49 protein-coding genes, 1 pseudogene and 1 riboswitch (1 of these 51 running past the window's edge) are annotated in these 57671 nt (G+C 73.0%); of the genes and pseudogenes, 37 read left to right on the forward strand and 13 right to left on the reverse strand.

Translation table 11 applies throughout. The annotated features are described in order from the left end of the window. From ACZ4K2_RS25045 to ACZ4K2_RS25070, 6 genes are all read left to right on the forward strand, one after another. On the forward strand, positions 1–834 hold an 834-nt coding region (locus ACZ4K2_RS25045), incomplete at its 5' end, for a DUF4192 domain-containing protein (protein WP_467769972.1). Positions 835–1086: 252 nt separating this feature from the next. Beyond that, entirely contained in the window at positions 1087–1845 is a 759-nt protein-coding gene (locus ACZ4K2_RS25050) for an NUDIX hydrolase (protein ID WP_467476024.1), read from the forward strand. Between the two features lie 175 nt (positions 1846–2020). Continuing rightward, on the forward strand, positions 2021–4756 hold the full coding sequence (locus tag ACZ4K2_RS25055; RefSeq protein ID WP_467476023.1) for an ATP-binding cassette domain-containing protein: 2736 nt from the start codon (positions 2021–2023) through the stop codon (positions 4754–4756). Between the two features lie 162 nt (positions 4757–4918). Next, positions 4919–5806, forward strand: coding sequence for a FadR/GntR family transcriptional regulator (locus tag ACZ4K2_RS25060; RefSeq protein WP_467476022.1), 888 nt, complete (start codon positions 4919–4921; stop codon positions 5804–5806). Positions 5807–6254: 448 nt separating this feature from the next. Beyond that, positions 6255–7802, forward strand: a complete 1548-nt coding sequence (locus ACZ4K2_RS25065; RefSeq protein WP_467476021.1) for an RNA polymerase sigma factor — start codon at positions 6255–6257, stop codon at positions 7800–7802. 122 nt (positions 7803–7924) lie between these two features. Continuing rightward, positions 7925–8764: a serine protease gene (locus tag ACZ4K2_RS25070; protein WP_467476020.1), complete on the forward strand. Its 840-nt coding sequence runs from the start codon at positions 7925–7927 to the stop codon at positions 8762–8764. 129 nt (positions 8765–8893) lie between these two features. Here the strand turns inward: ACZ4K2_RS25070 and ACZ4K2_RS25075 are convergent, their stop codons facing one another. Further along, entirely contained in the window at positions 8894–9115 is a 222-nt protein-coding gene (locus ACZ4K2_RS25075; RefSeq protein WP_467476019.1) for a DUF7455 domain-containing protein, read from the reverse strand. 439 nt (positions 9116–9554) lie between these two features. Here ACZ4K2_RS25075 and ACZ4K2_RS25080 point away from each other — a divergent pair, with 439 nt between their 5' ends. The 6 genes from ACZ4K2_RS25080 to ACZ4K2_RS25105 all read left to right on the forward strand — a co-directional run bounded on the left by ACZ4K2_RS25080 (position 9555) and on the right by ACZ4K2_RS25105 (position 16951). Further along, the gene (locus ACZ4K2_RS25080; protein WP_467476018.1) at positions 9555–11678 is read left to right on the forward strand and encodes a DNA gyrase/topoisomerase IV subunit B; all 2124 of its coding nucleotides are present in this window, start codon (positions 9555–9557) and stop codon (positions 11676–11678) included. Between the two features lie 707 nt (positions 11679–12385). Beyond that, the gene (locus ACZ4K2_RS25085) at positions 12386–12907 is read left to right on the forward strand and encodes a DUF1453 domain-containing protein (RefSeq protein WP_467476017.1); all 522 of its coding nucleotides are present in this window, start codon (positions 12386–12388) and stop codon (positions 12905–12907) included. Further along, complete coding sequence (locus ACZ4K2_RS25090; RefSeq protein ID WP_467476016.1) at positions 12904–14055, forward strand: sensor histidine kinase; 1152 nt, start codon at positions 12904–12906, stop codon at positions 14053–14055. The genes ACZ4K2_RS25085 and ACZ4K2_RS25090 overlap by 4 nt, the downstream gene beginning before the upstream one ends. Beyond that, a complete protein-coding gene (locus tag ACZ4K2_RS25095) occupies positions 14052–14750 on the forward strand; it encodes a response regulator transcription factor (RefSeq protein ID WP_467476015.1) in 699 nt (232 codons plus the stop codon). The genes ACZ4K2_RS25090 and ACZ4K2_RS25095 overlap by 4 nt, the downstream gene beginning before the upstream one ends. A 60-nt stretch (positions 14751–14810) precedes the next feature. Further along, a complete protein-coding gene (locus ACZ4K2_RS25100; protein ID WP_467476014.1) occupies positions 14811–15359 on the forward strand; it encodes a DUF485 domain-containing protein in 549 nt (182 codons plus the stop codon). Continuing rightward, positions 15356–16951 carry a solute symporter family protein gene (locus tag ACZ4K2_RS25105; RefSeq protein ID WP_467476013.1) on the forward strand — a complete coding sequence of 532 codons (1596 nt, stop codon included), beginning with the start codon at positions 15356–15358 and terminating at the stop codon, positions 16949–16951. The genes ACZ4K2_RS25100 and ACZ4K2_RS25105 overlap by 4 nt, the downstream gene beginning before the upstream one ends. Before the next feature lie 15 nt (positions 16952–16966). On the opposite strand, the gene ACZ4K2_RS25110 is transcribed toward ACZ4K2_RS25105, so the two are convergent. Beyond that, a complete protein-coding gene (locus ACZ4K2_RS25110) occupies positions 16967–17659 on the reverse strand; it encodes a response regulator (protein ID WP_467476012.1) in 693 nt (230 codons plus the stop codon). Between the two features lie 159 nt (positions 17660–17818). Between ACZ4K2_RS25110 and ACZ4K2_RS25115 the strand changes: the two genes are divergently transcribed. Genes ACZ4K2_RS25115 through ACZ4K2_RS25125 form a run of 3 tightly spaced genes read left to right on the forward strand, consistent with a single transcriptional unit; the run spans position 17819 to position 20598 of the window. Continuing rightward, positions 17819–18634: an ABC transporter ATP-binding protein gene (locus ACZ4K2_RS25115; RefSeq protein ID WP_467476011.1), complete on the forward strand. Its 816-nt coding sequence runs from the start codon at positions 17819–17821 to the stop codon at positions 18632–18634. Beyond that, a complete protein-coding gene (locus ACZ4K2_RS25120) occupies positions 18624–19487 on the forward strand; it encodes an ABC transporter permease (RefSeq protein WP_467476010.1) in 864 nt (287 codons plus the stop codon). Before ACZ4K2_RS25115 ends, ACZ4K2_RS25120 begins: the two co-directional genes overlap by 11 nt. A gap of 52 nt (positions 19488–19539) precedes the next feature. Further along, the gene (locus tag ACZ4K2_RS25125; protein ID WP_467476009.1) at positions 19540–20598 is read left to right on the forward strand and encodes an ABC transporter substrate-binding protein; all 1059 of its coding nucleotides are present in this window, start codon (positions 19540–19542) and stop codon (positions 20596–20598) included. A gap of 100 nt (positions 20599–20698) precedes the next feature. Here ACZ4K2_RS25125 and ACZ4K2_RS25130 read toward each other — a convergent pair whose 3' ends face one another. From ACZ4K2_RS25130 to ACZ4K2_RS25140, 3 genes are all read right to left on the reverse strand, one after another. Continuing rightward, positions 20699–22357, reverse strand: a complete 1659-nt coding sequence (locus tag ACZ4K2_RS25130) for an ATP-binding protein (RefSeq protein ID WP_467476008.1) — start codon at positions 22355–22357, stop codon at positions 20699–20701. Between the two features lie 244 nt (positions 22358–22601). Then, entirely contained in the window at positions 22602–23543 is a 942-nt protein-coding gene (locus tag ACZ4K2_RS25135; RefSeq protein ID WP_467476007.1) for a sucrase ferredoxin, read from the reverse strand. Between the two features lie 53 nt (positions 23544–23596). After that, on the reverse strand, positions 23597–24853 hold the full coding sequence (locus ACZ4K2_RS25140; protein WP_467476091.1) for a citrate synthase: 1257 nt from the start codon (positions 24851–24853) through the stop codon (positions 23597–23599). 113 nt (positions 24854–24966) lie between these two features. Here ACZ4K2_RS25140 and ACZ4K2_RS25145 point away from each other — a divergent pair, with 113 nt between their 5' ends. Both ACZ4K2_RS25145 and ACZ4K2_RS25150 read left to right on the forward strand, forming a co-directional pair. Beyond that, positions 24967–26130, forward strand: coding sequence for a citrate synthase/methylcitrate synthase (locus ACZ4K2_RS25145; protein ID WP_467476006.1), 1164 nt, complete (start codon positions 24967–24969; stop codon positions 26128–26130). A 188-nt stretch (positions 26131–26318) separates the two neighbouring features. Further along, complete coding sequence (locus ACZ4K2_RS25150; protein ID WP_467476090.1) at positions 26319–27392, forward strand: CobW family GTP-binding protein; 1074 nt, start codon at positions 26319–26321, stop codon at positions 27390–27392. A 125-nt stretch (positions 27393–27517) separates the two neighbouring features. Here ACZ4K2_RS25150 and ACZ4K2_RS25155 read toward each other — a convergent pair whose 3' ends face one another. Further along, entirely contained in the window at positions 27518–29974 is a 2457-nt protein-coding gene (locus ACZ4K2_RS25155; protein WP_467476005.1) for a DNA gyrase/topoisomerase IV subunit A, read from the reverse strand. 317 nt (positions 29975–30291) lie between these two features. Here ACZ4K2_RS25155 and ACZ4K2_RS25160 point away from each other — a divergent pair, with 317 nt between their 5' ends. The 3 genes from ACZ4K2_RS25160 to ACZ4K2_RS25170 all read left to right on the forward strand — a co-directional run bounded on the left by ACZ4K2_RS25160 (position 30292) and on the right by ACZ4K2_RS25170 (position 34218). Continuing rightward, positions 30292–31695, forward strand: a complete 1404-nt coding sequence (locus ACZ4K2_RS25160) for a M16 family metallopeptidase (RefSeq protein ID WP_467476004.1) — start codon at positions 30292–30294, stop codon at positions 31693–31695. Continuing rightward, positions 31692–33080, forward strand: coding sequence for a M16 family metallopeptidase (locus ACZ4K2_RS25165; RefSeq protein WP_467476003.1), 1389 nt, complete (start codon positions 31692–31694; stop codon positions 33078–33080). The genes ACZ4K2_RS25160 and ACZ4K2_RS25165 overlap by 4 nt, the downstream gene beginning before the upstream one ends. A gap of 210 nt (positions 33081–33290) precedes the next feature. Next, positions 33291–33450: riboswitch (cyclic di-AMP (ydaO/yuaA leader) on the forward strand. A gap of 12 nt (positions 33451–33462) precedes the next feature. Next, entirely contained in the window at positions 33463–34218 is a 756-nt protein-coding gene (locus tag ACZ4K2_RS25170; protein ID WP_467476002.1) for a M23 family metallopeptidase, read from the forward strand. Between the two features lie 160 nt (positions 34219–34378). Here ACZ4K2_RS25170 and ACZ4K2_RS25175 read toward each other — a convergent pair whose 3' ends face one another. Continuing rightward, positions 34379–34660 (reverse strand): HPr family phosphocarrier protein, encoded by a 282-nt coding sequence (locus ACZ4K2_RS25175; protein ID WP_467476001.1) that lies wholly within the window; start codon positions 34658–34660, stop codon positions 34379–34381. Positions 34661–34834: 174 nt separating this feature from the next. On the opposite strand from ACZ4K2_RS25175, the gene ACZ4K2_RS25180 reads away from it, so the two are divergent. From ACZ4K2_RS25180 to ACZ4K2_RS25195, 4 genes are all read left to right on the forward strand, one after another. Then, positions 34835–37651, forward strand: coding sequence for a bifunctional acetate--CoA ligase family protein/GNAT family N-acetyltransferase (locus ACZ4K2_RS25180; protein WP_467476000.1), 2817 nt, complete (start codon positions 34835–34837; stop codon positions 37649–37651). A 274-nt stretch (positions 37652–37925) separates the two neighbouring features. After that, positions 37926–38513, forward strand: a complete 588-nt coding sequence (locus ACZ4K2_RS25185; protein ID WP_467475999.1) for a DUF5998 family protein — start codon at positions 37926–37928, stop codon at positions 38511–38513. After that, the gene (locus ACZ4K2_RS25190; protein WP_467475998.1) at positions 38513–39703 is read left to right on the forward strand and encodes an alkaline phosphatase family protein; all 1191 of its coding nucleotides are present in this window, start codon (positions 38513–38515) and stop codon (positions 39701–39703) included. Before ACZ4K2_RS25185 ends, ACZ4K2_RS25190 begins: the two co-directional genes overlap by 1 nt. 43 nt (positions 39704–39746) lie before the next feature. After that, positions 39747–40397, forward strand: a complete 651-nt coding sequence (locus ACZ4K2_RS25195) for a thymidine kinase (protein ID WP_467475997.1) — start codon at positions 39747–39749, stop codon at positions 40395–40397. Between the two features lie 4 nt (positions 40398–40401). On the opposite strand, the gene ACZ4K2_RS25200 is transcribed toward ACZ4K2_RS25195, so the two are convergent. Then, positions 40402–41193, reverse strand: a complete 792-nt coding sequence (locus ACZ4K2_RS25200) for a VOC family protein (protein ID WP_467475996.1) — start codon at positions 41191–41193, stop codon at positions 40402–40404. A gap of 327 nt (positions 41194–41520) precedes the next feature. Between ACZ4K2_RS25200 and ACZ4K2_RS25205 the strand changes: the two genes are divergently transcribed. After that, on the forward strand, positions 41521–42372 hold the full coding sequence (locus ACZ4K2_RS25205; protein ID WP_467475995.1) for a sulfurtransferase: 852 nt from the start codon (positions 41521–41523) through the stop codon (positions 42370–42372). Positions 42373–42423: 51 nt separating this feature from the next. Here the strand turns inward: ACZ4K2_RS25205 and sepH are convergent, their stop codons facing one another. Next, a complete protein-coding gene (sepH, locus tag ACZ4K2_RS25210; protein WP_467475994.1) occupies positions 42424–43464 on the reverse strand; it encodes a septation protein SepH in 1041 nt (346 codons plus the stop codon). A 480-nt stretch (positions 43465–43944) separates the two neighbouring features. Here sepH and ACZ4K2_RS25215 point away from each other — a divergent pair, with 480 nt between their 5' ends. Then, positions 43945–44733, forward strand: coding sequence for a hypothetical protein (locus tag ACZ4K2_RS25215; RefSeq protein ID WP_467475993.1), 789 nt, complete (start codon positions 43945–43947; stop codon positions 44731–44733). Here ACZ4K2_RS25215 and ACZ4K2_RS25220 read toward each other — a convergent pair. Both ACZ4K2_RS25220 and ACZ4K2_RS25225 read right to left on the reverse strand, forming a co-directional pair. After that, a complete protein-coding gene (locus ACZ4K2_RS25220) occupies positions 44657–45976 on the reverse strand; it encodes a D-arabinono-1,4-lactone oxidase (RefSeq protein WP_467475992.1) in 1320 nt (439 codons plus the stop codon). The two genes, ACZ4K2_RS25215 and ACZ4K2_RS25220, sit on opposite strands and share 77 nt — an antisense overlap. Continuing rightward, positions 45936–47174 carry an MFS transporter gene (locus ACZ4K2_RS25225; protein WP_467475991.1) on the reverse strand — a complete coding sequence of 413 codons (1239 nt, stop codon included), beginning with the start codon at positions 47172–47174 and terminating at the stop codon, positions 45936–45938. The genes ACZ4K2_RS25220 and ACZ4K2_RS25225 overlap by 41 nt, the downstream gene beginning before the upstream one ends. A 203-nt stretch (positions 47175–47377) precedes the next feature. Between ACZ4K2_RS25225 and ACZ4K2_RS25230 the strand changes: the two genes are divergently transcribed. Further along, positions 47378–48505, forward strand: a complete 1128-nt coding sequence (locus ACZ4K2_RS25230) for a ferrochelatase (RefSeq protein ID WP_467475990.1) — start codon at positions 47378–47380, stop codon at positions 48503–48505. 8 nt (positions 48506–48513) lie between these two features. Next, positions 48514–49329, forward strand: coding sequence for an inositol monophosphatase family protein (locus ACZ4K2_RS25235; protein WP_467475989.1), 816 nt, complete (start codon positions 48514–48516; stop codon positions 49327–49329). A 167-nt stretch (positions 49330–49496) separates the two neighbouring features. Here ACZ4K2_RS25235 and ACZ4K2_RS25240 read toward each other — a convergent pair whose 3' ends face one another. Continuing rightward, positions 49497–49670, reverse strand: a complete 174-nt coding sequence (locus ACZ4K2_RS25240) for a hypothetical protein (RefSeq protein ID WP_467475988.1) — start codon at positions 49668–49670, stop codon at positions 49497–49499. A gap of 412 nt (positions 49671–50082) precedes the next feature. Between ACZ4K2_RS25240 and ACZ4K2_RS25245 the strand changes: the two genes are divergently transcribed. The 4 genes from ACZ4K2_RS25245 (at position 50083) to ACZ4K2_RS25260 (ending at position 53617) form a co-directional block, all read left to right on the forward strand. Next, on the forward strand, positions 50083–50736 hold the full coding sequence (locus ACZ4K2_RS25245) for a response regulator transcription factor (protein WP_007387794.1): 654 nt from the start codon (positions 50083–50085) through the stop codon (positions 50734–50736). Between the two features lie 5 nt (positions 50737–50741). Continuing rightward, positions 50742–51989 carry a sensor histidine kinase gene (locus tag ACZ4K2_RS25250; protein ID WP_467475987.1) on the forward strand — a complete coding sequence of 416 codons (1248 nt, stop codon included), beginning with the start codon at positions 50742–50744 and terminating at the stop codon, positions 51987–51989. 415 nt (positions 51990–52404) lie between these two features. Next, positions 52405–52701 carry a DUF4193 domain-containing protein gene (locus tag ACZ4K2_RS25255; protein WP_005481602.1) on the forward strand — a complete coding sequence of 99 codons (297 nt, stop codon included), beginning with the start codon at positions 52405–52407 and terminating at the stop codon, positions 52699–52701. A 13-nt stretch (positions 52702–52714) separates the two neighbouring features. Then, positions 52715–53617: a hypothetical protein gene (locus ACZ4K2_RS25260; RefSeq protein WP_467475986.1), complete on the forward strand. Its 903-nt coding sequence runs from the start codon at positions 52715–52717 to the stop codon at positions 53615–53617. Between the two features lie 19 nt (positions 53618–53636). Here the strand turns inward: ACZ4K2_RS25260 and ACZ4K2_RS25265 are convergent, their stop codons facing one another. Further along, entirely contained in the window at positions 53637–54101 is a 465-nt protein-coding gene (locus ACZ4K2_RS25265) for a DUF3093 domain-containing protein (RefSeq protein ID WP_467475985.1), read from the reverse strand. 113 nt (positions 54102–54214) lie between these two features. Here ACZ4K2_RS25265 and ACZ4K2_RS25270 point away from each other — a divergent pair, with 113 nt between their 5' ends. From ACZ4K2_RS25270 to ACZ4K2_RS25290, 5 genes and pseudogenes are all read left to right on the forward strand, one after another. Then, positions 54215–54799, forward strand: a complete 585-nt coding sequence (locus ACZ4K2_RS25270) for a PaaI family thioesterase (RefSeq protein WP_467475984.1) — start codon at positions 54215–54217, stop codon at positions 54797–54799. Positions 54800–54801: 2 nt separating this feature from the next. Beyond that, the gene (dut, locus tag ACZ4K2_RS25275) at positions 54802–55338 is read left to right on the forward strand and encodes a dUTP diphosphatase (RefSeq protein WP_467476089.1); all 537 of its coding nucleotides are present in this window, start codon (positions 54802–54804) and stop codon (positions 55336–55338) included. Position 55339: 1 nt separating this feature from the next. After that, the gene (locus ACZ4K2_RS25280) at positions 55340–56104 is read left to right on the forward strand and encodes a DUF3710 domain-containing protein (protein ID WP_467475983.1); all 765 of its coding nucleotides are present in this window, start codon (positions 55340–55342) and stop codon (positions 56102–56104) included. Positions 56105–56275: 171 nt separating this feature from the next. Continuing rightward, positions 56276–56969: pseudogene (locus ACZ4K2_RS25285) on the forward strand (ABC transporter ATP-binding protein). Between the two features lie 133 nt (positions 56970–57102). Continuing rightward, positions 57103–57671, forward strand: partial view of an ATP-binding protein gene (locus tag ACZ4K2_RS25290; RefSeq protein WP_467475982.1) — the beginning only. 2050 nt of this gene lie beyond the right edge of the window; only the first 569 of its 2619 coding nucleotides appear in the window; it begins with the start codon at positions 57103–57105; the stop codon falls past the right edge of the window.

The following is a 57671-nucleotide window of genomic DNA, read 5'->3' on the forward strand; positions in this document are numbered from 1 at the left end:
CGCCCTGGCTCGGGGGGGCGGGGCCCGCCCCGCGCGCGCGGGGGGGCGGGGGGGCCCGCCCCCCCCGGCCCCCCCCCGCCCCCCCCCCCCCCGGCGGGGGCGGCGGGCCCCGCCGGGCGCGCCCCCCACGACGAGGCGGCGATCCTGATCCTCGGGCTCCAGGACCGTACGACCCGGGACAGGGCCGCCGCCTGGATGGAGGGGGACGAGGCGGGCCCGGCCCTCCGGCTCTGGCGCGCACTGGCCCGCCGCTGCGTCGGGCCCTACGGCGAGCACGCCGCCGCCCCGCTGACGCTCGCGGGCTGGGTCGCCTGGTCCACGGGCGACGAACTGGAGGCGCGGGAGGCGCTGGCCATGGCGCTGGGCGCGGACCCCGACTACCTCTTCGCCCGGCTGCTGCACCAGGCGTGCAACGAGGGCCTCGACCCGGAGGCCGTCCGCCGCTGCCTGCGCGCCGACGGCACACGACGCCTGCCCGCGCGGCCGGCGGAGCACCCGGACCGCGCACCGCGGTCCGCCCCCGCCGAGCCCCCGCCCACCCCCGCACCAGTGGACGGAACCCCGGCGGACGACGAGGGAGCCGGTCCCCGGCCGGGCGGCCGGCGACGGCGCCGGGCGCGTCGCACCGACGGCGACGACGGCCGTCACCCGGCCCGGGCGAAGACCGGCCGCCGCGGGCCGGCGGACTCCCGTCCCCGCGCGTCCGCGACCGACGCCACCCGGCCCGGCACCCGCGGGGCGAGCTGCGCGCGTACAGCGGGCCGGAGTGAGGTCACGACCAGCGGCGCCCCGGCGGACGCCGGGCACCCGCGGCAGCCCGAGGGGAACGGATGAACACCGACCGGACCGAGGAACGGCACCGCGCGGAGCGGATGCCCGGGCCGACACCGGGAACAAGCGGCGGGAGGCGCACCGGCGGCCACCCGCGCCGGCCGGTCACGCGGCCCACTCCCTCCCGAGCCATTACCCGAACGAGTCCTCCCACGGTCACCCGAATGGCAGAACGCCCGGACGGGCCGCGGAACCACCACCGATGCGGCCGGCCAGGGGAGTGTTTATCGTCAGGCAGACGACTATGATCGCGGCATGCCCTACGACCCGTCAGCCTTCCCGCCCTTCGCCGTCACCGTGGACCTGGTCGTGCTGACCGTGCGCCGCCATGCCCTGTGCGCGCTCGCGGTACGCAGGGGCGAGCCTCCCTTCCAGGGGCGCTGGGCGCTGCCCGGCGGATTCGTACGGGCCGACGAGGACCTGTCCCAGGCGGCGGCGCGTGAACTGGTCGAGGAGACCGGGCTGTGCGCCCACGACCCCTCGGCCCCGGCCCAGGACAACGGGGCCCACCTGGAACAGCTCGCCACCTACGGCGACCCCGACCGGGACCCGCGCATGCGGGTGGTCAGCGTCGCGCATCTCGCCCTCGCGCCCGACCTGCCCGCACCGCGCGCCGGCGGCGACGCGAGCAACGCGCGCTGGGCCCCGGTCGAGGAACTCCTCCAGCAGGGCGGGCACGGCCGCGACGGCGAACCCGTGGCACCCCTCGCCTTCGATCACGCCCGGATCCTCGCCGACGGGGTGGAACGGGCCCGCTCCAAGATCGAGTACTCGTCACTGGCCACCGCCTTCTGCCCGCCCGAGTTCACCGTCGGGGAACTGCGCCGTGTGTACGAGGCGGTCTGGGGCGTGGCACTCGACCCGCGCAACTTCCACCGCAAGGTCACCGGCACGCCGGGGTTCCTCGTACCGACGGGCGGGACGACCACGCGCCAGGGCGGCCGGCCCGCCCAGCTCTTCCGGGCGGGAGGCGCCACTCTGCTCAACCCGCCGATGCTGCGCCCCGAGGTGTGACCCGTGGGGGACGTACGGCGGAGTGGCGGCCCGGCCCGGCAGTGAGCACCCCGGGGCCCGGGTACGGCGCGGGTTCCATCGAACGGCGGACAACAGCGCGGCCCGACCGCATCGCATCGACGCCCAAGCCGCCTTATACCGGGAAAAACGGTTTTGTCGCGCTATCTTGCTGCAGGTGATCCAGGCCTTCGGACTGACCAGCAACCCCCGCAAGGCGTATCCGCCCGCCGTCGACGACGTCTCCTTCGAGGCGCGCGCCGGGCAAGTGACCGCGCTCCTCGGGGGCGGCGGCGCGGGCAAGACGACAACGCTCAGACTGATGCTGGAACTTCAACCGGGTCGTGGCATCACCTACTTCAAGGGACGCCCCCTGCACCGGATCCCGCACCCGGCGCGGGAAGTCGGCGTGCTCCTCGGTGACGTGCCGGGTCACCCGGCCCGCTCGGTCCGCGGTCATCTGCGCATGCTGTGCGCGGCCTCGGGGGCCCCCGCGCGACGAGCCGACGAAGTCCTCGAAGTGGTCGGTCTCGTCAGCCTCCGCGAGGAGCGCCTCAGCACGTTGTCGCGCGGCATGGACCGCAGACTCGGGCTCGCCTGCGCCCTGCTGCCGGACCCGCACACGCTGGTCCTGGACGAACCCACCGACGGACTCTCCGCCCGCGAGGCCCAGTGGCTGCACGGCATGCTGCGGGCGCACGCCACGCAGGGCGGCACGGTCCTGTTCAGCACGGCGGACCCCAAGGAGGCCGCACGCACCGCGGACAGGGTCGTCACGCTCCAGGACGGCAGGGTCGTCGCCGACCAGGAGGGAAAGGCTTTCGCCCGCACCCGGTTGCGCCCGCGCGTGGCCGTCCGCAGCCCCCACGCCGTACGCCTGGCAGCCCTGCTCACCAAGGACGCGCGCATCTTCCGCCGCTCCGTCGAAGTGGTACGCGAGGGCGGCAACCGCCTTTCGGTGTACGGCAGCACGACCGCCGCCGTCGGCGAGATCGCCTTCCGGAACGGCATCCTCGTCCACCAACTGGCGGACGAGATCGGCGACATGGGAGCGGGTGCCGGAACCGGCCGCGAGGACGGGGAGCGCACCCCCGAGTCCTGGCAGGCCGTACCCGACTCGGCACGAGGGGACCGGCGGGACGGACAGGAGAGCGTGGCGGTGGAGCGGCGTCCCGTGGTTTCCGGCATCCCGAAGGGGGCGCGCGAACAGACCCCGGCCGCCCCTGCGCGGGCCGGCCAGGGCCTTGCGGCACCTGGGCAGGCGGGGGAGGAAGCGGCTCCGGTCTCGGTGCGGGATTCCGTGCGGTCGGATCCCGGCGGTTCGCCAGAGGCTTCACGCCGGGTCGTGCACGAGCCGACGGCGGCGCCCGCGCGGAAACGGCCCGCACCGTCGCAGGAGAGCGCCGCGTCCGGAGCCCCGGCCGAGCGACCGGCCCCCACGGAGCCGATGCGTGCGGCGGACGGCGCGGCGTCCGAGACGGGGGTGCCGCCCGCGCAGGACCCGGCCGCGCCGGAAACGGACGGTGGCGTGTCGGGGGCCTCGCCGGAGTCGGTCCCGGCAGCCGGGCGTTCGCCGCGACGGCAGGTGGCAGGCCAGGCCGATCCGTCGGCGCCGGAAGCGCAGTGTGCGGCGACGGATCGGGCGGGCGAAGCGCGAACGGTGCCCGGCCCACCTGCGCCGACCGAGGTGCACCCCGCCGACGCCGAGCGGCCCGCCTCCGGCCGAGCCCCTGGAGAGGAGACCGGCCTGGACCGCCTGGTCACCGTCTCCGAAATCGCGGCCCGCGACGCGTCGGAGACCGCCGTAGCCACCGGCACCACTTCGACCGACGCCGCGGCGCACGATGCCACCGCGACCGGGGAGGAGACCGCGGCCGACACGGTACCGGGACGCGCCGTGAGGCGGTCCGCCGACGCCGTGCCCGTCTCCGAGACCGCTCCCGGTGGAGACGCGGCGGCCACCGGCCCCCGAACCGGTGGCACCGGCAGCCCAGCGGTGATCGCCACCGGTACCCGTACCCTCCTGCCCGGCGCCAGGAACCCCGGCGCCCGGCAGCCGCACGCCGCCCCTGCCGGCCGCCCCGACGACAGCCGCGCGGCGACCGCGTCCTCCCCCCTCCCGCCCCCCATCTCCGTCCGCCCCGCCCCCGACCCCCTGCGGCCCCTCCGCTACGAACTCCGACGGGCGGCCGGCATCAGCACCGGCTTCCTCACCTGCGGCGCCGTGCTGGTCGTGTCCGCGCTCACCGCCGTACTCCTGGCACGGATCGGGCACACCCCGCAGGCCCGGCTGTTCACGGCCTGGCCGGTACAGCTGCCGCTGCCGCCCGCCGCACTCGCGGCGGGCCTGCTCGGCGCGCTGGCCTTCGGGGACGAGTTCCGCCACCCCGCCCTGGCGGCCGACCGCGGCACCGTCCCCCGCCGCCTGGGGCTGCTCACCGCCAAACTGCTCGTCTCCGGAGCCACCGCGGGGCTGCTCGCGTTCCTCACCCTGGGCTGCGACGCCGAGGCGCTCTACATCGTCTACGGACGGGAGCTCACCGAAGTGCCCGCCGACTGGCTTTCGCTGACCGCCAGTTGGTTCGGGCTGGTCGTCGGCTGCGCCTGGGCGGGTGTGCTGGCGGCGGGGGTGTTCCGGTCCACGACGGCCGGACTGGCCGCGGTCCTCGCCGTACCCGTGGTCGTCGTTCCCGTCGTGCACGGAGCGCTGAAGGGGCCGGCGGCACGGCTGGCGGCCGACTTCCCGCTGCGGCTGCGGGAGGTCCTCCTGCTCCCACGGCCCTTCGGAGGGGAGCGGTACCTGCTCGCGGCAGTGCGGCTGCTCGCCCAACCGGTGGCCTGCGCACTGGCGTTGTCCCTCACCGGACTTCTCTGCGCCTACCTCGCCACGGCACTGCGCAGAAGGCTGCCGTGACGGCCGTGCGCACGTTTCCGTTCCTGCCCTGCACACAACTCCCCGAAGAAAGGCCATTTCTTTCCGATAAGGCGTCAATTGCGACGGTGTGAGCGATCACCCTTTCGTGTGCTTTTCACCAAAGACCTCAAGGGAGTTGGAAACGACGCCGACAAAGGTTTCGTGAGTACCCTTGCGCACACCATGATGACCGCCGCCCGCTCCACCGACTCAGGTCTGGTCGGCCCGGGCGAACTCGACCGCTACCCCTACGCGGAGGCCCCGGCGGCCGATCGCGTCGGAGCGCCCGCCTGGGAGGGCGGGGAACCCGAACTGGGCCGCGTCGGTCGGCGGCCCGCGGGCAGTCGCGGACGCGGACTGCACGGCCAACTCGTCCAGCAGCTCGGACAGATGATCGTCTCCGGCGATCTGGGCGCCGACCGACCGCTGGTGCCGGAGGAGATCGGCCAGCGCTTCGAGGTCTCGCGCACCGTCGTCCGCGAGTCCCTCCGCGTCCTCGAGGCCAAGGGCCTGGTCAGCGCGCGCCCCAACGTCGGCACGCGCGTGCGGCCCGTCAGCGACTGGAACCTCCTCGACCCGGACATCATCGAGTGGCGGGCCTTCGGGCCGCAGCGAGACGACCAGCGCCGGGAGCTGAACGAGCTGCGCTGGACGATCGAGCCGCTCGCCGCCCGCCTCGCCGCCGGCCACGGGCGCGAGGAGGTGCAGCAGCGCCTCTGCGACATGGTCGAGATCATGAGTCACGCCATGGCTCAGGGCGACGCGCTCACCTACTCGCGCGCCGACACCGAGTTCCACGCGCTGCTCATCCAGGTCGCGGGCAACCGCATGCTGGAGCACCTCTCCGGCATCGTCTCGGCGGCGCTCCAGGTCTCCGGCGGCCCGGTCACCGGCTGTGACCGGCCGAACGAGACGTCTCTCGCGCAGCACGCGCGGATCGTCGACGCACTCGGCACCGGCGACAGCGTGGCGGCGGAGGCGGCCATGCGGCAGCTGCTCACGGCCCAGCCCGAGGTGGAGCGTGTGGTTCCCGCACCGCGCGAGCACTGACCTCGCGAGGGGCGCGGTGCGATCGCCGATGTGCGGCGCCCTCCTGGTGCGCGTGGCGGCGCCGGACCCGGCTGCCGGCCGTCGCCGCACCCCGCCGGACCTTCTGGAGTCCGACGGGGCCCGGCGGGGTGCGGCATGGTGCGGACCGCCCTGGCCTGGGACGCACGGCCAGGACGCGGATCACGAGTGATCCCGTTTGTGCTTGTTTGACGACTTACGACCGCTTGTGGGGTGTGACTCGGGCCACGCAGATTGGGCGTAACGCTTGTGGAGACAGCGCGATGACCTAAGAGGTGACGGTCGCGGAAGGAATACGGACGCCATGCAAGGCGCTGTGCATCTCCCCGGCCCCCGCCCGCGCCGTCGGCCCATCCCCAGGCCGGTGGTCGGCTCCTGTCCCTAGCGGACGGTGCCGGAAGCCGCTTTCCAACGTTCCGAGAGGTTGTTCGTGTCGGCCAGCACATCCCGTACGCTCCCGCCGGAGATCGCCGAGTCCGTCTCTGTCATGGCGCTCATCGAGCGGGGAAAGGCTGAGGGGCAGATCGCCGGCGACGATGTGCGTCGGGCCTTCGAAGCTGACCAGATTCCGGCCACTCAGTGGAAGAACGTACTGCGCAGCCTCAACCAGATCCTTGAGGAAGAGGGTGTGACGCTGATGGTCAGTGCCGCAGAGCCCAAGCGCACCCGAAAGAGCGTCGCAGCGAAGAGCCCGGCCAAGCGCACCGCCACCAAGTCGGTCGCGGCGAAGACGGTGACCACCACCAGGAAGGCCACCCCCGCCACGGCCGCCCCCGTGACGCCCGCCGCTCCGGCCGCCGCCGATTCCCCCGAGGAAGCCTCCCCCGCCAGGAAGGCCGCCGCGAAGAAGACGGCCGCCAAGAAGACGGTCGCCAAGAAGACGGTCGCCGCGAAGAAGACGGCCGCCAAGAAGACCGCGGGCAAGAAGGACGACGCCGAGCTCCTCGAGGACGAGGTGCTCGAGGACACCAAGGTCGCCGACGAGCCCGAGGGCACCGAGAGCGCCGGCTTCGTCCTGTCCGACGAGGACGAGGACGACGCGCCCGCGCAGCAGGTCGCCGCGGCCGGCGCCACCGCCGACCCGGTCAAGGACTACCTCAAGCAGATCGGCAAGGTCCCCCTGCTCAACGCCGAGCAGGAGGTCGAGCTGGCCAAGCGCATCGAGGCGGGCCTGTTCGCCGAGGACAAGCTGGCGAACGCCGACAAGCTCGCCCCCAAGCTCAAGCGCGAGCTGGAGATCATCGCCGAGGACGGCCGCCGCGCCAAGAACCACCTCCTGGAGGCCAACCTCCGTCTGGTGGTCTCCCTGGCCAAGCGCTACACCGGCCGCGGCATGCTCTTCCTGGACCTCATCCAGGAAGGCAACCTCGGTCTGATCCGCGCGGTCGAGAAGTTCGACTACACCAAGGGCTACAAGTTCTCCACGTACGCCACCTGGTGGATCCGGCAGGCGATCACCCGCGCCATGGCCGACCAGGCCCGCACCATCCGTATCCCGGTGCACATGGTCGAGGTCATCAACAAGCTCGCGCGCGTCCAGCGCCAGATGCTCCAGGACCTGGGCCGCGAGCCCACTCCGGAGGAGCTGGCCAAGGAGCTCGACATGACCCCGGAGAAGGTCATCGAGGTCCAGAAGTACGGCCGTGAGCCCATCTCGCTGCACACCCCGCTCGGTGAGGACGGCGACAGCGAGTTCGGTGACCTGATCGAGGACTCCGAGGCGGTCGTGCCCGCCGACGCCGTCAGCTTCACGCTCCTGCAGGAGCAGCTGCACTCCGTCCTCGACACCCTGTCCGAGCGTGAGGCCGGCGTCGTCTCCATGCGCTTCGGCCTCACCGACGGCCAGCCGAAGACCCTCGACGAGATCGGCAAGGTCTACGGCGTGACGCGTGAGCGCATCCGCCAGATCGAGTCCAAGACCATGTCGAAGCTGCGCCACCCGTCGCGTTCCCAGGTGCTGCGCGACTACCTCGACTAGGTCGCGCCGACCGCCACGGCGGAGGCCCGGCCCCCTCCGCGGGGCCGGGCCTTCGTGCTGCGCGCCGGTGCCCTTTGGATCACTCTGGGTCCCCCAGGAGGACCTCTGAGTGAGGAGCACGCATGCGCCGTTCCCTAGCCCGAGCCCTGATCCGGCCGCTGGCCGCGGTGGCCACCCTCGTCTCGATACCCCTGGTGGGCGCGGCTCCCGCGGCTGCCGGCGGCGTGGTGGTCGGGGGATTTCCGATCGATGTCTCCCAGGCTCCGTGGACGGTGGCGCTGGCCAGCCGTGACCGGTTCGGAGGTACGCGGGCGGGGCAGTTCTGCGGTGCCGTGGCCGTCGGCCGCACCACCGTGCTCACCGCGGCCCACTGCCTGGCCGGGGACGTCCTCGGCGGACCGCCGGACCGAGTGGGTGACCTGAAGATCATCGGGGGCCGCACGGATCTGCTGTCCACCGAGGGCGAGGAGATCGCCGTGCGGAAGGCGCGGATCAACCCCGGGTACGACGCGAGGACCAACTCCGGCGACTTCGCGGTGCTCACCCTCGCCGCGCCGCTGCCGCAGAGCGCTGTCGTCGCCATGGCGGGCGCCGGTGACCCGGTCTACGCGCCCGGCACCGAGGCGCTGGTGTCCGGCTGGGGTGATACGAGCGGTGGTGGGGATTACGCGCGACGACTGCACGCCGCACACGTGCGCGTACTCTCCGACGAGGTGTGCGCCCGCGCCTACCCCGGCGGCCCCGACGGCACCTACCGGGCTGACAGCATGCTGTGCGCCGGTGAACCCGCCGGCGGGCCCGACGGCTGCCAGGGGGACAGCGGTGGGCCGCTGGTGGCCGGGGGACGGCTGATCGGCCTGGTGTCATGGGGGAGCGGGTGCGGGCGGCCGGGACTTCCCGGTGTCTACACGCGCGTCTCCGAGGTCGTCCGGGCGCTGGAACCGGCCACGAGGGACAGCTAGAGCCCTGCGGACAAGCCCTACGCGGGGCGGCGGGCATGAGCGCGGGCGGCCACTCCCGGTCGAGGAGGGGCCGCCCGTTCACCGGCCTGTGCCGGAGCTGGCTCGTCGTGTGTGCGAGATTCAGCGCTCTTATTCGGAAGCGGTGGTCGGGGCGGTCGTCAGCCGCTCCGTCTCGTCCTGTATCTCAGCGGCGATCTTCTTGAGTTCCGGCTCGAACTTGCGCCCGTGGTGGGCGCAGAAGAGCAGCTCTCCGCCGCTGAGCAGAACGACGCGCAGGTATGCCTGGGCGCCGCAGCGGTCGCAGCGATCGGCGGCCGTCAGGGGGCTCGCGGGGGTCAGAACAGTAGTCACGTCGCCTCTTCTCTAGCTCGACGAGCTGTCGTACCAGGGTCAACATCCAACCAGCCCGAAAACGTTCCCGCTCGTGGCTTTTCCTCGAAAAAATCTTCCGGGACGGCTGTTTGCTGCCGGTTGGCGGCGAATGTGCCGTATTGCGTGTCTTGGGTGCCTACGGGTTCGCGCGGTGTTGCTGTCTCGTCCTCCCGGCCGGGTTGCCGGTTGTTCATGAGGACGTGCCCGGAGCCTAAATGGTTCATGCCCCGAAGGGAACGTGATATGTACTTCACTCCTTCGAGGGATCGAACACGCATACGACTCTGGTCTAGTGTGAGTTCCCGACGAGGGTGGTGTTACACCGTCTCTACCAGGGCTCGGTACCCTCTGAGCGGCTACCGAAGCCGCCCCCTTACCCAAAAGGGGGTCATCTGAAATTCAGCGAGGAGCGAACCGCGTGACCGCCGATACGTCCGTGCCGTCCACAGCGCTGCTGGCAGGAGCAGACCGGGACGGTTCCAACTACACCGCGCGGCACCTGCTCGTCCTCGAGGGCCTCGAAGCCGTGCGCAAGCGCCCGGGCATGTACATCGGCTCGACCGACAGCCGCGGTCTGATGCACTGCCTCTGGGAGATCATCGACAACTCGGTGGACGAGGCCCTCGGCGGGTACTGCGACCACATCGAGGTGGTCCTCCACACCGACGGCTCGGTCGAGGTGCGCGACAACGGCCGCGGCATCCCCGTGGACGTCGAGCCCAAGACCGGCCTGTCCGGCATCGAGGTCGTCATGACCAAGCTGCACGCGGGCGGCAAGTTCGGCGGCGGTTCGTACGCCGCCTCCGGTGGCCTGCACGGCGTGGGCGCCTCCGTGGTCAACGCCCTCTCCGCCCGGCTCGACGTCGAGGTGGACCGCAACGGCCACACGCACGCCATCAGCTTCCGGCGCGGTGTGCCCGGTGCCTTCGCCGCCGGCGGTGCAGACGCGAAGTTCGAGGCCGGAAGTGGCCTGCGCAAGGGCAAGAAGATCCCCAAGGCCCGGACCGGCACGCGCGTGCGCTACTGGGCCGACCGGCAGATCTTCCTCAAGGACGCCAAGCTCTCCCTGGAGAACCTGCACCAGCGTGCCCGGCAGACCGCGTTCCTGGTGCCCGGCCTGACCATCGTCGTCCGTGACGAGTTCGGTCTGGGCGAGGGCGGCAGCAAGGGCGAGGAGTCCTTCCGCTTCGACGGCGGCATCAGCGAGTTCTGCGAGTACCTGGCGAACGACAAGGCGATCTGCGACGTCCTCCGCTTCTCGGGCAAGGGCACCTTCAAGGAGACGGTCCCGGTCCTGGACGAGCACGGCCAGATGACCCCGGCCGAGGTCACCCGCGAACTGGGCGTGGACGTCGCGCTGCGGTGGGGCACCGGCTACGACACCACGGTGCGGTCGTTCGTCAACATCATCGCCACGCCCAAGGGCGGTACCCACGTCGCCGGCTTCGAGCAGGCCGTCGTCAAGACGTTCAACGAGGTGCTGCGGGCGAAGAAGATGCTGCGCGTCGCCGAGGACGACATCGTCAAGGACGACGCCTTGGAGGGGCTCACGGCGGTCGTCACGGTCCGCCTGGCCGAGCCGCAGTTCGAGGGCCAGACCAAGGAGGTCCTCGGCACCTCGGCGGCCCGCCGCATCGTGAACAACGTGGTCACCAACGAGCTGAAGGCGTTCCTGACGGCCGCCAAGCGTGACGCGGCGGCGCAGGCCCGCGTGGTCATGGAGAAGGTGGTCGCCGCGGCCCGCACCCGGGTCGCCGCCCGCCAGCACAAGGACGCGCAGCGCCGGAAGACGGCGCTGGAGTCCTCGTCCCTGCCGGCGAAGCTCGCCGACTGCCGCAGTGACGACGTCGACCGCAGCGAGTTGTTCATCGTGGAGGGTGACTCCGCGCTCGGCACGGCCAAGCTGGCGCGGAACTCCGAGTTCCAGGCGCTGCTGCCGATCCGCGGCAAGATCCTCAACGTGCAGCGGTCGTCCGTGACCGACATGCTGAAGAACGCCGAGTGCGGTGCGATCATCCAGGTCATAGGAGCCGGTTCGGGCCGTACCTTCGACATCGACACGGCCCGCTACGGCAAGATCATCATGATGACCGACGCCGATGTGGACGGCTCCCACATCCGGTGCCTGCTGCTCACGCTGTTCCAGCGCTACATGCGGCCCATGGTCGAGGCCGGCCGGGTCTTCGCCGCGGTGCCGCCGCTGCACCGCATCGAGCTGATCCAGCCGAAGAAGGGCCAGGAGAAGTACGTCTACACGTACTCCGACCGCGAGCTGCGCGACAAGCTCATGGAGTTCCAGAGCAAGGGCATCCGGTACAAGGACTCCATCCAGCGGTACAAGGGCCTGGGCGAGATGGACGCGGACCAGCTGGCCGAGACCACGATGGACCCGCGCCACCGCACCCTGCGCCGCATCAACCTCTCCGACCTGGAGGCCGCGGAAGGCGTGTTCGATCTGCTGATGGGCAACGACGTGGCACCCCGCAAGGAGTTCATCTCCAGCTCGGCGGCCACGCTGGACCGGTCCCGTATCGACGCGTAGTCGCCGCGTGGGCTCCTTGCACGTGAGGGCGCGGGCCGCCGCGCATGTCCGTGTCGGCGAGCCGGCCCGCGGCGACGGGGCGGCATACGGCTGACAGGCCGCCGGACCAGGGGAAGTATGGACCGGGGAACGTCCGGATCAGGGGATGTCTCGTAACGGAGCGCCCTTGGCCCGGGCGTCTCGTCGTCTGGCCGCCGGTCGTCGGCAGTGGTTCCGGGCAGAGGCCTCGGCCGACGGCGCCTGTCCGCGGACCGTGGTGAGGGGCGGCGCGGTGAGGCTCCCACTGCGACAGGTCTGGCGCGCCGAACCTACGTGTGCGCGGTACCTACGTGTGCGCGTTACCTACGTTTGCGCGTTTCCGCGAGGGCGCCTGCTGCCTGACACCTGACCGTCCGCGACTCGGCCGCTCCCTGATGCAGCCGCGTCTGCCGGGCCGCGCCCCCCTGCCCTGCCGTGCCCGTCAGTGCGGGCGCGCCCCGCTGCTCTGCCGCGCGTCTGCCGCTGCTGCCCGCCGGGACTTGCCCCTGCCGCCGAGCCCTGTCGGGGGCGGCCCGGAGACTTCCTCCACCCGGGGGTGGAGAAGATCCGCTCGAAGAATCCACCCGTGATCCACCCGCGCTCCGATCCCGTGACCTGCGCGTCTCCGTAGCTTTGAAGGCGTCGGCAGTACTCGCTCCGGCACCACCTTCTCGCACCGGGAGGCCCTGATGTCCGGGATCGTCGACGCGCTGGCGATCGTGGCAGTCGTCGTCACAGTGATCGTCCGGCAGTCCCGCGCCCGCCCTGTCGACGCGGAACGGCGCTGGTGGCTGCTGCCGGTGGCCCTCGCCGTCGTCGCGCTGCGCGACCCCGGCGTCCTCGACTCCGACCACCCGGCCGGATCCGCCGTCCTGCTCGCGGCAGAGCTGCTCATCGGCCTGGGCACCGGCGTCGGCTGGGGCTGGACCACCCGCATCCGGACGGCGCCGGACGGCACCGTGTGGACCGAGAGCACCAGGGCGAGCCTCACGGTCTGGGCCGTCGGCATAGCCCTGCGGGCGGGGGCCTACGCCTCCGGTTCCCTCCTGGGCCTGCACCAGGACAGTTCCGCACTGGTGCTCGGCCTCGCCGGAACCCTGCTGGTCCGCGGGGGAATCCTCGCCTGGCGGACCCATGCCCTCGGCCTCGTGTCCCGGCCCGCCCCGGCGTACGGTGCCGCCCAGCCGCCGGCCTGGAAGGAGCCCGTGTGACCGAGAACGCCTGGACACGCTGGCCGTCACGCGAAGCGCTCGGCCGTGCGGGGATCTCCCGGCCCCGGCGCCTGATCACCTGGGCCGTCCGGCTGCTCGCGCTGGCCGTGCTGCTGTGGGCCGCCTTCAGCGAGCGACACGTCGGCCTCGGTGGAGCGCTCGGCGCGACAGCGGGAGCGGGCCTCCTCGCCCTCACCTCCTGGGCATTCCTCCGGACGACCTACGAGCACCGGCTGGTGCCGTCCCTCGCCCTCATGGGCGTGCTGCTGAGCCTGGCGGTCGCCGCCGATCTCACGGGCTTCAGAGGCCCGGCCCTCGTGATCTGGTGCGCCGCCGGGGTCGGCGCACTGGAACGGCTGCCGCTCGGGGCGGCCGTCCCCGTCGCGTCGGTCGCGCTGGCCCTGTACTCCGCGTTCACCAACGATCTCTGGCTGACGACGGCCGTCACCGTGGCCGGTCTGACCCTCGGAGGTTACGTCCTGCGTCTGGACGCGGAGGCCCGCGGCAGTGCGCAGCGGCTGCTCGCCCAGGAGCGCGCCGCCCGCGCCGCCGAGGCCGAGTCCGCGGCGCTGGCCGAGCGGGCCCGCCTCGCACGGGAGATCCACGACGTGCTGGCGCACAGCCTGTCGGCGCAGCTCGTGCACTTGGAGGCGGCACGGCTGCTGATCGAGAACGGTGCCGAACGCGACCGGATCCTGGAACGGGTGGTGGCGGCCCGGGGAATGGCCCGCGACGGCCTCGCCGAGACCCGGCAGGCACTGTCCGCGCTGCGGGGTGAGCTGACCCCGTTGGAGGACTTCCTGGCCGCACTCGTCAGCACGGACGACGGTGCCGGGGTCACCGTCACCGGTGAACGCAGACCGCTGCCGGCCCAGGCCTCGCAGGCCGTGCGGCGGGTCGCGCAGGAGGCCCTGACCAACGTCCGCAAGCACGCCCACGGCGCCAGAGTCGATGTGCGGCTCGACTACAGCGCGCATGAAGTGACGCTGAACGTCCGCGACTCGGGCGGACGTCCGGGCGAACTCGACGGGTCGGGAGGCGGATACGGTCTGCTGGGCATGCGCGAGCGTGCCGAACTGCTGGGTGGTTCGCTGGCCGCGGGACCGGACGAGGAGGGGTTCGTGGTGACGCTGAAGGTGCCCGTATGAGCGGCACGGTGGAGGAGGGGAAGTCCGCGCGGGTGGTCGTGGCCGACGATCAGACCGTGGTCCGCGAGGGCATCGTGATGCTGCTCGGCCTGTTGCCCGGAGTGGAGGTCGTGGGGGCTGCCGGAGACGGTGAGGAGGCGGTCCGCCTCGTCGGGGAACTCGCGCCGGACGTCGTCCTCATGGACCTCAGGATGCCCCGCTGCGACGGTGTGGAGGCGACCCGGCGGATCCGGGCGCAGTATCCCGGGACCCAGGTCGTGGTCCTCACCACCTACGCGGACGACGAGTCCCTGTTCCCCGCGCTGCGGGCCGGCGCCCGGGGGTATCTGACCAAGGACGCGGGCGGGGACGAGATCGTACGGGCCGTGCACAGTGTGCTGTCGGGGCACGCGGGGCTGTCGCCGAGCGTCCAGCGCCGACTGCTGGAGCGGCTGGCGCGGTCCGAGGCGGAGCCCGTGCCGGCCGCAGAGGCGGCACCCGACGGCCTCACCGCCCGGGAGACCGAGGTCCTGGTGCTGATCGCCGAGGGGCTCAGCAATCAGGAGATCGCTCGCAGACTGAGTGTGTCGACGGCGACGGTGAAGACGCACATCAACAATCTCTTCGCCAAGACGGGGCTCAAGGACCGGGCGCAGGCGGTGCGTTACGCCTACGGCAAGGGGCTGGTGCGGCCGCCCACCGGTCAGGTCACCTGATGGGGTGAAGAGCGGCAGGAAGGGGAGTCAGAGATCTTTCCGTTCTGTCCATCCTTGGGCATGCAGTCAAGCAACGGTCGCCCTCGCGGAGACGGGGGCGGTTCCGAGAGTTCGGGCGGGAACCGGCAGGACCACGACACGGCGTCCCGTGACGTGAGGTACGGGGACCCTTGGTACGACGCGTCGGCCCCGGGACGGGGCGAGTCGGACGGGGCGGGCACGCCGGCACCGACCGTGCCCCCCGCACGCGGCGAGCCCCGTGCGGCGGGGACAGGTGCCCGCGAGGTGTACGTCGAGGCGCAGCGCAGCCGGGCGTTCCAGGAGGTGCGCGGCAGCTATCGGCGGTTCGTGGTGCCGGGGGTCGCGGCCTTCCTGGTCTGGTACGTGGGATACGTGGTCGTGGCGACGACCGCACCCGGGCTCATGGCGCGGCCCGTGGCGGGGGCGGTGAACGTGGGCATGGTCGCGGGGCTCGGCCAGTTCCTCACCACCTTCCTGCTCACCTGGGCCTATGCCCGGCACGCACGGCTGCGGCGGGACCGGGCCGCGCTGGAGCTGCGCTGGGACACCCAGGAACTGGCCCGCGCGGCGCAGGGGGGCGCCCTGTGACGGGTGACCATCAGACACTGGCTCTGCTGCTGTTCAGCGGGTTCGTCGCGGTCACCCTGGGGATCACGACCTGGGTGAGCCGGAAGCGGCACGGTTCGGTGGAGGAGTTCTACGTCGGCGGACGGCTGTTCACCCCGATGGAAAATGGATTCGCCATCGCCGGCGACTACATGTCGGCCGCCTCCTTCCTCGGGATCGCCGGACTCATCGCCCTGTACGGGTACGACGGACTGCTGTACGGGGTGGGATTCCTCGTGGCGTGGCTGCTCGTGCTCTTCCTGGTCGCGGAACTGGTGCGCAACTGCGGGCGGTTCACGCTGGCCGACGTGGTGGCCGCGCGCATGAGCGAGCGGCCGGTGCGGATCGCGGCCGGCACCTCGTCGGTCGTGGTGTCGGTGCTGTACCTGGTGGCGCAGATGGTCGGCGCGGGCAGTCTGGTCGCGCTGCTGCTCGGACGGACGAGTGGCGCGGCCCAGGTCTGGGCGGTCATCGGCGTCGGCGCGCTCATGGTCGTCTACGTGTCGCTGGGAGGGATGCGGGCCACCACCTGGATCCAGATCGTGAAGGCGGTGCTGCTGCTCGGCGGGACGGTCGTGCTGACCGTGCTCGTCCTGCTGCGCTTCCACGGTGACGTCGACCGGCTCCTGCTCACCGCCGCGGAGCACAGCGGCCACGGCAGGGCCTTCCTCGCCCCGGGACTGAAGTACGGCGGCGACTGGACCGCCCGGCTCGACTTCATCAGCCTCGGGCTCGCTCTGGTCCTGGGCACGGCCGGACTGCCGCACATCCTGTCCCGCTTCTACACCGTGCCGACCGCGCGAGCCGCCCGGCGCTCCGTGGTGTGGTCCATCGGCCTGATCGGCAGCTTCTACCTGATGACGATCGTCCTCGGCTTCGGAGCGGCGGCGCTCGTGGGACCGCGGGCCGTGCGGGCCTCGAACGCGGCCGGGAACACCGCAGTGCCCCTCCTCGCCCTCGACCTCGGCGGCGGGACGGGCTCCACGGGCGGCACCGTGCTGCTCGCGGTGGTCGCCGCCGTCGCCTTCGCCACGATCCTCGCGGTCGTCGCCGGTATCACCCTCGCCTCCTCGGCCTCGGTGGCCCACGACCTGTACGCGTCGCTGCGCCGCCCCCGGGACAGGGGCGCACACAGCGAGGTGGCGGTGGCACGGTGGGCGGCGGTCGGCGTCGGCGTCGTGGCGATCGCCCTCGGACTGCTGGCCCGGGACCTGAACGTCGCCTTCCTCGTCGGACTGGCCTTCGCGGTGGCCGCGTCGGCGAACCTGCCGGTCCTGCTCTACTCGCTGTTCTGGCGCGGCTTCACCACGCGGGGTGCGGTGTGGGCGGTGTACGGCGGGCTGCTGCCCGCGATCGGACTCGTGGTGCTGTCGCCGGTGGTGTCCGGCAGCCCGGAGTCGCTGTTCCCCGGCGTCGACTTCCAGTACTTCCCGCTGGAGAACCCGGGCGTCGTCTCGATCCCGCTCGGCTTCCTCGCCGGCTGGCTGGGCACAGTCACCTCGGACGAGACCCCGGACGAGGCCAGGTACGCCGAGACGGAGGTGCGGTCGCTGACCGGGGCCGGAGCCGTGTAGTCCGGGTGCGGGCCACTACGGCGCCACCCAGGCGTACCGGTGTTCCGGGCGCCCGGTGTCGCCGTACCTCAGGGACAGGCGCAGCCGCCCCGCCTGTTCCAGGTGGCGGAGGTAGCGCTGCGCGGTGGAGCGGCTCAGGCCCGCCCGGGCGGCCACTTCGTGGGCGGACAGCGGCTGGTCGGCGCGGTGCAGGATGCCGCAGATGAGGTCCGTCGTCGGCTCGGAGTGGCCGGAGGGCAGGCCGGGCGCGGACGGGGCGGGAGCGGTGCGCAGGGCACCGAAGATCCGGTCGATCTGCTCCTGTCCCGTCTGGCCGCGGCCGCCCACCCGGTCGACGGTGCGGCGCAGGGCGGCGTAGGAGTCCAGGCGGGACCGCAGCGCGGCGAAGGTGAACGGCTTGACCAGGTAGTGCAGGGCGCCCAGGCGCATCGCCTGCTGGACCGTCGTCACATCGCCCGCCGCCGTGATCATGATGACGTCGGTGCCCTGGCCCTGCTCCCGCATGTGGTGGACGAGCTCCAGGCCGGTGCGGTCCGGCAGGTAGTGGTCGAGCAGGACCAGGTCGATGGGCCCGCGTTCCACGACGGCCAGGGCCTGGGCGGCACTGTGCGCGCGGGCGGCCACCCGGAACCCGGGAACCTTTCCCACGTACTTGGCGTTGATCTCTGCGACGCGGAAGTCGTCGTCCACCACCAGGACGTCAATCATCAGGCCTCTCCTTCAAGGCCGGCGAGCCTCATGCCCGTGTTCTCGGCTCCGCAGTTGTAGCGCGAGCAAAATGAGCACAACAGATGTCTGCGAGCAAAAGAACGGCTTGCGCGCACAAGGCTCCTGCTGTGGCTGGGGTCACACCTACCGTTCCGGCCCATGAGCGCACACACCAGCCCCGCCATCGAGCTACGGGGCGCGACCAAAACCTTCAGGACCCCCTCCGGCGGATCGCACACCGCGGTGCGCGGGCTCGACCTCACCGTGGCTCGCGGGGAGTTCGTGGCCGTCGTGGGCCCCACCGGGTGTGGCAAGTCCACCACCCTGACGCTGGTCAGCGGCCTGGAGGAGCCTACCGAGGGCGAGGTGCTGGTGGCCGGGGAGCCGGTCGGCGGCGTCGGCGGCAAGGTCGGCTTCGTCTTCCAGCAGGACGCCACCTTCCCCTGGCGGACGGTCCTGTCGAACGTCATGGCCGGCCCGCGCTTCCGGGGCGTGTCCAAGGCGGAGGCCAAGGAGAAGGCCCGTGAGTGGCTGGCCCGGGTGGGGCTCGCCGCCTTCGAGGACCGCTACCCGCACCAGCTCTCCGGAGGCCAGCGCAAGCGCGTGGCCCTGGCGGCGACGTTCGTCAACGACCCCGAGATCCTGCTGATGGACGAGCCGTTCTCGGCGCTCGACGTGCAGACCCGGGCCCTGATGTCCGACGAGTTGCTGGAGCTGTGGGAGGGCACCGGCGCCTCCGTCGTCTTCGTCACCCACGACCTGGAGGAGTCCATCGCGCTGGCCGACAAGGTCGTCGTGATGACCGCCGGTCCCGCGACCGTGAAGCAGGTCTTTCACATCGATCTGCCGCGCCCGCGGAAGGTGGAGTCGGTGCGCCTGGAGCCGCGGTTCATCGAGATCTACCGCGAGATCTGGGAGTCCCTCGGTGAAGAGGTCCGCATCACCCGCGAGAGGGGTGCCGCCCATGTCGCCTGAGGTGCTCAGCACTCCGGTCGTCGACACCGCCAAGGCGCCGGGGCGCGCGGAGACCCGGGCCCGGGCCGCACGCCGGCGCAAGGTCCTCGTCAATGCCGCGCGTACGGTGCTCCTGGTGGCCGTCCTCGGGCTGTGGGAGGCGCTGTCCCGCACCGGGGTCATCGACCCGTTCAACTTCTCGATGCCTTCGAAGATCTGGGATCAGATCCAGACCTGGGTGATGCACGGGACGGCGCTCGGCTCCCTCGGTGAACAGATCTGGTACACGCTGTACGAGGCATTGCTCGGCTGGGGCATCGGCGTGGTCGCCGGTGTACTCCTCGGGATCGCGCTCGGGCGGATCAGATTGCTCGCCGAGGTCCTTGGTCCGTACATCAAGGTGCTCAACTCGATCCCCAGGATCGTCCTGGCGCCCATCTTCCTGATCTGGTTCGGCCTCGGCCCGTCCTCCAAAGTGGCCTCCGCCGTGGTGCTCGTCTTCTTCCCCGTGTTCTTCAACGCCTTCCAGGGCGCCCGCGAGGTGGACCGCAACCTCGTGGCCAACGCCCGCATCCTGGGGGCGAGCGACCGCCGGGTGACCCTCCAGGTGGTCGTCCCGTCGGCCACCTCCTGGATCTTCACCAGCCTCCACGTCAGCTTCGGCTTCGCGCTCATCGGCGCCATCGTCGGCGAGTACATCGGTGCGACCAAGGGCATCGGCCTGCTCGTCTCGCAGTCGCAGAACACGTTCAACGCGGCGGGCGTGTACGCGGCGATGGTCATCCTGGCCGTCGTCGCCCTCGTCGCGGAGGGCCTGCTGACCTTCGCCGAGCGCCGCATCTTCCGCTGGAAGCCGAGCGGCTCCGACAGCTGAACGGCCCCCTCCCGCCCGCCTCGACCCACCCACCCACAAGGACGTGAACCGCATGCGCAAGACCGCCCGACACGCCTCCCTGGCCGTCGCCGGACTGCTCGCCCTCTCCTCGCTCACCGCCTGCGCCAACGACGCGGCGAGTTCCACGGCCGACACCGGCAGCGGCGGAGGCGGCGGCACGGGCGAGAGCGTCAAGATCATGGTCGGTGGCCTGGACAAGGTCATCTACCTGCCCGCGATGCTCACCCAGCGCCTCGGCTACTTCCAGGCCGAGGGACTGGACGTCCAGCTGCTGAGCGAGCCCGCAGGCGTCCAGGCCGAGACCGCGCTCGTCTCCGGCCAGGTGCAGGGCGCGGTCGGGTTCTACGACCACACCCTCGACCTCCAGGTGAAGGGCAAGGAGGTGGAGTCGGTCGTGCAGTTGTCGCACGCGCCCGGCGAGGTCGAGGTGGTCTCGCGGAAGGCGGCCGGCGATCTCACCTCGCCCGCCGGCTTCAAGGGCCGCAAGCTGGGCGTCACGGGGCTCGGCTCCTCGACCGACTTCCTGACCAAGTACCTCGCGGTGACGAACGGTGTGCAGGTCAGCGACTTCACGCCGGTCGCGGTGGGGGCCGGGCCGACGTTCATCGCAGCGCTCAAGCAGGGCGCGATCGACGGCGGCATGACCACCGACCCGACCGTCGCGACGATCCTGGACAAGAAGGCCGGGCAGATCCTCGTCGACATGCGCACCCCCGAGGGGTCGCGGAAGGCGCTCGGCGGGCCGTACCCGTCGTCGAGTCTGTACATGCAGACGGACTGGGTGAACGGGCACAAGGACACCGTGCAGAAGTTGGCCAATGCATTCGTCAAGACGCTCAAGTGGATGTCCACGCACAGCGCCAACGAGATCGCCGCCAAGATGCCCGCCGACTACTCCCAGGGCAACAAGGCCCTGTACACGCAGGCCGTCAAGAGCACCCTTCCGATGTTCACCGACGACGGTGTGATGCCCCAGGGCGGACCCGAGACCGTGGAGAAGGTGCTCAAGGCGTTCAATCCCAACATCAAGAACACGAAGGTCGACTTGAGCCGGACGTACACGACGGAGTTCGTCAAGGCGGCCCGCTGACCCCGGCGTGAACCCCGCACGGACGCGGGCCGCCCCCCAGGTGACGGTGCTCCGGGCGGCCCGCGCCGCCGTGCCCGGGGGCCGTCGGCCGGGTGCGGGATCAGCGCGTCTCCTCCCCGGCGTCCGGGACGTGCGTCGGCCGGGGCGCGGGCTCGGCCAGTGCCTCGGGCAGGACCACGGTGAACTCCGCGCCGCCGCCGTCCGCCGGGCCGACGGAGGCGGTGCCGCCCTGCCGTTCGGCGAGCCGGCGCACGAGGGAGAGGCCGATGCCCCGCTTGCCGTGCGCGGGCGGCTGCTTGGTGGACCAGCCCTCCGTGAAGACCAGTTCCCGGCGCTCCTCGGGGATGCCGGGGCCCGTGTCGCGCACCCTGAGGACGACCGTACGGCCCTCCGCGCGCAACTCGGCCTCCACGCGCGCGTGCGGTGTGCCCGCGACCGCGTCGAGGGCGTTGTCCACGAGGTTGCCCAGGACGGTGACGAGCTGCCGGGGATCGACCAGCCGGTCCGGCAGCCGGGTCCGCTCCGACACCCACAGGGCCACCCCGCGCTCCGCCGCCACCGTCGCCTTGCCGACCAGCAGTGCGGCCAGCAGCGGGTCCCGGACCTTCTCCGTGACCTGCTCGGCAGTGGCCCGGTGGTCCCCGACCACCTCGCCGATGAACTCCACGGCGTCGTCGTACATCTCCAGTTCCAGCAGCCCGAGCAGGGTGTGCATGCGGTTGGCGTGTTCGTGGTCCTGGGCGCGCAGCGCGTCGATCAGGCCGCGCGTGGCGTCGAGTTCGCGTCCCAGCCGCTCCAGTTCGGTGCGGTCGCGCAGGGTGGCGACGGCGCCGCCGTCGCCGGTGGGCATGCGGTTGGCGACCAGGACGCGCTGTCCGCGCACGGTGAGCAGATCGGTGCCGGTCACCCGGCCGGTCAGGACGTCCGTCGTACGGCCCGTGCCGAGCGCCTCGTCCGGGGTCCGTCCCACGGCCTCGTCGCCGATGCCCAGCAGCCGGCGCGCCTCGTCGTTGAGCAGGCGGACCCGGCCGCCGTGGTCCAGCGCGACCACGCCCTCCCGGATGCCGTGCAGCATCGCCTCGCGTTCGGCGAGCAGCGCCGAGATGTCCGAGAAGGCAAGGTCGCGGGTCTGCCGCTGGACCCGGCGCGCGATCAGCCAGGCGGCCAGCGCGCCCACCGCGAGCGCGCCGCCGGCGTGGGCGAACAGCCCCGGGATCGCGCTGATCAGCCGCGCCCGCACACTGTCGTAGGCGATGCCGACCGAGACCGCGCCGACGATGCGGTGACGGGCGTCGTACAGCGGCACCTTGCCGCGGGCCGAGCGCCCGAGGGTGCCCCTGTCGATCTCCATGACCTCGGTGCCGCCGAGGGCGTCGGAGGGGTCGGTGGAGACGATGCGCCCGATCTCGGAGGCCGTGGGATGCGACCAGCGCACCCAGCGCCGGTCCAGGACCACGATGTACTCGGCGTGCGTGGCCTTCCGGATCCGCTCCGCCTCCTTCTGCACCGGGCCGTCGCCGGCCGGCTCGGTGGTCAGCACGCCCTCGGCGATCCGCGGGTCCTGGGCCGTCGTCTCGGCGATGGCCAGCGCGCGGCGCATCGCCTCCTCGTCCAGCTGCCTGCTCAGCGGCGCCAGGAAGAGCCCGGTCGCGAGCACCGCGACACCCGCGGCGACGGCTACCTGCATCAGCAGCACCTGCGAGAACACCCGCCGGGGCAGACCGAGGCGCGGACGGTGTACGGGGGGAGCGGGGCGCATGCGCCGACGGTACGCGGGAGGCCCACGGGCGTCACCGGGGGTGTGCCGCTCGGTCGCTGTGGGCGGCTGGTGCCTCTGCCCGCATGGCTTCACCGGGCCGGGGCACGTGGCTCTTTTCCGCTGATCAGGCGCTCATACGCCACGTAGCGCGGGCTCGGCAACGGTGCTTCCAACGGCCGGGGCGGCCGCACCGCGCATCCAGCCGCCACGATCACCGGTCCGGTGGACCCGCGCGGTCACAGCGCTAGCGGGCCAGGGCCGTGGGGCTCAGTTCGTGTACCTCGATCACGTCCATCCGTGCGGGTGACCCGAGTACGGTCGCGCCGCAGCTCTCCGGGCGGGGCGGGAGGGACGCTCCCTCGGCCACGGTGACCCGCCACCGGCGGCCGTCGACGTGGGTCACGGTGACCTCCCGGCGCCCGGCCGGGCCGTCGGTCCGCACGACGCTCAGCACGCCCGCGCGGTACTCGCCCGCCGCCGAACGCACCGCCAGCTCGGCCGCCTGGCCGGGTCGTTCCCACGCGGAGCAGCCTCGGCACCCCTCGACCAGTACCCGGCCGTCCCGGACGCCGTGCAGGGCCTCCTTGACGGTGTGCGCGCCGGCGCGGCCGTAGGCGTAGCCGTACGGCAGGACGAGCACCGTGGGTGCGAACCGGTGTCCACCCAGATGGGTGACCTCCCAGACGCCACGCACCCCCGACGCGACCAGCTCGGTGGCGAGGGGGCGGCCCAGGAGGGCGCAGCAGCGGTCGCGCTTGCCGTTGGTGCACACCAGCGCCAGCGGGTCGCCCTGGTGGGGCCGTCCGTCCAGCACCGTGCCGAGGGAATGGGGGTCACCCGCGCCGAGAGCGGTGAAGTCGAGGTCGAGCAGTCGCCGCGGATCGCGGGTGGTGGCGCCGTGCAGCCACACGCGCCCGGGGACGGTGTGGGCGGCGTACACCTGCCGCACCGGGGGCGTGCCGGGGTCGGCGTGCCGTCCGGGACGCCGGATGAGCGCGATCCGGACGCCGCTCCCCTCGGCGGCGGCCTCCAGGGCCCGGCCCAGCGCGGGATCCAGGTGACTGGACGTGAGTGCCCTGGCACCCCACGGGCCGGGCTGTTCCAGCAGCAGCCACGTCGTCGCCGTGGCAGCCGTTCCGGACACCGGCTCGTCGAGAGACCGGGAGACGGTCGCACACCTACTCACAGAGGTGAGCCTAACCTGACTTGCGCTGGGGGGACTTCCGGACCCGAGGTGTCCTACTCCGGGAGGGGGCGGGGCGGGCGCGGGCCGACGTAGTGGCCGCTGGGGCGCATGCGCAGCGGCCGCTCGCCGTACTCCTCCAGGGCGTGGGCGATCCAGCCCGCGGTGCGGGCGACGGCGAAGATCGTCTCGCCGGCCGTGGCCGGCATGCCGCTGGAGGCGGTGAACACCGCCAGGGCCAGGTCCACGTTGGCGTGCAGCGGGCGGTGCCGGGCGGTCGTGGCGACGACGTCGCGGGCCGCGAGCAGGGCGGGCTCCGCGCGCGGGATCTGTTCCAGCAGGTCGAAGAGGGCACGCGCGCGGGGGTCCTCGCCCGTGTACAGCCGGTGGCCCAGGCCGGGGACGTGCCGTCCGGCGCGCAGTTCCCCGGCGATCACCGGGACGGCCGTGCCCTGGTCGAGGACGTCCAGGAGCATGCGGTGGGCCAGGCCGCTGGCCGCGCCGTGCAGCGGGCCCTCCAGGACGCCGAGCCCGGCCGAGACGGCCGCGTAGGCGTGTGCCCGGGCCGACGCGGCGACCCGGACGGCGAGCGTGGACGCGGCCAGGTCGTGGTCGGCGAGCAGGGCGAGCGCGGTGTCCAGGACGCGCAGGGACGCCTCGTCGGCCGGACGGCCGGTCAGCTGGCCCCACAGGCGGTGGGCCAGCGGACCGTCGTCCCGCTGCCCGTACACGGTCGGCGGCAGGGCGGCGACGAGGGTGGGGATGAGGATGCGCGCGGTGTTCAGCACGGCCTCCTCGGACAGGTCGAAGCGCAGCGGGTCCTCGGCCGCGGCCGCGACCGCCGCCACCCGCAGCCGGTCGACGGGTGAGGCGTGCTCGGACAGGGCGTTCACCGCGCGGCGGGCGACCTCGACGGTGCCCGCGGGGGGCGTGAACGTCGCTCCGGGGTGCGGTCGGCCGGTCCACAGCCACTCCGCGACCTCCTCGTAGGAGTGCCGGGCGGCCAGCTCGACGGCGTCCACGCCCCGGAAGTAGTACCGGTCCTGCTCGATGAGGGTGATCCGGGTGCGGACGGACAGGTCGGTGCCGGCGCCGGGACTCCCGGCCGCCTCGCGCCGGCTGCGGCGGGCGAGCGCCTCCACCTCCTCGGCCGCGAAGGTGCTGGCCCGGCCGCCGGGATCGCGTCTGCTGCTGAGCAGGCCGCGGCTGACGTACGCGTAGACCGTCTCCGGCTTCACACCGAGCAGCTCGGCGGTCTCCCTGGTGGTCAGCCGGCGCCCGGGTCGGTGGGCAGCGGTGTCGTGATCGCGCATGGGGGTCACCGTAGTCGTCGCCGCCTTCTCTTGATCGATGCATATTGATTTAATCAATATTGACAGCCTCATCGTCAAGCATGGACAATCTGATCAAGTCGAGGAGGAGAATCATGTCGATCAACAGGGCTGTCCCGCTCGTCGATGTCCCGCGCGGGCTCGCGGGTGTCGTCGTCGCCGAGACCGGGGTCGGTGACGTCCGGGGCGGGGAGGGCTTCTACCACTACCGGCAGTACTCGGCCGTCGACCTCGCCCGCACCCGCACCTTCGAGGACGTCTGGCACCTCCTGGTCCACGACACCCTGCCCGACGCCCGGCGCGGTACCGCCTTCGCCGCCGAGACCGCCGCGCTGCGGCGCCTGCCCGACGGCGTCCGCGCCGCCCTGCCCGGCCTCGCGGCCGCGAGCCGGCCGGCCGGGCCGCTGGCCGGCCTGCGGTCCGCGCTCTCCCTGCTGGGCGCCGCCCAGGGCTTCCGGCCGGTCTACGACATAGACGCCGAGCGGCGCCGCGCCGACACCGTGGCCGCGTGCGCGGCCGTCCCCACCCTGCTCGCGGCGCTCCACCGGCTCGGCCGGGGCCTGGAACCGGTGGAGCCGCGCGAGGACCTGCCCCACGCGTCCAACTACCTGTACATGCTGACCGGTGCGGAACCGGAGCCGCGCCGGGCCCGTGCGGTCGAGCAATACCTGATCTCAACCATTGACCACGGATTCAACGCGTCAACCTTCACCGCGCGCGTCATCGCCTCCACCGGCGCCGACGTCGCGGCCTGCCTGACCGGTGCCGTCGGAGCCCTGTCCGGACCGCTGCACGGCGGCGCGCCCAGCCGGGCCCTGGACACGCTGGACGCGATCGGCACGCCCGACCGGATCGACCCATGGATCCGGGAACGTGTCCTCGCCGGCGAACGGATCATGGGCTTCGGGCACGCCGTGTACCGGACGGAGGACCCCCGCTCGCGGATGCTGCGGGAGATCGCGCGCGGCTTCGGCGGCCCGCGCGTGGACTTCGCGGTGGAGGTCGAACACCGGGTGGAGGCGATCCTCGCGGAGCTGAAGCCCGGCCGCGAGCTGCACACGAACGTCGAGTTCTACGCCGGCCTGGTCATGGAGCTGTGCGGCCTGCCCCGGGAGATGTTCACCCCGACCTTCGCGGCGGCACGGGTGGTGGGCTGGAGCGCCAACATCCTGGAGCAGGCGGCGGACCCGAAGATCATCCGCCCGGTGGCGCGCTACGTGGGGCCCCGGCCGCCGGTCACGGTGCCCGCCGCCGGCTGACCCGCCCGCCCCGGGGTCCTTCTATCCTGTGGTCCGCAGCCGGTCCCCAGGAGAAAGGCCACCCCGTGCCGAACAGCTTGGCGAACACCGCGGCGGACCTCGCGGCGGACGGTGCGGCGAACCGTACGGCGGACAGCGCGCCGGACGGCGCACCGGACGGGCGGGACGCCGGCCTCGGCCCGCGGCAGATCCCGGTCGTCGTACTCGCCGGATTCCTCGGCTCGGGGAAGACCACGCTGCTCAACCACCTGCTGCACCGCAGCGGGGGCAGCCGGATCGGGGCGATCGTCAACGACTTCGGCGCCATCGAGATCGACGCGATGGCGGTCGCGGGAGCCCTCGGCGACTCCACCGTCTCGCTCGGCAACGGGTGCCTGTGCTGTGCCGTGGACGCGAGCGAACTCGACCTCTACCTGGACCGGCTGGCGGCGCCCGGCACCGGCATCGACGTCATCGTCATCGAGGCCAGCGGACTGGCCGAGCCGCGGGAACTCGTGCGCATGGTGCTCGCCAGCGAGCACCCGGGCATCGTCTACGGCGGCCTCGTCGAGGTCGTCGACGCCGCGGAGTTCGACGACACGCGCGCGAAGCACCCCGAGATCGACCGGCACCTCGCCCTCGCCGATCTCGTCGTCGTCAACAAGCTCGACCGGGCCGGCGACAGCGGCCGGGTCCTGGGGCTGGTCCGCTCGCTCACCGACCGCGCGGTCGTCGTCCCCGCCGCCTACGGCCGCGTCGACCCGGAGTTCCTCTTCGACTGCCGGCCGGGCGAGGAACGCATCGGACAGCTCTCCTTCGACGACCTCCACGAGCACACCGAGGACACCGAGCAGACCGAGGACCCCGAGGGCGGCGCCGGGCACGCCGGGCACCTGCACACCGGCTACGACAGCGTGGCGTTCAGCTCTGGCACCCCCCTGGACCCGCGCCGGGTCATGCGTTTCCTCGACAGCCGACCCGAGGGGCTGTACCGGATCAAGGGGTACGTCGACTTCGGGCCGTACGACCCCGTCAACCGGTACGCCGTGCACGCCGTCGGCCGGTTCCTGCGCTTCTACCCGGAGCCCTGGAGCCCCGGCGAAGCCCGCCTCACCCAACTGGTGCTGATCGGCTCCGGCATCGACGCGGACGCCCTCGGCAAGGAACTGGAGGCGGCCGCGCAGGACACCCCGCACGCCGACGAGCACGGCATGTGGGGCGTCCTGCGCTACGTACGCACCCCGGACGGGACGGAAGCCGATCTGGAGGACCCGCCCGCCTAGCGCACCGGCCGTCACCGGGGGACCGGGGTCCCGCTCCTACGCAGACCGGCCGCCACAGGGGCCCGGCCCCGGCGCGGACCGGCCCCCGCCCGTCTCCCTGGAGGCCCGGCCCCCGTCCCGTCTGCCTAGAGGACCGGTCCCGCCACCACGGCGACCGTCTTCGGCATCGACGTGCCCGAGCCGTCCCGGCGCGGGTCCGGCTCGGGGAGCTGGACCGCGGCGCCGGTCTTCTGCGCCGCGCGCGCGGGCAGCGGGCCGGCCCAGGCCAGCGACAGGCAGTCCTCGCCCTTCAGGAAGCGCTGGCAGCGCACGCCGCCCGTGGCCCGCCCCTTGCGCGGGTACTGGTCGAACGGCGTCAGCTTCGCCGTCGTCTGCACCGAGTCGTCGAGCGTGCCGCGCGAGCCCGCCACGGTGAACACCGCCGCGTCGGCGGCCGGGTCGATCGCCGTGAAGGAGATGACCTTCGCGCCCTCGGTGAGCTTGATGCCCGCCATGCCGCCCGCCGGGCGGCCCTGCGGCCGCACGACGGAGGCCTGGAACCGCAGCAACTGCGCGTCGTCCGTGATGAACACCAGGTCCTCGTCGCCGGTGCGCAGCTCCACCGCGCCGACGATCCGGTCGCCCTCCCGGAGGGTGATGACCTCCAGCTCCTCCCTGTTGGAGGGATAGTCGGGCACCACGCGCTTGACGACACCCTGCTCGGTGCCGAGCGCCAGCCCCGGCGACGACTCGTCCAGCGTGGTCAGGCAGACGACCGTCTCGTCGCCCTCCAGGGAGACGAACTCCGCCAGCGGGGCCCCTCCGGAGAGGTTCGGCGGGGACATCGCCTCGGGCAGCTGGGGCAGGTCCACCACGTTGATCCGCAGCAGCCGGCCGGCCGAGGTCACCGCGCCGATCACCCCGCGCGCGGTCGTCGGCACCGCCGAGACGACGACGTCGTGCTTGACGCGCTTGGTGCCCGCCTCCGTGAGCGGCTCACCGGTCGCCGTGCGGGCCAGCAGCCCGGTCGAGGACAGCAGCACCCGGCACGGGTCGTCGGCCACCTGGAGCGGCACCGCGGCCACCGGGGCGCCCGCGGACTCCAGCAGCACGGTGCGCCGGTCGGTGCCGAACCTCTTGGCCACCGACGCCAGTTCCGCCGAGACCAGCTTGCGCAGCTCCGCGTCCGAGTCCAGGATCCGGGTCAGCTCCTCGATCTCCGCGGTGAGCTTGTCCTTCTCCGCCTCCAGCTCGATCCGGTCGTACTTGGTGAGCCGGCGCAGCGGTGTGTCGAGGATGTACTGCGTCTGCACGTCGCTCAGCGAGAAGCGCTGGATCAGGCGTTCCTTGGCCTGCGCGGAGTTCTCGCTGGAGCGGATGATCCGGATGACCTCGTCGATGTCGGCCAGCGCGGTCAGCAGGCCCTCGACCAGGTGCAGCCGGTCGCGCTTCTTGGTGCGGCGGAACTCGCTGCGGCGCCGGACCACGTCGAAGCGGTGGTCCAGGTAGACCTCCAGCAGCTCCTTCAGGCCCAGGGTGAGCGGCTGGCCGTCGACCAGCGCGACGTTGTTGATGCCGAAGGACTCCTCCATCGGGGTCAGCTTGTACAGCTGCTCCAGGATGGCCTCCGGCACGAAGCCGTTCTTGATCTCGATGACCAGGCGCAGGCCGTGCTCGCGGTCGGTGAGGTCCTTGACGTCGGCGATGCCCTGGACCTTCTTGGCGTTGACCAGGTCCTTGATCTTCGCGATGACCTTCTCGGGGCCGACCGCGAACGGCAGTTCGGTCACCACCAGGCCCTTGCGGCGGGCGGTGACGGTCTCGATCGTGACCGTCGCGCGCATCTTGAAGGTGCCGCGGCCGGTCGCGTACGCGTCCCGGATGCCGTCCAGACCGACGACCCGGCCGCCGGTGGGCAGGTCCGGGCCCGGGACGTGCTTCATCAGCGCGTCCAGATCGGCGTTGGGGAACCGGATCAGGTGGCGGGCCGCGGCGATGACCTCGCGCAGGTTGTGCGGGGGCATGTTCGTCGCCATGCCCACCGCGATGCCCGAGGATCCGTTGACCAGCAGGTTCGGGAAGGCGGCGGGCAGCGCCACCGGCTCCTGCTCCTGGCCGTCGTAGTTGGGCGCGAAGTCGACCGTGTCCTCGTCGATCGACTCGGTCATCAGGCTCGTCGCCTCGGTCATCCGGCACTCGGTGTACCGCATGGCGGCCGGCGGGTCGTCGTTGCCCAGGGAGCCGAAGTTGCCGTGGCCGTCGACGAGCGGCACGCGCATGGAGAACGGCTGCGCCATGCGCACCAGGGCGTCGTAGATCGACGTGTCGCCGTGCGGGTGCAGCTTGCCCATGACCTCGCCGACGACACGCGCGCACTTCACGTACGCACGCTCGGGACGCAGGCCCATCTCGTTCATCTGGTAGACGATCCGGCGGTGCACCGGCTTGAGGCCGTCACGGGCGTCCGGCAGGGCGCGCGAGTAGATGACCGAGTACGCGTACTCGAGGTAGGAGCCACGCATCTCGTCCACGACGTCGATGTCGAGGATCCTCTCCTCGAACGAATCGTCGGGCGGCGGGGTCTTCGTGCTGCGGCGGGCCATCGCTGCCGGCTCCTCCTGATCTGGTCGCTCGCCGAGGGGGCGCGCACCCCCCGGCTCGCTCTTGCTGAAGCGAATCACGGATCTCTCGCGGTCCATTGTGGACCGCGGCACCGACAACCCGGGCCGCGACCCGGTCGCCGCGGGCCCGCCCCGCGCCTCCGAGGACGTCCGGAGTGGGCCGGACGCAGGCTACGCGATCCGCTCTGGGCGTACGGCCCGCGGGAACTTCGCCGAGGCCCCGCACGCTTTGCATACAGTGGCAGGAACGGCAGGAAGACCGCGGTTTCGAAACCGCCTCCGCTCGCGAAGGGACGTATATGCCCATGGGTCACACGACCACGGCCGAGGCAGGCTCCGGGGGCCTGGCAGCGACCGAGCACCGCCTGGCCAACGGTCTGCGCGTGGTGCTCTCCGAGGACCACCTGACCCCGGTGGCGGCGGTCTGCCTCTGGTACGACGTCGGCTCGCGCCACGAGGTCGAGGGGCGCACCGGCCTGGCCCACCTCTTCGAGCACCTGATGTTCCAGGGCTCCGGGCAGGTCAAGGGCAACGGGCACTTCGAGCTGGTGCAGGGCGCCGGCGGCTCGCTGAACGGCACCACCAGCTTCGAGCGCACCAACTACTTCGAGACCATGCCCGCCCACCAGCTGGAGCTCGCCCTCTGGCTGGAGGCCGACCGCATGGGCTCGCTGCTGGCCGCCCTGGACGACGAGTCCATGGAGAACCAGCGGGACGTCGTCAAGAACGAGCGCCGCCAGCGCTACGACAACGTGCCGTACGGGACCGCCTTCGAGAGGCTGACCGCCCTCTCCTATCCGGAGGACCACCCGTACCACCACACGCCGATCGGCTCGATGGCGGACCTGGACGCGGCCACCCTGGAGGACGCCCGCCGGTTCTTCCGCACCTACTACGCGCCGAACAACGCGGTGCTCTCCGTGGTCGGTGACATCGACCCCGAGCAGACCCTCGCCTGGGTCGAGAAGTACTTCGGCTCCATCGCCTCCCACGACGGCAAGCCCGCGCCCCGCGACGGCTCGCTGCCGGACGTCATCGGCGGGCAGAAGCGCGAGGTCGTCGTCGAGGAGGTCCCGGCGCGTGCCCTGATGGCCGCCTACCGGCTCCCGCACGACGGCACGCGCGCGTGCGACGCGGCCGACCTCGCCCTGACCGTCCTCGGCGGCGGCGAGTCCTCCCGGCTGTACAACCGGCTGGTGCGCCGCGACCGCACGGCCGTCGCCGCCGGCTTCGGCCTGCTGCGCCTGGCCGGCGCGCCCTCCATGGGCTGGCTGGACGTGAAGACCTCCGGTGACGTCGAGGTGCCGGTCATCGAGACCGCCATCGACGAGGAGCTGGCCCGGTTCGCCGAGGAGGGCCCCACGCCCGAGGAGATGGAGCGGGCCCAGGCGCAGCTCGAGCGCGAGTGGCTGGACCGGCTCGGCACGGTGGCCGGCCGCGCCGACGAACTGTGCCGGTACGCCGTCCTGTTCGGCGACCCGCAGCTCGCCCTGACCGCGGTGAAGCGCGTCCTCGAGGTCACCCCGGAGGAGGTCCGGGAGATCGCCGCGGCGCGCCTGCGGCCCGACAACCGCGCGGTCCTCGTCTACGAGCCGAAGTCCCCGGAGTCCGCCGAGGACGCCGGGGTCCCCGACGACCCGGAGCGGGAAGCCACCGTAGAGGCGGGCCGCGACGAGACCGAGAACGAGGAGACGGCCAAGTGACCGAGCTCGCCACCATGGAGTTCCACCCCCAGCCGCAGCCGGGCGAGGCCAGGCCGTGGGCGTTCCCGGCCCCCGAGCGCGGCACGCTGGACAACGGCCTGACGGTGCTGCGCTGCCACCGCCCCGGCCAGCAGGTCGTGGCCGTCGAGGTGCTGCTGGACGCCCCCCTGGACGCCGAACCGGCCGGCCTGGACGGCGTCGCCACGATCATGGCGCGGGCCTTCTCGGAGGGCACCGACCGGCACTCCGCCGAGGAGTTCGCCGCGGAACTGGAGCGCGCGGGGGCCACCCTCGACGCACACGCCGACCACCCCGGCGTCCGGCTCAGCCTGGAGGTCCCGGCCTCCCGGCTGGCCAAGGGCCTCGGCCTGCTGGCCGACGCGCTGCGCGCGCCCGCCTTCGCCGAGAGCGAGGTCGAGCGGCTGGTGCGCAACCGCCTGGACGAGATCCCGCACGAGCTGGCCAACCCCGCCCGCCGGGCCGCCAAGGAGCTGTCCAAGGAGCTGTTCCCGGCCGCCTCGCGCATGTCGCGTCCGCGCCAGGGCACCGAGGAGACGGTCGAGAAGGTCGACGCGGCGGCCGTGCGCGCGTTCTACGACCGCCACGTGCGGCCCGCCACGGCCACCGCGGTGGTCGTCGGCGACCTCACCGGCATCGACCTCGACGCCCTGCTCGGCGAGACGCTGGGCGCCTGGACCGGCACCCCGGGCGAGCCCCGTCCGGTGCCCCCGGTGACCGCCGAGGACACCGGGCGCGTGGTCATCGTGGACCGGCCCGGCGCCGTCCAGACGCAGCTCCTCATCGGCCGGGTCGGCCCCGACCGGCACGACCGCGTGTGGCCCGCCCAGGTGCTCGGCACGTACTGCCTCGGCGGCACGCTCACCTCGCGCCTGGACCGCGTGCTGCGCGAGGAGAAGGGCTACACCTACGGCGTGCGGTCCTTCGGCCAGGTCCTGCGGTCCGCGCCGGACGGCACGGGCGCCTCGATGCTCGCCATCAGCGGCTCCGTGGACACCCCCAACACGGGCCCGGCGCTGGACGACCTGTGGAAGGTGCTGCGCACCGTCGCGGCGGAGGGCCTGACCGACGCCGAGCGGGACGTCGCCGTGCAGAACCTCGTCGGTGTGGCGCCGCTCAAGTACGAGACGGCGCTGGCCGTCGCGAGCACGCTGGCCGACCAGGTCGAGCAGCACCTGCCCGACGACTTCCAGGCGACGCTGTACCGGCAGCTGGCCGCCACGGGCACGGTGGAGGCCACCGCGGCCGTGGTGAACGCCTTCCCGGTGGACCGCCTGGTGACGGTCCTCGTCGGTGACGCCGCGCAGATCAAGGCGCCGGTGGAGGCGCTCGGCATCGGTGAGGTGACCGTGGTCGCGGCCGAGTGACGGACCGTGCGCGAGGGGCCCTGACGACCTACGGTCCGTCAGGGCCCCTGCCGTTCCACTCGCTTCCCCAGATGCCCGTTTTGGGGCGGAGGTTGCCTGTCTGCCCTGTGGGATGCGCTACAAAAGGCCGGATCTGTTTGAGGATCGAAAGCACGCCCGCTTAGCGTCTTCCAGGCTGTCCGTCAGGCAGTGCGCCGCACCCGCGGCACCGGACAGCCATCGCCGAGTCCCCGTAGGCGCGAGCCAGGGGAGCCGGGGACCCACCGTCCCTGGGGTGAATCGGGCGCCCGCGCGGAAGCGAGGGGGCCCGTAGGAGACCTTCCTGCTCCGAACCCGTCAGCTAACCCGGTAGGCGAGAGGGAAGGAAAGGACCAGTCACTTCATGGCGTTCACGCGCGCCACCGGGAAGCACCGCAAGCCCGGCCGGGTCAAGCGGACGACCGCTCAGGCGGCCGGCATCGCGGCCCTCACCACCACCGGTGTGATCGGCACCCTCGCCGCCTCCCCGGCGCATGCCGCGGCGAACCCCGCGGAGCAGACCGGCCTCCTTCCGGTCCTCGCCGCGAGCGACGACGTGGCCGAGCAGATCGACGCGCAGGCCGCCGCCCAGCAGCAGGCCGCCGACGAGCAGGCGGCCGAGGAGGCCGCGGCGAAGGCGGCCGCCGAGCGGGCCGAGGAGATCCGCGCGGCCGAGGCCCGTGCCGCCCGCGCGGCCGAGCGCAAGCGGCTGAACACCTTTGTCGCCCCCGTCGCGCAGTCCTACGTCTCGACGGCCTACCAGGCCGGCAGCTCCCTGTGGTCCTCCGGTTCGCACACCGGCATCGATTTCCACGCGGCCAGCGGCACCACCGTCCACGCGGTGGGTTCCGGCACGGTCGTCTCCACGGGCTGGGGCGGCGCGTACGGCAACCAGGTCGTCATCCGGATGGCCGACGGCCTGTACACCCAGTACGGGCACCTGTCCTCGATCGGTGTCACGGCGGGCCAGCAGGTCGTCCCGGGCCAGCAGATCGGCCTCTCCGGCGCCACCGGCAACGTCACCGGCCCGCACCTGCACTTCGAGGCGCGGACCGGCCCCGACTACGGCTCCGACATCGACCCCGTCGCCTACCTCCGCAACCACGGCGTGCACATCTGACCCGCGCGCGGCACACGGACATGGCGCAGGCCCCGGCTCACCGAGCCGGGGCCTGCGCCATGTCCGCACCGGGCCGGGAGCGCCGGAAAGGGCGGTCCGGCCGGCCGGAGAACGCGGGAGCCGCGCCGCCCGGTACGGACGGCGCGGCTCCCGGTGCTGCTCAGACGGTCTCGGGCAGCTCGTCCAGGCCCTCGGAGACCAGCTTGGCCAGACGGTCCAGGGCGGCGTCCGCGCCCTCGGCCTCGGAGGCGAGGACGATCTCCTCGCCACCCTTCGCGCCCAGGCCCAGGACGGCCAGCATGGAGGCCGCGTTGACGGGGTCGCCCCCGGCCTTGGCGATCGTCACCGGGACGCCGGTGGCCGTGGCGGCTCGGACGAAGAGGGAGGCGGGGCGGGCGTGGAGACCCTCGGCCCAGCCGACGTTGACGCGGCGCTCAGCCATGTGATGCTGCCCTTCAGTGCTCAGGTTGTCTAGACCAGTTTCCCACATCGTGAAGCGTGCCCGGGCCGGATCTCCGGACCGGCCCGGTGTGCCGTACGGCGGCCCCGGCCCGGCCGCCCGCCGGGCCCGGCACGGTTCGCGCCGCACACCGGCGCGCGCCGTACTCTGGGGCCCATGCAGACCTCGGCGGACCGGCAGGACCGGCACCAGTACCCCGCCCACTGGGAGGCGGACGTGGTGCTGCGCGACGGCGGCACCGCACGCATCAGGCCCATCACGGCCGACGACGCCGACCGCCTCGTCAGTTTCTACGAACAGGTCTCGGACGAGTCGAAGTACTACCGCTTCTTCGCACCGTACCCACGGCTCTCCGCCAAGGACGTTCACCGCTTCACACACCACGACTTCGTGGACCGGGTGGGGCTCGCCGCCACCATCGGCGGCGAGTTCATCGCCACCGTACGCTACGACCGCATAGGCGCCGACGGCATGCCCGCCTCCGCACCCGCGGACGAGGCTGAGGTCGCCTTCCTGGTCCAGGACGCCCACCACGGCCGGGGAGTCGCCTCCGCCCTGCTGGAGCACATCGCCGCCGTCGCGCGCGAGCGCGGCATCCGCCGCTTCGCCGCCGAGGTGCTGCCCGCCAACACCAAGATGATCAAGGTGTTCACGGACGCGGGCTACACCCAGAAACGCAGCTTCGAGGACGGCGTCGTCCGGCTGGAGTTCGACCTCGAACCCACCGACCGCTCCCTCGCCGTGCAGCGCGCCCGGGAGCAGCGCGCCGAGGCCCGCTCGGTGCGGCGGCTGCTCGCGCCCGGCTCCGTCGCGGTCGTCGGCGTCGGGCGCGCCCCGGGCGGAGTGGGCCGCGGCGTCCTCGGCAACATCCGCGACGCCGGCTACGCGGGCCGGCTGCACGCCGTGAACCAGGCCTTCCCGGCGGACCTGCGGGAGATCGACGGGGTGCCCGCACACCGCTCGGTGCGGGAGATCGACGGGCCCGTGGACCTCGCCGTCGTCGCCGTACCGGCCGCCCACGTGCCCGCCGTGGTCGCCGAGTGCGGTGAGCACGGCGTCCAGGGCCTGGTCGTACTCTCCGCCGGATACGCCGAGAGCGGGCCCGAGGGCCGTGAACGGCAGCGGGCGCTCGTGCGGGCCACGCGCGCGTACGGCATGCGGCTCATCGGCCCGAACGCCTTCGGCGTGATCAACACCGCTCCCGGCGTCCGGCTGAACGCGTCCCTCGCCCCGCAGCCGCCCCGCCCCGGCCGCATAGGCATGTTCGCCCAGTCCGGCGCGATCGGCATCGCCCTGCTGTCCCGGCTGCACCGGCGCGGCGGCGGGGTGACGGGGGTCACCGGCGTGTCGACCTTCGTGTCCGCCGGCAACCGCGCCGACGTCTCCGGCAACGACGTCCTCCAGTACTGGTACGACGACCCCGAGACCGACGTCGTCCTCATGTACCTGGAGTCCATCGGCAACCCCCGCAAGTTCACCCGCCTCGCCCGGCGGACGGCCGCGGCGAAACCGCTGGTGGTCGTGCAGGGCACCGGCGCGGCACCGCAGGGCCACACCGTACGGGCCACCCGGCTGCCCTACGCGACCGTCTCCGCGCTGCTCGGGCAGGCCGGCGTCATCCGGGTCGACACGATCACCGAACTGGTCGACGCCGGGCTGCTGCTCGCCCGGCAGCCGCTGCCCGCCGGGCCGCGCGTCGCGATCCTCGGCAACTCGGAGTCGCTGGGCGTGCTGACGTACGACCGGTGCGTCGCCGAGGGGCTGCGGCCGGCGCGGCCGGTCGACCTGACGACCGGGGCGACGGCGGAGGACTTCCACCGGGCGCTGGCCGGCGCGCTCGCCGACGACACCAACGACGCGGTCGTCGTCACGGCGATCCCCGCGATCGGCGAGACGTCCCCGGGAGACGCGGAGCTGGCGCAGGCGCTGCGGTCGGCCGCGGCCGCGGCGCCGGGGAAGCCGGTGCTGGTGGTGCACGTGGAGCTCGGCGGGCTGGCGGAGGCGCTGTCGGCCGCGGCCAGCACGGCGCCCCGGGCGGCCGGCGACGCGCGCCCCGCGGAGCTGCCGCTCACCACCGTGCGCCCGCCGGGCGACTCCCCGCCGGAGGGCACCCACCTCATCCCCGCCTACCCCGCCGCCGAACGCGCCGTACGCGCCCTCTCCGAAGCCGTGCGGTACGCGCAGTGGCGGCGGGAGGCGAGCGACCCCGGGAAGGTGCCGGAGTACGACGACATCGACGAGAAGGGGGCCGCCCGGCTGATCCGGGCGCTGCCGGAGCGGGGGGAGGGGTTCACCATCCCCACCGACGAGACCTGCGAACTGCTCGGCTCCTACGGCATCCCCGTCCGCCGGGCGCTCCCCGCGCCCACCCCCGAAGCCGCCGCCGAGGCCGCCCGCGCGCTCGGCTACCCGGTGGCCCTCAAGGCCACCGCCCCGCACCTCAGGCACCGCGCCGACCTGGGCGGCGTGCGGCTGGACCTGGCGGACGAGGAGCAACTGCTGCGGACGTACGCCGAACTGACCGGGCTGTTCGGGCCGCCGGAGGAACTGCGGCCGGTGGTGCAGGCGATGGCGCCCCGGGGCGTCGACACCGTGGTCCGCGCGGTGATCGACCCGGCGGCCGGGGCCGTGCTGTCCTTCGGCCTGGCCGGGGCCGCCTCCCAGATGCTCGGGGACATGGCCCACCGGCTGATCCCGGTCACCGACCGCGAGGCGACCTCGCTCGTGCGGTCCATCCGCACCGCGCCCATGCTGTTCGGCTGGCGCGGCTCCACGCCCGTCGACACCCCCGCGCTGGAGGAGCTGCTGCTGCGGGTGTCCCGGCTGGTCGACGACCACCCGGAGGTGGTCGAGGTCACCCTGGAGCCGGTCGTCGTCGCCCCGCACGGGGTCAGCGTCCTCGGCGCCACCGTCCGGCTCGCGCCCCCGCCCGCCCGCGACGACCTCGGCCCGCGCACGATGCCGGCGTACTGACCGCGGGAGGGGACGCGGGGACCGTCGGCCCCGGGGGCCGTCCCGGGTGCCCCGCGCCGGGCTTCCTCAGCGCCCCGGCTCCCAGGGCCCCGTCCGCCGCTCGCCCCCCTACCGCGGAGGCGGGGCGTCCCGCGGGCGCCGGCGGCCGGGACCGGGACGGAGGCGACGCCGGCGGCCGCGGGCCCGCGGCCCGCCCCGAGCCCGGGCGCCGGGCCCGCTCCCGGTGCCCGCGACTGGCCCGGACCGCCCTTGCCCACGGATTAAGATGGACGCCATGGCCAAGACCAGTACGACGACCCAGGGGCTGCGCGCGGCGATCGAGCGCAGCGGCTACTACCCGGCCCTCGTGGCCGAGGCGGTGGAAGCCGCTGTCGGCGGCGAGCCCGTCCAGTCGTACCTGGTCCACCAGGAGACGACGTTCGACCAGAACGAGGTGCGCCGACACGTGACCGTGCTGGTCCTCACCGGCAACCGCTTCATCGTCAGCCACACCGACGAGCAGGCCGCCGACGACACCTCCCCGACGCCGTACGCCACCACCTCCACCGAGTCCGTGAAGCTCGACCGGATCTCCTCGGTCGTGGTCAGCCGCGTGGTCGCCAACCCGGAGCAGTACACGCCGGGCACCCTGCCCCGCGAGGTCGTGCTGACCATCGGCTGGGGCGCGGTCAGCCGCATCGACCTGGAGCCCGCCGCCTGCGGCGACCCCAACTGCGACGCCGACCACGGCTACACGGGCAGTTCCACGGCGGACGACCTCAGCCTGCGCGTCAGCGAGGCCGGGGACGGCCCGGAGACGGTGCGCCAGGCGCTCGCCTTCGCGCAGGCCATCTCGGAGGCGACCGCGGACCTCGCGCGCTGATGTCCCAGCTCTCCGCCTGGGACCACCCGGAACCCCTCGCCCTGGACACCGCGCCGCTGCCCGAGTACGGCACGGGCTCGCTGGCCGACCTGCTGCCCACGCTGGCCGCCGGCATGGGGGTCCCCGGCCTGACCGCCACCATCGGCGAACTCACCCCCGCCGACCGGGTCTGCGTCTTCCTGGTCGACGGCCTCGGCTGGGAGCAGCTCAGGGCCCACCCGGACGAGGCCCCTTTCCTGGCCTCCCTGCTCGGCACCTCGCGCGGCGGCACGGGCCGGCCCCTCACCGCCGGCTACCCGGCGACCACCGCGACCTCCCTGGCCTCCGTCGGCACCGGCCTGCCGCCCGGCGCCCACGGCCTGCCCGGCTACGCCGTGCGCAACCCGGCCACCGGCGAGCTGATGAACCAGCTCCGCTGGAACCCGTGGACGCCGCCGCGCCCCTGGCAGCCGTACCCCACCGTCTTCCAGCTCGCGCAGGACGCCGGCGTGCACGCCGCGCAGGTGTCCTCGCCCGCCTTCGAGCACACCCCGCTCACCAAGGTCGCGCTGAGCGGCGGCACCTTCGTCGGGCGGCTCACCGGTGAGGAGCGCATGGACCTCGCGGCCGGCCGACTGGCCGCGGGCGACCGCTCGCTGGTCTACACGTACTACTCCGAGCTGGACGGCGCCGGGCACCGCTACGGCGTCGCCTCCGACACCTGGCGCGGCCAGCTCATGCGCGTCGACCGGCTCGCCCAGCGGCTGGCCGAGCAGCTCCCGCCGCGCAGCGCCCTCTACGTCACCGCCGACCACGGCATGGTCGACGTGCCGTTCGACGAGCGGCACCGCATCGACTTCGACGAGGACTGGGAACTGCGCGCGGGTGTCGCCCTGCTCGGCGGCGAGGGCCGGGCCCGGCACGTGTACGCGGTGCCGGGCGCCGAGAACGACGTGCTGACCTGCTGGCGCGAGGTGCTGGGGGAGCAGTTCTGGGTGGCCTCGCGGGACGAGGCGATCGCGGCCGGCTGGTTCGGGCCGGAGGTGGACGAGCGCGTGTACCCGCGCATCGGCGACGTGGTCGCCGCCGCGCACGACGACGTCCTGCTGATCGCCTCCGAGGGCGAGCCGAAGGAGTCCGCGCTGGTCGGCAACCACGGCTCGATGACCCCGGCGGAACAGCTGGTCCCGCTCCTCGAAGTACGCTCCTGACCCGTCCGCCCGCCCCACCCCGCCGAAAGGTACGCGACTCCTCATGCCCGAGCTGGTGTTCTTCTCCGGAACGATGGACTGCGGGAAGTCGACACTGGCTCTCCAGATCGAGCACAACCGGTCCGCGCGGGGCCTGGCCGGCATGATCTTCACCCGCGACGACCGGGCGGGCGAGGGCAAGCTGTCCTCCCGGCTGGGCCTGGTGACCGACGCGGTGGAGGTCGAGGACGGCCAGGACCTGTACGCGTACCTCGTGGACCACCTCTCGCAGGGCGGCCGGGCCGACTACGTGATCGCGGACGAGGCGCAGTTCCTCGCGCCCGTGCAGATCGACCAGCTCGCGCGCGTGGTGGACGACCTCGGCCTGGACGTGTTCGCCTTCGGCATCACCACCGACTTCCGCTCCAAGCTCTTCCCCGGCTCCCAGCGGCTGGTGGAACTGGCCGACCGGATCGAGGTGCTCCAGGTGGAGGCGCTGTGCTGGTGCGGCGCCCGGGCCACGCACAACGCCCGCACGGTGGGCGGCGCGATGGTGGTCGAGGGCGCCCAGGTCGTCGTCGGCGACGTCAACCAGTCCGCCGGCGAGGTCGGCTACGAGGTGCTGTGCCGCCGCCACCACCGGCGCCGGATGACCGCCGCGTCGGCCCGCGCGGCGGCCCTGTCCCCGGACGTGCTGCCGGTGTCGCCCTCCTGAGCGCTCAGCGCGGGTCCTGCACCACCGAGAACTCCGCGCCCTCCGGGTCCGCCACCTCCGCCACCCGCCCGTGCGGACCGTCGTGGGCCGGTCTGAGGACCCGGCCGCCCAGACCGGTGACCTGCCGCAGCGTCTCCCCGATGTCCCTCACCTCGAAGTACGTCTGCCAGTGCGAGCCGCGGTCCCTGGGCAGGCCGTGGCCCAGGCCGTGCAGGCCGGCCACCGGACGGCCGTCGAGGCGGAGGGTCACGTAGTCGAAGCCGGCGTCGACCACCGGCTCCCGCGTGTAACCGAACACGCTCGTGTAGAACTTCGCGACGCTCTCGGTCTCGACGGTGCGCAGTTCGTTCCAGACGGGCGTGCCGGGCACCCCGGTGAGCGCCGCGCCGGGGTACGCGGAGGCCTGCCAGATGCCGAACACCGCACCGGAGGGGTCGGAGGCGATCGCCATCCGCCCGGCGTCCGCGGCGTCCAGCGGGCCGACGGCCACCGTGCCCCCGCACAGCCGCACCGTGTCGGCGGTCCGGTCCACGTCGTCCGAGGCAAGGTACGGCGTCCAGGCGACCGGCAGCCGGCGGTCCGGCGGGAGCTGGCCCATGCCCGCCACCTCCCGCCCGTCCAGCAGCGCCCGGACGTACGGGCCGAGCTGCTGCGGGCCCGGCCGGAACTCCCAGCCGAACAGCTCGCCGTAGAACTCCTCGGTGCCGGCCAGCCCGTGGGCCATCAGGCTCACCCAGCAGGGCGTGCCGGGCACGCGCCGCGCGTGCGGACCGGCCGACTCCCGTGCCTCGGTCATCGATCACTCTCTCCCCGGCCCCTCGCGGTGGCCGTGTCGCTTCCGCCGTCCGGAAGGGCCGTCCACGCCGCCGGCGTGCACGCCCGTGCCGGTGCCCGCATCCTCCGCGGTGCCGGGGACCGTACCGCGCCGCCGGACGGCACCTCCGCAAGGGCGCCGGTGACGACGGCGATGTCGTCCTCCGCCGCTTGCCGGCCGTGGTTGACGGATGTCCGCCCGCTGTACAGTCCGTGCCCGATCCCGTACGCCACGTGATCGAGCCTGTCCGGCCGAGCAGAGTAGCCGGACCTGGACGCCGCGGCCACCCCTGGCGTATGGATGGACGCCATGAAAGCCATCATCACCGCATCCGAACTCGCGCGAGAGCAGGCCGGGGACGTGCCGCCCGTCCTGCTGGACGTGCGCTGGCAGTTGAGCCTGGCGAAGGCGGCGGGCGCGCCGGCCTTCGACGGCCGGGCCGAGTACGCGGCCGGGCACATCCCCGGCGCCGTCTTCGTGGACCTGGACCGCGAACTCGCCTCCGCGCCCGGCGCGCGGGGCCGGCATCCGCTGCCCGACCTCGCGGAGTTCGGCGCCGCGATGCGCCGCGCGGGCGTGTCGGCGGGCCGGCCGGTCGTCGTGTACGACGGCGGGCAGGGCTGGGCGGCCGCACGCGCGTGGTGGCTGCTGCGCTGGACGGGTCACCCGGACGTGCGGGTCCTCGACGGCGGGTTGCCGTCGTGGCGCGGCGAGCTGTCCACGGAGGTCCCGGCCCCGGCCGAGGGCGACTTCGTGCCCGCTCCCGGGGCCCCGGGAGTGCTGGACGCGGACGGGGCGGCGGCGCTGGCCCGTACGGGGGTGCTGCTGGACGCGCGCGCGGGGGAGCGGTACCGCGGAGAGGTGGAGCCGGTCGACCGGGTCGGCGGGCACGTCCCGGGCGCGGTGTCGGCGCCGACGGCGGAGAACGTGGGGCCCGACGGCCGCTTCCTGCCCGCCGCGGAACTCAGGGACCGGTTCAGGGCGCTGGGGGTGTCCGAGGACACCGAGGTGGGCGTGTACTGCGGTTCGGGCGTCTCCGCGGCGCACGAGGTGCTCGCGCTGGCGGTGGCGGGCATCCCGGCGGCCCTGTACGTGGGTTCCTGGTCCGAGTGGTCCTCGGACCCGGCCCGGCCGGTGGCGGTGGGCGCGGATCCGCAGTAGCGGGCGGCCGGGTGAGGGGGGCACGCGCGCGTGCCCCCCTCACCCGGGCGGCTACTCCTGCTTCTTGCGGCGGGTGCCGAACACGATCTCGTCCCAGCTCGGGACGGCGGCCCGGCGGCCGGGGCGGACCCCGTCGGCCTCGGCCTGGCGGTCGGTCGAGCCGATGAGCCGGTCGCGGTGGCTGCCGACGGAGCGCGGCATGAGGACGTCCGCGTAGGCGGAGCCGGCCGACGCGGCGGGCGCGGGCTGCTCCTCCGCGGCGGGCTCGTCGTCGGGCTCCTCCGGCGACTCCGACGGTAGTTCCGGTACGACGAGGTCGCCCCGGAAGCTCGGCACGGCCTCCAGCAGGCTGGTCAGCGAGTCGCGTTCGTCCGTGCTCTCCTCGGCCGGTTCCGACGGCTGCGCGGGCAGGCCGGGCCGGTCGCGGTCGAGCCGTTCCAGGGCGCGGTCCATGGTGCGTTCGCGCGGCAGCCGGGCGATGCGGGGGACGAACGGGAAGCTCGGCTCGGGCACGGCGAGGTCGTCGGACTCGCCGATCAGCGAGCGCGCCTCGTCGTCCACGGCCTGGACGAGCCGCCGGGGCGGGTCGTACGTCCAGCTCGCCGAGTGCGGTTCGCCCGCGACCCGGTAGACGAGGAGCACCTCCCAGGTGCCGTCGTCGCGGCGCCAGGAGTCCCACTGCACGGTGTCCTTGTCGGCGCCGCGCAGCGACAGCCGTTCCTGCACCGCCTCGCCGAGCAGCGGTCCGGAGTTCTCGCCGGGTCGGCGGACCGGGGTCTTGCGGGCCCGTTCGGCCATGAAGGCGCGCTCGGCCAGCACGGGTCCCTCGAAGCGCCGCACCCGGTCGACGGGGATGCCGGCGAGCTGGGCGACCTCCTCCGCGGTGGCGCCCGCTCTTATCCGCGCCTGGATGTCGCGCGGACGCAGATGGCTCTCGACCTCGATCTCGATCTGGCCGAGGCGGGGCCGGTCGCCGCGCACGGCGGCGCGGAGCCGTTCGTCGATCGGAAGTGTGTACTCCGTTGCGTCGGCAGCCTTCAGCACCAGTCGTGTGCCGTCATTCGAGACGGCCACGACACGCAGTTCGGGCATGGGGACCTCCCGGGTGGTGCCTGCCGACGTCACGTGCGTCGCTGCTTCCGCTAGTCGAGTGTGGCCTGCCCGGGTGCAGCCTGCCACAACCTTGCCGAGTTGCCCGGCGTGTCGGGCACGGGCCCGGAGCCGCCGTTATGGCACGGTTACCTGTTCGCAACGCTGAGTGACCAACTCCATCACCCTGTGCAACCAGCCCCCTCCCGGCGGTCCAATAGGGCCGCAGGCACCCTGGTGGGAGGCCGGGCCCAGGGTTCGCAACAGTACTCCATTCGGACCACGTGCGTGGATTGGCGCGCGGCCCAACTTCTGGCAAGGGCAGCGACTTGACCGCCCGCAAGCGGTTCCGAGGATCGCGAACGTGGCGAACTTCACGCAATCGCCAGAAACGGAACTATTGGTTTCGCTCGTACGTCCCCTTCTCGTGCAGTGGGTCGATGAATGTCGATCAAGTACGGGAAAGGCAGGCAAGGTCCGGGTATGCGTGAGACACCCGATACGGGGCGGAAGCGGATCGATCTCAGCGTCGCCCAGGTCGCGGGCAGTGCCCTGGCGGCGGTCGTGGCGGCCAAAATGGCTTCTTACTTCGGGGTGTACGGCACGATCGTCGGTGCCGGCGTGGTCAGTGTCGTCGCCACCTGCGGCGGTACGCTCTTCCAGCACTTCTTCCGGCGGACGGGGGAGCAGTGGCGGGACAAGACCACGGCGGCGGGCCGCCCGAAGGTGCGGGTCCCGGCCGCGCCGGGCGAGTTCACCGCGGGCACCGTCTACCGCGCGCGGGTGAAGAGCTGGCGCCGCCCGCTGGTCGCCGCCGCCCTGGTCTTCGGGGTCACCATGGCCGGCATCACCACCTACGAGCTGGTGTCCGGCAGCAGCTTCAGCGGCGGCGGGGGCACGACGGTCAGCGACGCGGTCACCGGCCGGGGGTCCTCCGGCGGCCGGTCCGACGAGAAGCCCGCCCCGTCGGACACGCCCGCACCGCAGGACACGCCGTCCACCGGCGGGGCCACGCCCCGCGGCACGTCCCCGGCGCCCGGCGGCTCGTCGGACGGCGAAACCGGCGGGGAAACGGGCGGCGGAACAGGCGGGGAGACCGGCACGGACCCGGGCGGGCGGCCGAGCGGCCTGCCGGGCGGCGACACGGCCACCCCGGCGCCCACGCCCAGCGCGCCCGCCCCGTCCGCCACGGCGCCTACGACCCCAGAACCCTCCGCAAGTAGTCGTTCTGGAACAGGCGTTCCGGGTCAAGACGGTCCCGCAACGCCGTGAACTCGGTGAAGCGCGGGTACACCCGGGCGAAGTACTCCGCGTCCCGCGTGTGCACCTTGCCCCAGTGCGGGCGCCCCTCGTGCGCGGTGAAGATGCGCTCGGCGGCGGTGAAGTACGCCTGGTACGGCGTGCCCCGGAACATGTGCACCGCGATGTAGGCGCTGTCCCGGCCGGAGGCGGTGGACAGGGTGATGTCGTCGGCGGGGGCGGTGCGCACCTCCACCGGGAAGCTGACCCGCAGGCCCGAACGGTCCACCATGGCGCGCAGTTCGCGCAGCGTCTCCACCAGGGCCGCCCGGGGGACGGCGTACTCCATCTCCACGAAGCGCACCCGGCGCGGCGAGGTGAAGACCTTGTAGGGGATGTCCGTGTACGTCCGCGCGGACAGGGCCTTGCTGGACAGCCGCGCGATCGCGGGGACCGTGGCCGGGGCGGCGCGGCCGACCCACTGGGCCGCCTGGAACACCCCGTTGGAGAGGAGCTCGTCCTCCACCCAGCCGGCCAGCCGCCCCACCGGCTGCTCCGGACCGGCGCTGCGGTTGTTGCGCTTGGTGGTGGTGCCGGTGGTGTGCGGGAACCAGTAGAACTCGAAGTGCTCGTTCTCGGCCCACAACTGGTCGAACTCGGCGAGGACCCGGTCGAGGGGCATCGGCTCCTCGCGCGCGGTGAGCAGGAAGAGGGGCTCCACGGCGAACGTGAGCGCGGTGACGACGCCCAGGGCGCCGAGGCCGATCCGGGCGGCGGCGAAGACGTCCGGGTTCTCCGTCGCGGAGCAGGTGAGCACCGAGCCGTCGGCGGTGACCAGCTCCAGCCCCTTGATCTGGGCGGCGATGGACGCGGACTCGCGGCCCGTGCCGTGCGTGCCGGTGCTGGTGGCCCCGGAGACGGTCTGCTCCATGATGTCGCCCATGTTGGTGAGCGAGAGGCCCTCGCGCGCGAGCGCCGCGTTGAGCCTCTTGAGCGGGGTGCCCGCCTCCACCGTGACCGTCATGGACTCCCGGTCGACGGCGCGTATGCCGGTCAGCAGGTGAGGGCGTATCAGCACCCCGTCGGTGGCGGCGATCGAGGTGAAGGAGTGCCCGGTGCCCACGGCCTTCACCTTCAGGCCGTCCTCCCGGGCCCGGCGCACGGCCGCGGCCAGCTCCTCCACCGAGGCCGGCGCGACCTGCCGGGCGGGCCGGGCGGAGACGTTGCCGCCCCAGTTACGCCAGGTTCCGTACTTCCCGCTCGCTGTGCTGCTCAACGGTGCCTCCCCGCCCCGCGGCCGGCCTGCGCAGCCGGCGGTACCCGAGGAAACCGACCGCGACCGCGACGGCCCCGGACACGACCGGAACCCCGTACCCCGCGCGCGCCCCGGCCGCGTCGATGACCCAGCCGGCCGCGGAGGAACCGAGCGCGACCCCGACCGCCAGGCCGGTGCTCACCCAGGTCATGCCCTCGGTGAGCTGCGCGCGAGGTACGTGCTCTTCGATGAGGGACATCGTCGTGATCATCGTCGGCGCGATGGACAGCCCCGCCAGGAACAGCGCCACGGCCAGAAGCGGCAGGTTTCCGACCAGTAGGAGGGGGATCATACTCACGCCCATCGCCGACACGCCCAGCAGCCAGCGGCGTTCCGGCGCACCGCCGAACCGCAGCAGCCCGAAGACCACCCCGGCCGCGCAGGAACCGGCCGCGTACAGCGCGAGGACCATGCTCGCGGCGCCCTTGTGGCCCCGCTCGTCGGCGAAGGCGACGGTGACCACGTCCACGGCCCCGAAGATCGCGCCCGTCGCCACGAAGGTCGCCACCAGCACCTGGAGCGCCGTCGAGCGCAGGGCGCTGCCGCCGCCCTGCTGAGCGCGCGGGTGCGGCTCCGGCTCGGTGGCGCGCTGGGCGGTCAGCCAGAAGACGCCGGCCGCCAGGAAGCACGCGGCCAGCAGCGGGCCGGCCTCGGGGAACCAGGCGGTGGACAGGCCGATGGAGATGATCGGCCCGAAGATGAAGCAGACCTCGTCCACGACCGACTCGAACGAGTAGGCGGTGTGCAGCCGGGGCGTGCCCCGGTAGAGCGCCGCCCAGCGGGCCCGGACCATCGCGCCGAGGCTCGGCACCGCCCCGATCCCGGCCGCGCACACGAACAGCGTCCAGTCCGGCCACCCGTGGTGCGCGGCGAGCAGCAGACCGGCGCCCGCGGCGAGGGCCGCCAGGGTGGCCGGGCGTAGCACCCTGCGCTGCCCGTGCCGGTCCACCAGCCGGGATATCCGCGGTCCGAGCGCGGCGGCGGACAGCGCGATGGTGGCGGACAGCGCGCCGGCGAGCCCGTAGCGCCCGGTGAGCTGGGAGATCATCGTGACCACGCCGATGCCCATCATCGACAGGGGCATCCGGCCGAGCAGGCCGGCGGCGGAGAAGGCCTTGGTGCCGGGCGCGGAGAACAAGGCTCTGTAGGGGCTGGGCACGGGGTCTCCGAAACGGTCGGTAAGGCGCGAATGCGACGTGTACAGCGTACAAGTTAGGTAACCCTAATTAAATACGTCGCCCGCGGGGGGCCTGCCGGGACGGGCGGGGGATCTGTCGGGACGAACCGCACCGCACCGGGTGGAAACCGACTCCCCACCCCGGTGTTTCCCCGCCGTCCGTGCCGGGTGGCAGGATCGGACCCATGCCAGACGCGCTCGATGTCACCCCGTACGACGCCCTGCTCCTGCTCTCCTTCGGCGGCCCCGAAGGCCCGGACGACGTGGTCCCGTTCCTGGAGAACGTCACGCGCGGGCGCGGGATCCCGAAGGAACGCCTCAAGGAGGTCGGGCAGCACTACTTCCTGTTCGGCGGGGTCAGCCCCATCAACGCCCAGAACCGCGCCCTGCTGGCGGCCCTCCGCGAGGACTTCGCCGCCCACGGCCTCGACCTGCCGGTCTACTGGGGCAACCGCAACTGGGCGCCGTACCTCACGGACACCCTGCGCGAGATGGCCGCCGACGGCCGCCGCCGCGTCCTGGTCCTCGCCACCAGCGCCTACGCCTCCTACTCGGGCTGCCGCCAGTACCGCGAGAACCTCGCGGACGCGCTGGCCGCCCTGGCGGCCGAGGGCCTGGAGCCGCCGAGGATCGACAAGCTGCGGCACTACTTCAACCACCCCGGGTTCGTCGAGCCCATGATCGACGGCGTGCTGGACTCCCTCGCCGACCTCCCCGAGGACGTCCGCGCGGGCGCCCACATCGCCTTCACCACGCACTCCATCCCGACCTCCGCCGCGGACACCTCCGGCCCCGTCGAGACCCACGGCGAGGGCGGCTCCTACGTCGGGCAGCACCTGGACGTGGCCCGGCTGATCGCGGACGCCGTCCGCGAGCGCACCGGCGTCGACCACCCCTGGCGGCTCGTCTACCAGTCCCGTTCCGGCGCCCCGCACATCCCGTGGCTGGAGCCCGACATCTGCGACCACCTGGAGGAGCGGCACGCGGCCGGCGTCCCGGCCGTGGTCATGGCCCCCATCGGCTTCGTCTCCGACCACATGGAGGTCCTCTACGACCTCGACACCGAGGCGAAGGCCAAGGCCGAGGAGCTGGGCCTGCCGGTGCGCCGCTCGGCCACCGTGGGCGCGGACCCGCGGTTCGCCGCGGCCGTCCGCGACCTGGTCCTGGAGCGGGCCGCCGTGGAGCGCGGCCAGGACGTCACCCCCTGCGCCCTGGGCGCCCTCGGCCCCAGCCACCAGCTCTGCCCGGTCGGCTGCTGCCCGGCCCGCACCCCCCGCCCGGCCGCCGCGGGCGCCGACAGTCCCTACGCGTGAGGAGCCCCGTGACCGACGCCCCGCACCGTGACCTGCTCGCCCTCGCCCGGGAGGCCGCCCGCCGCGCCGGCGAGCTGCTGAGGGACGGCCGTCCCGCCGACCTGGCGGTGGCGAGGACCAAGTCCAGCCCCATCGACGTCGTCACCGAGATGGACATCGCGGCCGAGAAGCTGATCACCGGCCTCATCTCCGGCGAGCGCCCCGACGACGGCTTCCTCGGCGAGGAGGGCGCCGCCGCCGAGGGCACGAGCGGCATCCGCTGGGTGATCGACCCGCTGGACGGCACCGTCAACTACCTGTACGGGCTGCCGACCTGGGCGGTCTCCATCGCGGCCGAGCAGGACGGCGAGACCGTCGTCGGGGTCGTCGCGGCCCCGATGCGCGGCGAGACCTACCACGCCGTGCGCGGCGGCGGCGCCTGGGCCACGGGCGCGTGGGAGGGCGAGCGGGCGCTGGCCTGCCGTCCCGCGCCCCCGCTGGACCAGGCGCTGGTCTCCACCGGGTTCAACTACGTCGCCGGGGTCCGCGCCCACCAGGCCGGGATCGCCGGCCGGCTGATCCCGCTGCTGCGGGACATCCGGCGCGGCGGTTCGGCCGCGATCGACCTGTGCGACGTCGCCTGCGGCCGGCTGGACGGGTACTACGAGCGCGGGCTGCACGCGTGGGACTACGCGGCGGGGGACCTGATCGCCCGGGAGGCGGGCGCGCTGACCGGTGGACGGCCCGGAGAGCGGCCGTCGGGGGAACTGACGGTGGCGGGCACCCCCGGCGTCTTCGAGCCGCTCCAGCGCCTGCTGGAGGACTTCGGGGCCTGGCACGACTGACCCGCGCGACCGGCCGGCCCGCCGCACCGGGAGGACCGGCCGGGAGGACCGGCCGGGAGGACCGCCCGGACGACCGGTCGGACGGGCGGCCGGCGAGACGGCCGGCGGACGCGCGAAGGACCCCGGCGCTGGATTCGCCGGGGTCCTCCGTCGCGCGCTCGGGCCGGTCAGACGCGTGACGCGGCGACCTCCACACCGTGTTCGGCGGCGAGGCGGCGCAGGTCGTCGAGTTCGCCCTGCTCCACCTCCACGAGGAAGTCGTCGCCCTCGTCACGAGCCCGCGACAGATCGGACTCGGTCGCCTTTATGCGCTGCAGAAGTCCTGCGGTGAAAGCGTCCATGCTGCGCCCCCTCGTCCTGGGTCGTGGGTCGGTGGCACGGGGAAGTGCCTTTGGGGAAGGGGCGATCACGGCTCCCGCAGGTGCCCAGCGCTGCCCGGCCGGGCGGCCACGGTGCCGGACACCCACGCCCACTCTGCGTAGCGGATCGGCGGGGTGCCGCATGGTGCTGCGGCACATGCAGAGCGTGATCGCGTGGTGTAAACCCGTCCTCCCCCCGCTTTCCGCGGCGGAAACCTCGGTGGAAGGAGAATTTCGCGCCGCACCGCGCAGCGGGCGCCCATTCCGCGGCCCCCACCCGCCTTACAGCCGACTTATGGCCGAAAAGGGCAGGATGGGGGTCACACCCCACGCACCCTCCGCCCGCACGCGCCCACGGCGCGCCGCGCGGGCGGACACAGGAAGGACAAGCGACGTGCGCGTACTCGTCGTCGAGGACGAGCAACTGCTCGCCGATGCGGTGGCCACCGGACTGCGCCGGGAGGCCATGGCCGTCGACGTCGTGTACGACGGTGCGGCCGCCCTGGAGCGCATCGGCGTCAACGACTACGACGTGGTCGTCCTCGACCGCGACCTCCCGCTCGTGCACGGCGACGACGTCTGCCGCCGGATCGTCGAGCTGGGCATGCCCACGCGCGTGCTGATGCTCACCGCGTCCGGTGACGTCAGCGACCGCGTCGAGGGCCTGGAGATCGGCGCCGACGACTACCTCCCCAAGCCGTTCGCGTTCAGCGAGCTGATCGCGCGCGTGCGGGCCCTCGGCCGCCGCACCAGCGTGCCGCTGCCGCCGGTCCTGGAGCGCGCCGGCATCAAGCTCGACCCCAACCGCCGCGAGGTCTTCCGCGACGGCAAGGAGGTCCAGCTCGCGCCCAAGGAGTTCGCGGTGCTGGAGGTGCTGATGCGCAGCGAGGGCGCGGTCGTCTCCGCCGAGCAGCTCCTGGAGAAGGCCTGGGACGAGAACACGGACCCCTTCACCAACGTCGTGCGCGTGACGGTGATGACCCTGCGCCGCAAGCTGGGCGAGCCGCCGGTCATCGTCACGGTCCCCGGCTCCGGCTACCGGATCTGACCGCCGTGGCCGCGACCCCGGCGCCGCCCCAGGCGCCCCCGAAGCCCACCTGGGACCCCAGGCGGGCGCAGCCCCCCTTCCCGTGGCTGCGTCCGACCATCCGCATACGGCTCACGCTGCTGTACGGCGGCATGTTCCTGATCGCCGGCATCCTGCTGCTGTCGATCATCTACCTGCTGGCCGCGCAGGCGATCAGCACCGGCAACCAGCCGCTGTTCAAGATCGTCAGTTTCGACAACCTGAAGGTCTCCAGCGACAAGTGCCCGGCGATCAACACCACCCGCCTGCCGCTGTCGGACTTCAACGACACGATCGCGCACTGCGTGGACCAGCAGCGCCAGGCGGCCCTGGACAACCTCCTCAGCCGCTCGCTGCTGGCCCTGCTGGGTCTGGCCGTCATCGCCTTCGCGTTCGGGTACGCGATGGCGGGCCGCGTGCTGTCCCCGCTCGGCCGGGTCACCCGCACCGCCCGCGCGGTGGCCGGCTCGGACCTGTCCCGCCGGATCGAGCTGGACGGCCCCGACGACGAGCTGAAGGAGCTGGCGGACACCTTCGACGACATGCTGGAACGGCTGCAGCGGGCCTTCACGGCACAGCAGCGCTTCGTCGGCAACGCCTCCCACGAGCTGCGCACCCCGCTCGCGATCAACCGCACGCTCCTGGAGGTGCACCTGTCCGATCCGAACGCGCCGGTGGAGCTGCAGCAGCTCGGCAAGACGCTGCTGGCCACCAACGAACGCAGCGAACAGCTGGTCGAGGGGTTGCTGCTGCTCGCCCGCAGTGACAACCAGATCGTCGAGCGCAAGCCGGTCGACCTGGCCGAGGTCGCCACGCAGGCCATCGACCAGGTGCATGCCGAGGCCGAGGCCAAGGGCGTCGTGATCCGCGGCGAGCGCAAGCCGGCCGTGGTGCAGGGCAACGGCGTGCTGCTGGAGCGGATCGCGCTGAACCTCGTGCAGAACGCCGTGCGCTACAACGTGGCCGAGGACGGGTGGGTGGAGGTGGACACCGAGGTGCGGCACGGGCAGGCCGTCCTGACCGTCGCCAACACCGGACCCGTGGTCCCGGCGTACGAGATCGACAACCTCTTCGAGCCCTTCCGGCGCCTGCGCACCGAGCGCACGGGCAGCGACAAGGGCGTGGGACTCGGCCTGTCCATCGTGCGTTCCGTGGCCCGTGCGCACGGCGGGCACATCCTGGCCCGGCCCCGGGAGGGCGGTGGTCTGGAGATGCGCGTCACGATGCCGATGTGATTCCGGACCGGCCCGCGTGTGATGCTGACCGACACACGCGGAAGAACTTCGCTGGACGCGGAATTTTTCGACCGCCGGACGGGGTTCTTTCTGTGTGATCGATCACATGGACGGATTTCCGGCCATGTACCCACGGTGATCATGACAGAAGGTGGAAAGCCGGGAAAGTCCTGGTTTTCAGGGCTCTTGATCACGGGAAGTACACGGTGAGGCGCCTTTGAGGTGCGGCATTCGAACCGTGTACGGTCCTCACCGCCATCCAAGCCGATCACTCTTGAGGGGTCGGGTTGGGTGTCGATTGAGTAACAGACCTTGATGTGAGGCAAAATCTCCGCCTCAGGTCGGGCACAAGTCCGGCCTCTCACGCGTTACGTGCGCTGGAGACACCCGCAGACACCCAGAGGGGGAGAGCGATATGGCAACCGATTACGACACTCCACGCAAGACCGACGACGACGTCGACTCGGACAGCCTGGAAGAGCTGAAGGCCCGGCGGAACGACAAGTCCACCTCGGCGGTGGACGTCGACGAGTTCGAGGCCGCGGAAGGCCTCGAACTGCCCGGCGCCGACCTCTCGAACGAGGAACTGGCCGTCCGGGTGCTGCCCAAGCAGCAGGACGAGTTCACCTGCATGAGCTGCTTCCTGGTCCACCACCGCAGCCAGCTGGCCCGCGAGAAGAACGGCCAGCCGATCTGCCGCGACTGCGACTGAGGAGGGGTCGGCCGTGACTGGCTCGACCCCTCCGCGGAAGCGCCGCTTCCCCTGGGGGAAAGCGGACCAAGGGCCGTCCGGCGGCCCGCACGGCGCACGTGACGACGAGCGGGGCTCACCCGACGCGGGAGCCCCGCTCGCACCGGCGGACGACCGGCAGGACCCACCGGCGCGGCGGCCCGTCGCCCGGCGCCGGGCGACGGCGATCGGCGAGAAGGCCCGGGACCTCGCCCGGGAAGGCGCCCGCCGGGGCGGCAGCCGGGCCCGCGCGGGACTGGCGTACCTCGCCGACCGGATCATCGAGATCGCCCCGCGCGTCCCCGTACGCGACCTCGCGACCCTGCGCCGGCAGTTCCCCGGCCTCGGGCCCGAGGAGCTCGCCGACAAACTGGTGGCGGGCGCGGCGCACGCCACCTCGACCGTCGGTGCCGGGATCGGCGCGGCGGCCATGCTGCCGGTGCCGCCGGCCATGCCGACCGAACTGGCCACGGAGATCACCGGCGTGGCCGCGATCGAGCTGAAACTCATCGCCGAACTGCACGAGGTCTACGGCCTACGCCCACCGGGCGGCCTGAGGACCCGCAGCGCCGCGTATCTGTCCTCCTGGTCGGGGGAGCGCGGGATCGACGTGCTGAAGCCGTCGACGTACGACACGGCCCTCGGCGGCCGGATGAAACGCGAACTGCGCCAGCAGATCATGAAGCGCATGGTCCGCGACCTGCCCAACCTGATGCCGTTCATGGTCGGCGCCGCGGTCGGGGCGGTCATGAACCGCAGGGACACCAAGCGGCTCGCGGGACGCATCCGCGCCGACCTTCGCAAGATCCAGGTGCCCTGGGACGCGCTGCCGGAGCTGCCGCCGCTGGAGGAGCCGGCCGAACCGCTCCCGATGCGGGAACTCCCGAAGGAACCCTGAGCACCCCGGCCGGGCCGCCTCAGGCGTGCGCCTCGCGCGCCGCCTCGATCGCCGCCGCCAGCTTCTCCGGCTCCCGCGTCGACAGGTACAGGTAGGGCGTGGGGTCCGCGGGGTCCGTGACCTCCACGCGCAGTGCCCGGGGGACGTAGGCGCGCAGCAGCAGGAAGGCGCGCGTGTCGGCCTTGTACGTCCGCCAGGCGCGGGCCTCCTCGGGATCCAGCACCTGCGACGCCCCCAGCGCCGACACCGGTATCCGCGCCTCGCCCGCGATCAGGGAGTCGCCCACGACCCGGATGCGCGGGGAACCGTAGGCGCTCGCCACCACCGCGGCGGCGGCCGTACCGCCGACCAGGCCGCCCAGCAGCGGCAGCGTGCCGAAGGGCAGCAGTATCAGGGCGAACGAGACGCCCACGAGGAAGCTGATCAGCCACCACGAGCGGGGGGCGGTGAGGCGTTCTTCGTAAGGGGTGGCGGAGAGCTGCATGACGTCAAGCTTGGCACGGCGTCCCGGTTCTCCCGGAATCAGGGGGAGCGCGCGCGAAGCGCCGCCGGGCGGGACGGTGGCGGCCGGCGGGCGGCCCGGTAAGGTCTGCGCCTGTGAGTGGTAGTTCCGCAGCCCTTCAGCCCCCCGCCGACGCGGTGAAACCGGTCCGGCACCCCGACGCACCCGCGCCCGGGGAGCTCCTCGGCGCCCATTACGAGCACTGTTTCGGGTGCGGCCCCGGACAGCCGCACGGACTGCACCTGGAGGCCCGCGCCGGCGAGGGTGTCACGCTGACCGCCGAGTTCACCGTGCAGAGCGCCCACCAGGGCGCCCCCGGCCTCGCGCACGGCGGAGTGCTCGCCACGGCCCTGGACGAGACCCTCGGCTCGCTGAACTGGTTGCTGCGCACCATCGCCGTCACCGGGCGGCTGGAGACGGACTTCGCGCGGCCCGTGCCCGTCGGCACCACCCTGTACCTGGAGGCCGAGGTCACCGCCGTCGCCGGCCGGAAGATCTACTCCACCGCCACCGGCCGCATCGGCGGTCCCGGCGGGCCGGTCGCGGTGCGCGCCGACGCCCTCTTCATCGAGGTGAAGGTCGACCACTTCATCGACCACGGCCGCCGGGAGGAGATCCAGGCCGTCATGGACGACCCGGACCAGATCCGGCGCACCCGTGCCTTCGAGGTGAACCCGTGACCCTGGACGTGCTCATCCGGTGCGTCGACCCCGACGTGCCCCTCCCGGCGTACGAGCACCCCGGGGACGCCGGAGCCGATCTGCGCACCACCGAGGCGTGCGAACTGGCCCCCGGCGAACGGGCCGTTCTGCCCACGGGGGTGTCGATCGCCCTGCCGGAGGGGTACGCGGCATTCGTGCATCCGCGTTCCGGCCTCGCCGCCCGCTGCGGTGTCGCCCTCGTGAATGCCCCGGGGACGGTTGATGCCGGGTACCGTGGGGAGATCAAGGTGATCGTGGTGAATCTCGACCCGCGCGCGAGCGTTCGGTTCGAGCGCTTCGACCGGATTGCCCAACTGGTCGTCCAGCAGGTCGAGAGGGTCCGCTTCCAGGAGGTGGCGGAACTTCCCGGCTCGGCGCGGGCCGAGGGGGGCTTCGGGTCCACCGGTGGCCATGCCGCGGTGGGCGGCGAGAGCGGCACAAGCGGTCAGGCCGCCGACGGCGGTCCGACGGGTGGGAATCGATACGCTTCGGTCGTATCCGACCGGGAAGGACAGTGACGTGTTCGGACGTCGCAAGAAGAAGGGTGCCGCCGAGGACGCGGCCGGCGAGGCCGAGCAGGTCGTCGACAGCGTCGACACCGAGGCGGACGAGGTGGAGGCCGAGCGCGAGCGCGTCCGGCTGGAGCCCGGGCCCCGGCCCGACGGGCCGTGGGACGACAGCGAGGTGCGCGACCCCGCCGAGGGCCGGGTGGACCTCGGCGGTCTGTTCGTACCGGGCGTCGACGGCATGGAGCTCCGGGTCGAGGTCGCCGGTGACGCGATCGTCGCCGCGACCGTCGTGCTGCGCGACAGCGCCATCCAGCTCCAGGCGTTCGCCGCGCCCAAGCGCGAGGGCATCTGGGCCGAGGTCCGCGAGGAGATCGGGTCCGGCATCACCCAGCAGGGCGGCATCATCGACGAGGTCGAGGGCCCGCTCGGCTGGGAGCTGCGGGCCCAGGTGCCGGTGCAGCTGCCCGACGGCACCGGCGGCTTCCAGGTCGTCCGGTTCGTCGGCGTGGACGGCCCGCGCTGGTTCCTGCGCGGTGTGATCTCCGGCCAGGGCGCGGTGCAGCCGCAGGCCGCCGGGCTGCTGGAGCAGATCTTCCGCGACACCGTCGTGGTCCGCGGCGAGGGTCCGATGGCCCCGCGCGACCCGATCGTCCTCAAGCTGCCGAACGACGCCCAGATGGTTCCCGAGGGCGTCCAGCAGCAGGAGGAGTCCTCGCGCTTCTCCGGCGGCATGGGACAGCTTCAGCGGGGACCGGAGATCACCGAGGTCCGCTGACGGCTTCGACGAGGGTCGTTCGACACGGGCCGTGCCTCTCGGGGCGCGGCCCTTCTCCGTGCCGGGGCGCCCCACCGGACACCGGCCGGCCGTAGCCGCCCGGCTCCCCGCGCCCCTTCCGGGCACCTCCCCGCGCGGTGATACTGGGCTCCGGTCGACGGGGGAGGCGACATGGCGCGAGTGGCCACGGAAACCATGGTGCGGGGTCGAGGACGTGCACAAGTCGTACGGGCGGGGCGCGGCGGCCGTGCACGCGCTGCGCGGGGTCTCCTTCGAGGTGCCGCGCGGTGAACTCGTCGCGCTCAAGGGGCGCTCCGGCTCCGGCAAGACCACCCTGCTGAACATCGTCGGCGGGCTCGACACGCCCGACAGGGGCGGGGTCGAGGTCGACGGGCTGCGGCTGGGGGACCTGGGCGAGAACGAACTGCTGCGGTTGCGCCGGGACCGGATCGGCTTCGTCTTCCAGTCCTTCGGGCTCATCCCGATCCTCAGCGCCGCCGAGAACGTCGGCGTACCGCTGCGGCTGCGCCGCGCCGACCCCCGCGAGCGCGAGGAGCGGGTCGAGCTGCTGCTCTCCCTCGTCGGCCTCGCCGGGCACACCGCCCAGCGGCCGGGGGAGCTGTCCGGCGGCCAGCAGCAGCGGGTCGCCATCGCGCGGGCCCTCGCCAACCGCCCGGCCCTGCTCATCGCCGACGAGCCCACCGGCCAGCTCGACGCCGAGACCGGGCACGCCGTCATGGAGCTGCTGCGCGCGGTCGTGCGCAGCGAGCGGGTCTCCGCCCTGGTGGCCACGCACGACGCCACCCTGCTGGACCTGGCCGACCGGGTGCTGGAACTGCACGACGGGGAGATCGCCGAGCACTGAGCGGCCCGGCCCGCCGGGCTCATCAGGGTTGCGTCAAAGTTGCCCGCCGTGCGCTCCGCCGTCCCGTACCCCGTGATCGTTGGCCGTAAGGTCGACGCTGCGTAGGCAACGGGCACGGGAAGACAATGGGGCCATGGCACGCGGCAAGCTTCGGATCTACCTCGGTGCGGCACCGGGCGTCGGCAAGACCTACGCCATGCTCGCCGAGGCGCACCGCCGCACCGAGCGGGGCACCGACTGCGTGGTCGCCTACGTGGAGCACCACGGCCGGCCGCGCACCGAGGTGCTGCTGCACGGCCTGGAGCAGGTGCCGCGGCGCCGGCTGGAGCACCGGGGCGCCACCTTCGGCGAGATGGACGTGGACGCCGTCCTGCGCCGGGCGCCCGCCGTCGCCCTCGTGGACGAGCTGGCCCACACCAACGTCCCGGGCTCCCGCAACGCCAAGCGCTGGCAGGACGTGGAGGAACTGCTCGCCGCCGGCGTCGACGTCGTCTCCACCGTCAACATTCAGCACCTGGAGTCACTCGGCGACGTCGTGGCGTCGATCACCGGGGTGCGCCAGCGCGAGACCGTCCCGGACGAGGTGGTGCGCCGCGCCGACCAGATCGAGCTGGTCGACATGTCCCCGCAGGCGCTCCGCCGGCGGATGGCGCACGGCAACATCTACCAGCCGGACAAGGTCGACGCGGCCCTGTCGAACTA

This window comes from Streptomyces sp. NPDC025833, assembly GCF_055558055.1.

What these genes read in the sequence shown, in the direction of transcription:
- ACZ4K2_RS25050 (WP_467476024.1), top strand. Translation starts at nt 1,087, where the DNA reads ATGCCCTACGACCCGTCAGCCTTCCCGCCCTTCGCCGTCACCGTGGAC.
- ACZ4K2_RS25070 (WP_467476020.1), top strand. Translation starts at nt 7,925, where the DNA reads ATGCGCCGTTCCCTAGCCCGAGCCCTGATCCGGCCGCTGGCCGCGGTG.
- ACZ4K2_RS25085 (WP_467476017.1), top strand. Translation starts at nt 12,386, where the DNA reads ATGTCCGGGATCGTCGACGCGCTGGCGATCGTGGCAGTCGTCGTCACA.
- ACZ4K2_RS25095 (WP_467476015.1), top strand. Translation starts at nt 14,052, where the DNA reads ATGAGCGGCACGGTGGAGGAGGGGAAGTCCGCGCGGGTGGTCGTGGCC.
- ACZ4K2_RS25100 (WP_467476014.1), top strand. Translation starts at nt 14,811, where the DNA reads ATGCAGTCAAGCAACGGTCGCCCTCGCGGAGACGGGGGCGGTTCCGAG.
- ACZ4K2_RS25110 (WP_467476012.1), bottom strand. Translation starts at nt 17,659, where the DNA reads ATGATTGACGTCCTGGTGGTGGACGACGACTTCCGCGTCGCAGAGATC.
- ACZ4K2_RS25115 (WP_467476011.1), top strand. Translation starts at nt 17,819, where the DNA reads ATGAGCGCACACACCAGCCCCGCCATCGAGCTACGGGGCGCGACCAAA.
- ACZ4K2_RS25120 (WP_467476010.1), top strand. Translation starts at nt 18,624, where the DNA reads ATGTCGCCTGAGGTGCTCAGCACTCCGGTCGTCGACACCGCCAAGGCG.
- ACZ4K2_RS25125 (WP_467476009.1), top strand. Translation starts at nt 19,540, where the DNA reads ATGCGCAAGACCGCCCGACACGCCTCCCTGGCCGTCGCCGGACTGCTC.
- ACZ4K2_RS25130 (WP_467476008.1), bottom strand. Translation starts at nt 22,357, where the DNA reads ATGCGCCCCGCTCCCCCCGTACACCGTCCGCGCCTCGGTCTGCCCCGG.
- ACZ4K2_RS25140 (WP_467476091.1), bottom strand. Translation starts at nt 24,853, where the DNA reads ATGCGCGATCACGACACCGCTGCCCACCGACCCGGGCGCCGGCTGACC.
- ACZ4K2_RS25145 (WP_467476006.1), top strand. Translation starts at nt 24,967, where the DNA reads ATGTCGATCAACAGGGCTGTCCCGCTCGTCGATGTCCCGCGCGGGCTC.
- ACZ4K2_RS25155 (WP_467476005.1), bottom strand. Translation starts at nt 29,974, where the DNA reads ATGGCCCGCCGCAGCACGAAGACCCCGCCGCCCGACGATTCGTTCGAG.
- ACZ4K2_RS25160 (WP_467476004.1), top strand. Translation starts at nt 30,292, where the DNA reads ATGCCCATGGGTCACACGACCACGGCCGAGGCAGGCTCCGGGGGCCTG.
- ACZ4K2_RS25170 (WP_467476002.1), top strand. Translation starts at nt 33,463, where the DNA reads ATGGCGTTCACGCGCGCCACCGGGAAGCACCGCAAGCCCGGCCGGGTC.
- ACZ4K2_RS25175 (WP_467476001.1), bottom strand. Translation starts at nt 34,660, where the DNA reads ATGGCTGAGCGCCGCGTCAACGTCGGCTGGGCCGAGGGTCTCCACGCC.
- ACZ4K2_RS25180 (WP_467476000.1), top strand. Translation starts at nt 34,835, where the DNA reads ATGCAGACCTCGGCGGACCGGCAGGACCGGCACCAGTACCCCGCCCAC.
- ACZ4K2_RS25185 (WP_467475999.1), top strand. Translation starts at nt 37,926, where the DNA reads ATGGCCAAGACCAGTACGACGACCCAGGGGCTGCGCGCGGCGATCGAG.
- ACZ4K2_RS25190 (WP_467475998.1), top strand. Translation starts at nt 38,513, where the DNA reads ATGTCCCAGCTCTCCGCCTGGGACCACCCGGAACCCCTCGCCCTGGAC.
- ACZ4K2_RS25195 (WP_467475997.1), top strand. Translation starts at nt 39,747, where the DNA reads ATGCCCGAGCTGGTGTTCTTCTCCGGAACGATGGACTGCGGGAAGTCG.
- ACZ4K2_RS25200 (WP_467475996.1), bottom strand. Translation starts at nt 41,193, where the DNA reads ATGACCGAGGCACGGGAGTCGGCCGGTCCGCACGCGCGGCGCGTGCCC.
- ACZ4K2_RS25205 (WP_467475995.1), top strand. Translation starts at nt 41,521, where the DNA reads ATGAAAGCCATCATCACCGCATCCGAACTCGCGCGAGAGCAGGCCGGG.
- sepH (WP_467475994.1), bottom strand. Translation starts at nt 43,464, where the DNA reads ATGCCCGAACTGCGTGTCGTGGCCGTCTCGAATGACGGCACACGACTG.
- ACZ4K2_RS25215 (WP_467475993.1), top strand. Translation starts at nt 43,945, where the DNA reads ATGCGTGAGACACCCGATACGGGGCGGAAGCGGATCGATCTCAGCGTC.
- ACZ4K2_RS25230 (WP_467475990.1), top strand. Translation starts at nt 47,378, where the DNA reads ATGCCAGACGCGCTCGATGTCACCCCGTACGACGCCCTGCTCCTGCTC.
- ACZ4K2_RS25240 (WP_467475988.1), bottom strand. Translation starts at nt 49,670, where the DNA reads ATGGACGCTTTCACCGCAGGACTTCTGCAGCGCATAAAGGCGACCGAG.
- ACZ4K2_RS25255 (WP_005481602.1), top strand. Translation starts at nt 52,405, where the DNA reads ATGGCAACCGATTACGACACTCCACGCAAGACCGACGACGACGTCGAC.
- ACZ4K2_RS25265 (WP_467475985.1), bottom strand. Translation starts at nt 54,101, where the DNA reads ATGCAGCTCTCCGCCACCCCTTACGAAGAACGCCTCACCGCCCCCCGC.